The organism is Enterococcus raffinosus (assembly GCF_018917525.1).
GTDB classification, from domain to species: domain Bacteria; phylum Bacillota; class Bacilli; order Lactobacillales; family Enterococcaceae; genus Enterococcus_A; species Enterococcus_A raffinosus_A.
The window spans coordinates 173,015-218,584 of record NZ_JAHLOS010000003.1 but is presented as its reverse complement, the minus strand read 5'-3'; the positions used below and the strand labels follow the sequence as shown (position 1 = coordinate 218,584).

Annotated in this window: 39 protein-coding genes and 1 pseudogene; 15 read left to right on the top strand and 25 right to left on the bottom strand. The window is 40.3% G+C overall.

What is annotated here, in order from left to right:
* Positions 1–84 (bottom strand): annotated as a pseudogene (locus KQI58_RS04090) (transposase); the annotation flags it as partial.
* 388 nt (positions 85–472) lie between these two features.
* Here KQI58_RS04090 and KQI58_RS04085 point away from each other — a divergent pair.
* From KQI58_RS04085 to KQI58_RS04075, 3 genes are all read left to right on the top strand, one after another.
* Positions 473–1,441, top strand: a complete 969-nt coding sequence (locus KQI58_RS04085) for a nitronate monooxygenase (RefSeq protein ID WP_216406688.1) — start codon at positions 473–475, stop codon at positions 1,439–1,441.
* A 548-nt stretch (positions 1,442–1,989) separates the two neighbouring features.
* Positions 1,990–2,406, top strand: coding sequence for a hypothetical protein (locus tag KQI58_RS04080; protein WP_367397913.1), 417 nt, complete (start codon positions 1,990–1,992; stop codon positions 2,404–2,406).
* Between the two features lie 26 nt (positions 2,407–2,432).
* Positions 2,433–3,860, top strand: coding sequence for a flotillin family protein (locus tag KQI58_RS04075; protein ID WP_437177489.1), 1,428 nt, complete (start codon positions 2,433–2,435; stop codon positions 3,858–3,860).
* Between the two features lie 209 nt (positions 3,861–4,069).
* Here KQI58_RS04075 and xerS (KQI58_RS04070) read toward each other — a convergent pair whose 3' ends face one another.
* The gene (gene xerS, locus KQI58_RS04070; RefSeq protein WP_216406686.1) at positions 4,070–5,179 is read right to left on the bottom strand and encodes a tyrosine recombinase XerS; all 1,110 of its coding nucleotides are present in this window, start codon (positions 5,177–5,179) and stop codon (positions 4,070–4,072) included.
* A gap of 212 nt (positions 5,180–5,391) precedes the next feature.
* Between xerS (KQI58_RS04070) and KQI58_RS04065 the strand changes: the two genes are divergently transcribed.
* Together KQI58_RS04065 and KQI58_RS04060 are read left to right on the top strand one after the other, a co-directional pair.
* Positions 5,392–6,453 carry a bifunctional transcriptional activator/DNA repair enzyme AdaA gene (locus KQI58_RS04065; protein ID WP_216406684.1) on the top strand — a complete coding sequence of 354 codons (1,062 nt, stop codon included), beginning with the start codon at positions 5,392–5,394 and terminating at the stop codon, positions 6,451–6,453.
* A 167-nt stretch (positions 6,454–6,620) separates the two neighbouring features.
* A complete protein-coding gene (locus KQI58_RS04060) occupies positions 6,621–8,804 on the top strand; it encodes a hypothetical protein (RefSeq protein WP_216406682.1) in 2,184 nt (727 codons plus the stop codon).
* Between the two features lie 41 nt (positions 8,805–8,845).
* On the opposite strand, the gene KQI58_RS04055 is transcribed toward KQI58_RS04060, so the two are convergent.
* From KQI58_RS04055 to KQI58_RS22550, 3 genes are all read right to left on the bottom strand, one after another.
* A complete protein-coding gene (locus tag KQI58_RS04055) occupies positions 8,846–9,172 on the bottom strand; it encodes a hypothetical protein (protein ID WP_216406681.1) in 327 nt (108 codons plus the stop codon).
* Positions 9,173–9,184: 12 nt separating this feature from the next.
* Positions 9,185–9,382: a hypothetical protein gene (locus KQI58_RS22555; RefSeq protein ID WP_253295764.1), complete on the bottom strand. Its 198-nt coding sequence runs from the start codon at positions 9,380–9,382 to the stop codon at positions 9,185–9,187.
* Between the two features lie 96 nt (positions 9,383–9,478).
* On the bottom strand, positions 9,479–9,583 hold the full coding sequence (locus tag KQI58_RS22550) for a helix-turn-helix transcriptional regulator (protein ID WP_253295763.1): 105 nt from the start codon (positions 9,581–9,583) through the stop codon (positions 9,479–9,481).
* A 243-nt stretch (positions 9,584–9,826) separates the two neighbouring features.
* On the opposite strand from KQI58_RS22550, the gene KQI58_RS04045 reads away from it, so the two are divergent.
* The 9 genes from KQI58_RS04045 to relB all read left to right on the top strand — a co-directional run bounded on the left by KQI58_RS04045 (position 9,827) and on the right by relB (position 18,942).
* Positions 9,827–10,471, top strand: a complete 645-nt coding sequence (locus tag KQI58_RS04045) for a TetR/AcrR family transcriptional regulator (protein WP_216406680.1) — start codon at positions 9,827–9,829, stop codon at positions 10,469–10,471.
* Between the two features lie 101 nt (positions 10,472–10,572).
* The gene (locus tag KQI58_RS04040) at positions 10,573–11,811 is read left to right on the top strand and encodes an MFS transporter (RefSeq protein ID WP_216406677.1); all 1,239 of its coding nucleotides are present in this window, start codon (positions 10,573–10,575) and stop codon (positions 11,809–11,811) included.
* 140 nt (positions 11,812–11,951) lie between these two features.
* Positions 11,952–12,707, top strand: coding sequence for an alpha/beta fold hydrolase (locus tag KQI58_RS04035; RefSeq protein ID WP_216406675.1), 756 nt, complete (start codon positions 11,952–11,954; stop codon positions 12,705–12,707).
* Positions 12,708–12,790: 83 nt separating this feature from the next.
* Complete coding sequence (locus tag KQI58_RS04030; RefSeq protein WP_216406673.1) at positions 12,791–13,546, top strand: alpha/beta fold hydrolase; 756 nt, start codon at positions 12,791–12,793, stop codon at positions 13,544–13,546.
* Positions 13,547–13,597: 51 nt separating this feature from the next.
* Positions 13,598–14,617 carry a LacI family DNA-binding transcriptional regulator gene (locus KQI58_RS04025; RefSeq protein ID WP_216406701.1) on the top strand — a complete coding sequence of 340 codons (1,020 nt, stop codon included), beginning with the start codon at positions 13,598–13,600 and terminating at the stop codon, positions 14,615–14,617.
* Between the two features lie 111 nt (positions 14,618–14,728).
* Positions 14,729–16,933, top strand: a complete 2,205-nt coding sequence (locus KQI58_RS04020; RefSeq protein ID WP_216406671.1) for an alpha-galactosidase — start codon at positions 14,729–14,731, stop codon at positions 16,931–16,933.
* Between the two features lie 12 nt (positions 16,934–16,945).
* Positions 16,946–18,136 carry an MFS transporter gene (locus KQI58_RS04015; protein ID WP_216406669.1) on the top strand — a complete coding sequence of 397 codons (1,191 nt, stop codon included), beginning with the start codon at positions 16,946–16,948 and terminating at the stop codon, positions 18,134–18,136.
* Positions 18,129–18,695: a sugar O-acetyltransferase gene (locus KQI58_RS04010; RefSeq protein WP_216406667.1), complete on the top strand. Its 567-nt coding sequence runs from the start codon at positions 18,129–18,131 to the stop codon at positions 18,693–18,695. Before KQI58_RS04015 ends, KQI58_RS04010 begins: the two co-directional genes overlap by 8 nt.
* Positions 18,696–18,732: 37 nt before the next feature.
* Positions 18,733–18,942 carry a type II toxin-antitoxin system RelB family antitoxin gene (gene relB, locus KQI58_RS04005; RefSeq protein ID WP_216406665.1) on the top strand — a complete coding sequence of 70 codons (210 nt, stop codon included), beginning with the start codon at positions 18,733–18,735 and terminating at the stop codon, positions 18,940–18,942.
* Between the two features lie 651 nt (positions 18,943–19,593).
* Here relB and xerS (KQI58_RS04000) read toward each other — a convergent pair.
* The 11 genes from xerS (KQI58_RS04000) to KQI58_RS03950 all read right to left on the bottom strand — a co-directional run bounded on the left by xerS (KQI58_RS04000) (position 19,594) and on the right by KQI58_RS03950 (position 32,936).
* Entirely contained in the window at positions 19,594–20,736 is a 1,143-nt protein-coding gene (xerS, locus tag KQI58_RS04000; protein WP_216406663.1) for a tyrosine recombinase XerS, read from the bottom strand.
* 1,225 nt (positions 20,737–21,961) lie between these two features.
* Positions 21,962–24,535, bottom strand: coding sequence for a LuxR C-terminal-related transcriptional regulator (locus KQI58_RS22945; RefSeq protein WP_216406661.1), 2,574 nt, complete (start codon positions 24,533–24,535; stop codon positions 21,962–21,964).
* A 46-nt stretch (positions 24,536–24,581) separates the two neighbouring features.
* Positions 24,582–25,547, bottom strand: a complete 966-nt coding sequence (locus KQI58_RS03990; protein ID WP_216406659.1) for an ABC transporter permease — start codon at positions 25,545–25,547, stop codon at positions 24,582–24,584.
* A complete protein-coding gene (locus tag KQI58_RS03985; protein ID WP_216406657.1) occupies positions 25,544–26,287 on the bottom strand; it encodes an ABC transporter permease in 744 nt (247 codons plus the stop codon). Before KQI58_RS03985 ends, KQI58_RS03990 begins: the two co-directional genes overlap by 4 nt.
* Before the next feature lie 21 nt (positions 26,288–26,308).
* Positions 26,309–27,244 carry an ABC transporter ATP-binding protein gene (locus KQI58_RS03980; protein ID WP_216406655.1) on the bottom strand — a complete coding sequence of 312 codons (936 nt, stop codon included), beginning with the start codon at positions 27,242–27,244 and terminating at the stop codon, positions 26,309–26,311.
* A 134-nt stretch (positions 27,245–27,378) separates the two neighbouring features.
* Positions 27,379–27,795: a DUF3788 family protein gene (locus KQI58_RS03975; protein ID WP_216406653.1), complete on the bottom strand. Its 417-nt coding sequence runs from the start codon at positions 27,793–27,795 to the stop codon at positions 27,379–27,381.
* Positions 27,796–27,848: 53 nt separating this feature from the next.
* Positions 27,849–28,742 (bottom strand): helix-turn-helix transcriptional regulator, encoded by an 894-nt coding sequence (locus KQI58_RS03970; RefSeq protein ID WP_216406651.1) that lies wholly within the window; start codon positions 28,740–28,742, stop codon positions 27,849–27,851.
* Positions 28,743–28,903: 161 nt separating this feature from the next.
* Complete coding sequence (gene panC / locus KQI58_RS03965; protein WP_216406649.1) at positions 28,904–29,749, bottom strand: pantoate--beta-alanine ligase; 846 nt, start codon at positions 29,747–29,749, stop codon at positions 28,904–28,906.
* Positions 29,746–30,588, bottom strand: a complete 843-nt coding sequence (gene panB / locus KQI58_RS03960) for a 3-methyl-2-oxobutanoate hydroxymethyltransferase (protein ID WP_216406647.1) — start codon at positions 30,586–30,588, stop codon at positions 29,746–29,748. Before panB ends, panC begins: the two co-directional genes overlap by 4 nt.
* Positions 30,585–31,418, bottom strand: a complete 834-nt coding sequence (locus KQI58_RS03955) for a Rossmann-like and DUF2520 domain-containing protein (RefSeq protein WP_216406645.1) — start codon at positions 31,416–31,418, stop codon at positions 30,585–30,587. The genes panB and KQI58_RS03955 overlap by 4 nt, the downstream gene beginning before the upstream one ends.
* 144 nt (positions 31,419–31,562) lie before the next feature.
* On the bottom strand, positions 31,563–32,936 hold the full coding sequence (locus tag KQI58_RS03950) for a M24 family metallopeptidase (RefSeq protein ID WP_216406643.1): 1,374 nt from the start codon (positions 32,934–32,936) through the stop codon (positions 31,563–31,565).
* A gap of 122 nt (positions 32,937–33,058) precedes the next feature.
* On the opposite strand from KQI58_RS03950, the gene KQI58_RS03945 reads away from it, so the two are divergent.
* Positions 33,059–34,612, top strand: a complete 1,554-nt coding sequence (locus tag KQI58_RS03945; protein ID WP_216406641.1) for a helix-turn-helix domain-containing protein — start codon at positions 33,059–33,061, stop codon at positions 34,610–34,612.
* 48 nt (positions 34,613–34,660) lie between these two features.
* Here the strand turns inward: KQI58_RS03945 and KQI58_RS03940 are convergent, their stop codons facing one another.
* From KQI58_RS03940 to KQI58_RS03900, 9 genes are all read right to left on the bottom strand, one after another.
* Positions 34,661–35,491 carry a class F sortase gene (locus tag KQI58_RS03940; RefSeq protein ID WP_216406639.1) on the bottom strand — a complete coding sequence of 277 codons (831 nt, stop codon included), beginning with the start codon at positions 35,489–35,491 and terminating at the stop codon, positions 34,661–34,663.
* A 354-nt stretch (positions 35,492–35,845) separates the two neighbouring features.
* Entirely contained in the window at positions 35,846–36,910 is a 1,065-nt protein-coding gene (locus tag KQI58_RS03935; RefSeq protein WP_253295762.1) for a DUF6179 domain-containing protein, read from the bottom strand.
* Positions 36,907–37,338 carry a DUF6323 family protein gene (locus KQI58_RS03930; protein WP_216406637.1) on the bottom strand — a complete coding sequence of 144 codons (432 nt, stop codon included), beginning with the start codon at positions 37,336–37,338 and terminating at the stop codon, positions 36,907–36,909. The genes KQI58_RS03935 and KQI58_RS03930 overlap by 4 nt, the downstream gene beginning before the upstream one ends.
* A gap of 279 nt (positions 37,339–37,617) precedes the next feature.
* Positions 37,618–38,661: a peptidylprolyl isomerase gene (locus KQI58_RS03925; protein ID WP_216406635.1), complete on the bottom strand. Its 1,044-nt coding sequence runs from the start codon at positions 38,659–38,661 to the stop codon at positions 37,618–37,620.
* A gap of 411 nt (positions 38,662–39,072) precedes the next feature.
* Positions 39,073–39,222, bottom strand: a complete 150-nt coding sequence (locus tag KQI58_RS03920) for a hypothetical protein (protein WP_216406633.1) — start codon at positions 39,220–39,222, stop codon at positions 39,073–39,075.
* A gap of 148 nt (positions 39,223–39,370) precedes the next feature.
* Complete coding sequence (gene cydC / locus KQI58_RS03915; RefSeq protein WP_216406631.1) at positions 39,371–41,119, bottom strand: thiol reductant ABC exporter subunit CydC; 1,749 nt, start codon at positions 41,117–41,119, stop codon at positions 39,371–39,373.
* Positions 41,116–42,828 carry a thiol reductant ABC exporter subunit CydD gene (gene cydD, locus KQI58_RS03910; protein ID WP_216406629.1) on the bottom strand — a complete coding sequence of 571 codons (1,713 nt, stop codon included), beginning with the start codon at positions 42,826–42,828 and terminating at the stop codon, positions 41,116–41,118. Before cydD ends, cydC begins: the two co-directional genes overlap by 4 nt.
* Positions 42,829–42,861: 33 nt before the next feature.
* Positions 42,862–43,884, bottom strand: a complete 1,023-nt coding sequence (gene cydB / locus KQI58_RS03905) for a cytochrome d ubiquinol oxidase subunit II (RefSeq protein WP_216406627.1) — start codon at positions 43,882–43,884, stop codon at positions 42,862–42,864.
* Entirely contained in the window at positions 43,877–45,292 is a 1,416-nt protein-coding gene (locus tag KQI58_RS03900; RefSeq protein WP_216406625.1) for a cytochrome ubiquinol oxidase subunit I, read from the bottom strand. The genes cydB and KQI58_RS03900 overlap by 8 nt, the downstream gene beginning before the upstream one ends.
* Positions 45,293–45,570: the final 278 nt, after the last annotated feature.

Below are 45,570 nucleotides of genomic sequence, written 5' to 3'. Positions count from 1 at the left end.
TAGGATGGTGAGTTCTTCATCATCTGTTAAAAAGCAGGCATCCAAATTCTTGGAGCTAACATCTAAACCGACAAATAATTTCATGAGGGAAGGACCTCCTTTCGATTGTATTTTGGAAATTGCTTGGTACCTGAGGGATATCCCAGAAGACCGTTGCCTAACGACAGCCTCGCATAATCGTATTCGAATCACTGGACATCAAAGCCGCCCCAAATCCTGTTACGAAAGGGTAGACATCCAGTGGATACAGCTAGTGTGTTGGAGGATATATCAACGGTTCGGGTCACAGACTTAATAGAGCAGTCAACGCCGCAAGGAGAAGAAGCATTTTCCCGTGAGTCCTTTCCAGGAGTCAATTCTAGAACATCACACAAGCACCAAGCAACTAAAGTGTTATTAAATTATCAAAGAACAAGAGAATAAAACTGGAGTGATTTATCACTCTAAAAAATATATTACGAGGAGAATCAATATGACAAATCGTGTATGTGAAATTTTGAACATTGAGAAACCCATTATTCAAGGACCAATGGCGTGGATATCGACTGCTCCGCTAGTAGCGGCGGTGTCGAATGCAGGAGGACTAGGTGTCTTAGGCGTTGGCTTTGCTTCGTTAGAGTTTGTTGTGAGCCAAATTGAAGAAACGAAAAAATTGACGTCCAAACCGTTTGGCATCAATACGGTTATGATTCCAGACTTATTGGACCCAACGACGGAAATCATTCAACGGATGCATCCGCCCGTAATCTACGCAGACACACTCGCAAACCTTGATCCAGAATTATGCGAAAAATACTTCAAGCTATGGCATGAAGTGGGCTGTAAAGTGATCGTAAAAGTAAGTTTTATTAGTGACGCGCGAGTTGCTGATCAGACTGGTGCAGATATTGTCATCGTGAAAGGTTGGGAAGGCGGAGGTCATACCACGATCGAAGCAACCACCGTATTAGTTCCGCAAGCAGTCGATGCGATTGAAACGCCGGTTGTAGCTTCTGGTGGCATCGCAGACGGAAGAGGCATGGCTGCGGCAATCGCATTAGGTGCAGAAGCGATTGAAATGGGGACGGTATTCATGGCTGCTGAAGAAACGCTGGTTCATCCAAATGTCAAAGAGGCCGTGGTGAATGCCGGAGATATGGAAACAGTCATTACTGGCTACTATAGCGGAGAGCCCTGCCGCCAACTCAAAAACAACCTGTCAGATTCATTGATTGAAACAGAAACACAGAATGCCCCTGTCGAAGTAACTGAAAAAATAAAAGCATTAGCAGAAAGCTCTCTGAAAAAAGCCATGCAAGACGGGGACATGGAAAACGGCGCTGTAATGGCGGGACAAATCGTACCTTTGGTGAAGGAAGTTAAACAGTCCTTAGATATCATTGATACAACCATTCTGGAATGCAAAGAAAGATTGGAACAAATTCAAAATTTCGCTTTTTAAAAAATTAAGTAGACGTTTATAGAATTAGAATAAAGAAAACCAGCATTCAATCGACAGTCACTAAGATTGAATGCTGGTTATTTGTTTAAAAACACTCGAGCTAAATCAAATAAGTAATTTTTTTGTACATATGAAGAATCGTCACTAATCACTGATATACCAAATAATATTGCATAAAGGCTATTAAATTTAGAATAAAGTTCAAAAACATAGCTGATAGTTGTTTCGTTTGGTAAACGATAAAGGACAAAATCGGGAATAGATTAAATCAACTTGTTTGATAAAAAATAGTGTACTTTACTCTATTTTCTTTAAAATACTGTTACAGCAGGTTTATTTAACTAAAGTAAATGATTCTCAAGAGGTACTTTATGACTGAATGTCCTTTATCTGTCTAACAAATAAAGGACATTTTTCAAAGATCTCTTTGTTTTACAACTGATTGAAGAAGGAAGGGTGAAGTTTATCCTTAGTTATTAAATTTTTCTTGTTTAAGGTTTGTGATTGTCTTATCATGGATATAAACCCAAGATAAGGATGTGGCTAAAGTGATAGCTTTTTTTGCGCAACTCAATCAAATGTTAACGCAATATCCACTTCTCGTACGGGGAATAGTGTGGCTTCTTTTGCTAGGTCTCTTGTTGGTAATTGTCTTATTGTTGTTTAGTTTGGTTTTCTCACCTTTAATGCTACTTTACAATAAACTGACGGATAAGAATAAAAGTAACGTTATTGCTGAAGCGGACTATTTGTTTGGCCAATTAACAGAAAAAATCACTGGGGATTCTATTGGCGAAGTAATGGTCATTGAAAGTGGCGATGCGCGGACGAGTTATCCAGCCAAATTATACCGACCGGAAGATGTTGCAGCAAAGGTATCTTTGCCGGTGGGAGCGCAGGTTTTGATTATTGATTTTGATCCTGCAGGAGTTGCTTTAGTGACAAAAAATCAGACTACAGAATAGGGAGTGTAACAGTGGACAGTTCACAAATATCATCAGTTTTTAGCAATCCTTTTTTATGGATCATTGTATTAGGTATCGTATTGCTTGCCTTTTTAATGGCTCGTTACCGTATTGGAAAACCAGACGAGGCTTTGATTATCACAGGTTCTTTATTAGGCAAAGACGGTATAAAAATTTTAAAAAATAGTGGGACCTTTGTTATTCCAATCGTTCAAAAGGCTCACAAGTTAAGTTTATTAACCCATAAATTAGAAATTGGTACACCAGAAGTTTACACCGAGCAGGGAGTGCCAATTAAGGCCAGTGCCACGGTGTTGGTCAAAGTAGGAAATAGCACAGAATCGATCAAAACAGCAGCTGAACAATATTTGGGAAAATCAACTCAAGAATTAGAAGATGAAGCACAAGAAGTATTGGAAGGTCACTTGCGGGCAATTTTAGGGACGATGACAGTAGAAGCAATTTATAAAAATCGTGATGATTTTGCAGAACAGGTGCAACAGGTTGCTTCGACAGATTTACGGAAAATGGGTCTAGAAATCGTCTCCTTTACGATTAAAGATGTGAGTGATTCAAATGGCTATCTGGATGCTTTAGGTCGCCCGCAAATCGCTGAAGTGAAGAAAAATGCTGAAGTAGCAGAATCAAATGCACTGCGTGAAACACGAATCAAGCAAGCAGCTAATGAGCAGTTAGCTCAACAAGAAGAAATTAGTCGTCAAACGGAAATTGCCGAAGCCAACAAGAACATGGCTTTGAAACAGGCGCAATATAAGCAAGAAAAAGAAGTCGCTGATGCAAAAGCAGAACAGATTGCGGTTGGCGAAAAAATGAAGATCGATTTGATTGAACAAGAAAAAAATATCGAGATTCAAGAAAAACAAGCAGAATTAACTGAAAAAGAATTGAATGCGAGCTTACGGAAACAAGCAGAAGCGGATAAATATGTTGTCGAACAACAAGCTCTGGCAGAAAAAGCCAAAGAAATTGCTCAAGCGGAAGCAGATGCCGAAAAAGTTAAATTAGCAGCCTTAGCTGAAGCAGAACGAATTCAAAAACTTGGGGCAGCAGATGCTGAACGGATTCATAAAGTTGGGGTTGCCGAAGCAGAAAGTAAGGAAAAAATGGCAATCGCTTTGACCAAGTTAAATGAAGCAGGTATTTTGATGGAATTCATTAAAGCCTTACCAGCAATCGCCAAAGAAGTCAATGAACCAATTAGTAATATCGATAAAATAGTCAGCTTTGGTGGCGGTGAAGGCGTACATGAGTTAGGGGAAGCCGGCTTAGCTCGAACGTTTGATACCATCAAAGAAACCACCGGTTTGGATTTGGTCACATTGATCAATGATTCAATGGCCACACGAAAAGGCACCGAAGACATCGTTAATACATTACAACAACAGCCGCAAAAAGTGATTGTTGACCGATCAGAGGATAAGTCAGAGAAATAAAAGCTTTATGATTATTTTTTAGCAAGACAAATAGAAAAGAACACTGATCTTACAAAAAAATAGTAAGGATCGGTGTTTTTTTTCTAAAGTTTTGTGGCAATGAGAAAATTAGATTTTAGAAAATTTACTTTTCACGAGAATAACATTCATTTTTCGATCTTTTTTTTAAAAAGTTTTACTTATTTTGCCGTTTTGCTAAATTACTAATATCACGTCCACAAATCATTCATAGCATCGCGTTTTTTCTTCCCGGCGATATGAGTATAAACCGTCGTAGCGGACGTCCCCGATTGTCCCAGCTGCTCAGCGACTTGCACCAATGAATTGGTTTTACTATAAAGCTGTGTAGCGACAGAGTGACGCAGCTTATGAGGTGAGATTTTGATCTTGAAGGCTTCGGAATATTTTCCCACCATTGCCTCGACTGCACCGCCGGCGATGCGCTTGGCTTTGCCGCGGTAACGTGTTAAGAAGAGGGCGGATTCGTTTTCGTCTGGTTGATACAGCTGTTGTCTTTGGGTAAGATAATCTGTCAGATATTCGATCGCAATCGAGGAAATGACGACCATATCCCATTTTCCGCCTTTTCGATAGACGCGGGCTTCTCCGGCATTCAAATCGAGATCCTGAACATTCATATTGACCAGTTCAGCCAGCCGCATGCCGGTTCCCAGAAAAAGTCCAATAATGGCGAGATCTCGAACTTGATTTTTCTTAAAGGCCGTAATGGCTTGGCGACTTTCCAGCGTTTCAATGTAGCGATGTTCGACAAAATCGAGAAAGTCCAAGGCTTCTTCATCTAAGAAAAGCTTCTTCTCAATCGCGGCTCCGCGTTCGGCCATGGTCTTGTTATCCTTGACATTTGCGACTTTTCCCATCATATTGTGTTCAAGATAAGGTTTGCCCGTTTTTCGGTCGATCGCCTCATTCAAATAGCTGAAGAGGGAGCGAAGAGCGGTTACGCCTCGTTGAACGGTAACATTTTGCCGCAAGGGCAGGGCTTGTTCGCTTTCTTCTAAACGCTTCTTAGTGGATTCTTTTAAAATTTTCGGCGCCTTGACTAAGTGGGCTTTGTAAAATTCCAAATCCTCCGGCCATAACGCCGCAAACTCCTCCAGCGTAATTTCTGAGAGTTTCTCGGCCGAAGAAAAGCCTTCTTGGATCAGCCAATTTAAGAAACGTCGGTATTCTTTGGCGTATTCATATAAGGTGATAGAAGAGTACTGATCACCGCTTTTTTTACGAAAATAATTTTGGACGAACCAGGGGAAATATTGGATTTCTTCCTCCATCCGTCGATTGGCTTCTTGTTGATTCATCGCTGCCAACTCCTTTGTAACTAAAAGTATAAGACAGCGCGCAAAAAGTGTCAAACGACAGTTATTTTATAACGGTCAACTATCATTGAAACAAAATATAATTACCTTCATCGGTTATTTAATAAATAGTAAAAAGAAAATAGTTGTTCATTTTTCGGAAGAAAGTCCATGCTAGAAGGGTTATACTATCGGTAACAAAGGGGGAATCCGAGATGATTACTTCAAAGAAAAAACAAGCAGAGTATTATCACGCTTTGAAAGAAAGAGACCGCAGCTATGACGGAATCTTTTTTGCAGGAATAAAAACGACGGGAATCTTTTGTCATCCAACCTGTCGAGCGCGCAAACCGAAAATGGAAAACTGCGAGTTTTATCCAACAGCAGAAGAAGCGCTGCTTGCAGGCTATCGGCCCTGTAAAATTTGTCATCCCTTGTCATTTCCGCAGGCAATTCCGGAAGAGGTCCAGCTTTTGGTAAATGCAGTGGAAGAGCAGCCGGAAAAACGCTGGAAGGAGGCAGATTTTTCAGCGCTTGGATTGAACTCCGCCACAGCGCGCCGCAAATTTAAAGAGGTCTACAACATGACCTTTGTCCAGTATGCTCGAGCACGACGGATGGGTCTGGCCTTTAAGGAAATCAGTCAAGGCAGCAAGGTAATCGATCAGCAGCTGGAATCTGGATATGAATCAGCGAGTGGGTTCAATGATGCCTTTACAAAAATCATGGGAAATCCCGCGAAAAAAGTGGCGGCGCGTACCTTAAACGCCTCATTTATCTCCACACCGATCGGGCGAATGCTCTGTTTAACCGATGACGACGCGCTCTATTTATTGGAATTTGAAGATCGGCGCGGTTTAGAACGTGAGATCGAAGTGCTACGTGATAAATACAATTTTCGGATCATCTATGGTCAAACAGCCATCAATCAGCAGGTAGAAGAACAATTAAGCGAATACTTCAAAGGCGAACGGACAGAATTTGAGCTGCCGCTGTTTTTTGACGGCTCACCTTTTCAAAAAGAGGTCTGGAACATTTTGATGACGATTCCTAGCGGTGAAACGTTGAGTTATCGCGACATCGCTCTTCGTTTAGGTGATAAGAAGAAGGTGCGGGCCGTTGGTCGGGCCAACGGATTAAACAAAATCGCGATCGTTGTTCCTTGTCATCGAGTGATCGGCAGCGACGGCAGTTTGACCGGCTATGCAGGCGGGTTGAAGCGCAAGCAGTATTTACTGGAGCTGGAAAAGAAGAGTCAGCCTGCTATTGAAAAATAATCACTATCTGAAATAATCTTGATTGAGAATCGACTTTTCAATCAAGGTTATTTTTTGCCTTTGATAAGAAAGCAAAAATACCGAATGTAAGCCAAGTAGATTAAGTTCCATTTAAGTTTGACTGATTACATTAACTGAAAGAAGGTTAATTTTTAGGAGGGAAAATGATGAGCAATAGAATTGTTCGAATTGGTTTAACGATTCTTATGGGTGTCTTTTTGTTCAGTGGTTGTAAGAGCAATGAAACTAGCAGTAGTCAAAGCGAAAGCGATACTGAAGAAAAAAAGAGTAAGGTTGTGCTTAAGGATGCAAAGAGCAAAAAAGCGATCGAGCAAGCCTTAAATTTGAAGAATAATCAAGAGCAGGAATGGTCCTACACACAAGAAGAGGATGCGTGGGTCTTATCAGTCGTTACCGCAGTAACAAATCCGGAAATTGAAGAACAGCAGGGCGTTTCAGTCTGCGTTCCGGGAGCCTATGTTACAGGGATTGACACGAATAATGACGGGAAATCAGATGTTACAGTGGATAGTTATTCTAGCGCGGTCAAGGGAGCTTTAGTTATCGATCATGACGCCAAAATCACCAGCACCAATGGTCAAGTGTACACGGCAGATGATGCTCCGGTTATTTTGAACACTGGCGCTGCTGGCTATGGTTCCTCTGAAAATTCAGCTGCCTCCGCTACTTATGCCAGTGATGGGTATATCAATGTGGCATGCGGCAACCGTGGGAAACAAGATACAGCAACGAATGAAGCTGGTGAAGAGTATTACACTGGGGATGCTCCTTTATGTTTAGTCGATCAGAAAAATGCCGCCCGCTATGTGAAATACAATATGCTATTAGGCAATCTTCCTGGGAATGCCAATTACTTTGTTTCCACTGGTGGGTCAGGCGGAGGCGCTCACGCCACGATGTTTGCGGCAACCTCCAACAATCCCGATTATTATGAGTATGAGATCGAAGCTGGTGCTGTCGGAGTCTACGCCAATACCGATGGAAGCTATTCATCAACCGTTACCATCGACGGCAAGGAGCAAAATTTGTCAGATGGTGCCTGGGGCTGCATTGCTTATAGCGCGATCACTTCCTTGAAGGAGGCGGATGCGGCATTGGCTTTTGAATATTCGATGGATAGTACGTATGAGTTCACCACCTCTTTTCAAAATCAGCTGGCAGAATATTTATCAAAAAGCTATATGGATTCTATCAATGAGCAAAAGCTGTCTGTTTCAGAAGCGGAAATCGGATTTGATTTGAACAATGATGGAGACAAAAAAGATGAAGTAGCGTTGACAATTAAGTATGACTTAGAGAAATATCCAGAGACGAATGGCTATTATGGGACGTACTTAGATCTGTATCTCATGGAGTTTACGGAAAACCTGCAGTGGTATTTAGATAATCTTGATTACTCAGAAGGCTGGACCTGGTTTAATGACGAAGGACAGGCGTTAAGCGATGAAGAGGTAGCCGCAATGGATGCTCAAGCTCGGGCAACAGCGTTTATTGAAGGACGATATGCGAAAAGCAGCAGCTCCGAAAATGGCCCAGGCGGGATGGGCGGTACCCCGAATGGCGAAATTCCTGATGGAAATGGGCCGCCGACTATGACAGGCGGAGCAAACGAAGTGGGAACACCAGACGCCGGAACCTCCCAATCAAATTCAGGCGGCGTAGATTCCGCCAATTATGAGACATTTGCAGAAATGTTGGAAGCTTATCGATCGGATATCACCGAAATTGAAAACGGTGATAAATACGGAAACAACATTGTTGATCTGTACGATCCTTTGAATTATATCGGCAAGAAAGACACGGAAAACCCTACATGGTCGAAGATTATTATGGGAGCCGCTGAGGGGGATATGTCATTGTTTTCATCCTTGAATTTACAGATTGCTTGGCTAAATGCTGGCGTAGATAGCACCATCGAATGGCAGTGGGATGGTGGTCACGTGCCTAATGAGGTACTGGGTGATTCCTTTAGTTTATACGTGGATCAAATGTATGGTGAATACGTAGAGGGAGCGGCTGCAATTAAAAAAGCCCAAGCCGAACCGCAAACGGAAAACGGGACTGAAACTGCAGCCTCGGGGACAGATATCAGCAGTTGGGTCAATTATAGTGATGAAGGAGAAGTATCAATTTCTTTAGCAGATAGTGCGAGTTATCGAACCGCAAAAGCAAGTAAAGCTGTTCCTGGTTTTGATGTGATCGATTACGGACAGGAAGACTATGTGTTTGGAAATGCTACGAAGGATGCCCGACACTGGAACCGAACCTTACTAGATATCTTTGATGAAAACAGCGACCAACTTTCCGCGCTTTTCAACAAAACAGACTAAAATAAAAAGCAGTGCTGGTTGAGAAAACGAGCACTGCTTCTTTAATTAAATCGAAAAATCATCGCAACAAAAACCAGAAAAAGAACAAACAACACCGCCAGCAAACAATAAATCTTCCGTTTGAGCTGAAGAAATGATTCTACTTCAGCCGGCTTCATAAGACTGGTGGTTTTTCGACGGGCAAAAAGGTAGAGCAGCAAACCGCCGCCGTTTTGTCCGCCAGTAGCGATCAGTGACCAAAATTTCGGATTCTTGATGCCGCGACTTTTGGCATCTAGCATGACCAACGAAAAGAGATAATAAAACAGACAACTGGCCCCTGCCAAAATTAACCCCATTAAAAGAAGCATTATCGCTGTATAGTTCATAAACATCCGCTCCTAAATTTTTTTAATAATCAGATAGAAAAGCGACAAGCTGTTAGCACCAATCAGTGCAAAAATCAACCAAAGAAATACGTCACTCATTAAAGGATTGGCTAGAAGAAGCAACATCAGCAGTCCATTCACTAAAAGTAGAACAATAAAAATCTTCAAGAAGTGATTGACTACGGTATTCTCCTGCAAATGCTTGACCATTTCTTGATCTCCCTTCAATAGTTCATCGAGGGAAAGACTATAAAGCTCGGATAAGCGAATGATTCGCTCAATATCAGGATAGCTTCGGCCATTTTCCTAATTCGACATTGTTTGGCGGGTAATTCCTAACTCAGCTGCCACGTAATCCTGTGTGAAGCCCAATTCTTTTCTACGTATTTTTAACCGTTGTCCGACATCCATTTTTCATCCCTCAATCACCATTTATCTTATCTCTAGCATAAAACAAAAAGCGAATCCTCGCGAGAAAAATCGGGTAAAAAAGCTTTTACAACCTGTAGTTCAAGGGTTTCTTCAGATATTAACGAACTATAAATATCGCAAAAGAAATACTGACGAAAATCTTTTTATCAAAAACTGTTGACAATTAGCTTGGCGAGGTCTATATTATGGATAGATACCGGTGGTATGTAAGGAGTTGAAGCCGTGGCAAGAGGAAAAAATCCAGAAGAAACGAGGCGTAAGATTCTAGCCGTTTCGAAGCAATTGTTTCTTGAAAAGGGCTATGACAATACGTCGATCCAAGATATTGTCAACGGTCTAGACGGTATGACAAAAGGGGCGATTTACCAGCATTTCAAATCGAAGCTTGAGATTTTTGAAACGATTATTGAGCCGGCGGATACGGTTGAAGAAAGTTTACGAAAACATCAGGGGAATACCGGACTAGAAAAACTGCAAAGCGCAATCCTAGATGCGTTTACCGATTATTCTCGGATGAAGCTAAATTATTCGGCAGCAGTTACCCTACGCAGTCCGCGTTTTATCGGAGAGCAGATCATCAGCATGTTTAACGAAGTGATTCCTGAAATCAAAAAAATCGTTGAAGAGGGCATCGCGGATGGCTCAATTGAAACGGACTTTCCTGAAGAGGTCGCGGATGTGTTGATGATGAATCTGAATACGTGGATCGGGTTACACTTGACCGTATTTTCGGAGGAGCAGCTGAAGCGAAAAGTACTCTTTACTAAGAAGCTGTTCGATGGTGTTGGTATTCCGATCTTCAATGAGGAGATCATGACAGAAGCGAATAAGATGTTTGCCTATTTAAAAAAAGATAGCGAAGAATAAGCTATTTTTTTTTAAATTATAGATACCAACGGTAGGTATGTTAATTTGAATCAGTGATTTTGAGGTTGTTGCTTAAGAGTGAAGAAAGAAGGATGGTTATTATGAGAAAAAATAAAAATTTTAATTTGTTAATTGGGAGTCAATTATTCTCCGTTTTAGGAACGACGATTGTTCAATTTGTGATTTCATTGTATGTGCTGGATATTACAAAATCAGCGTTGACCTTTAGCGTGATTGCGTCATTATCAATTGTTGGACGTTTGATTTGTTTACCTTTCTGTGGCGTGCTAGCGGACCGTTTGCCGAAAAGAAATTTGATGCTGCTGATGGATTGTCTGTACCTTATTTTATCGATTGGTCTGTTTTTAGTCACACGTTTGGAAAATCCTGTGACGGCGATCGGAATCTTGACAGTAATCATTGGAATGGTTTCGGCTTTTGAAACACCAGTGGTTCAATCAGCGATTCCCGTAATCTGTGCGGAAGAGGAGATTCCACGAGCAAACGGGATTATCAGCTCCATCGGTACATTAGGAACGGTTTTAGGCCCGATCCTTGCGGGAATCATTTATCGATTTGACGCGGTTTACCAAATTTTTATTATTACAGCATCCCTATTTTTAATCGCGATTTTCTGCGAAGTGTTGTTAAACATTCCGGTTCAAGCACAAGGTGCAATGGATGGGACGCTTTTCCAGGTTGTTATCGGTGATTTGAAGGAAGTAGCAAACTATTTGAAGGCGCAAAAAGTAATCGTTAAAGTGGCGGCAGTGGCATTTTTATTAAACTTTTTCTTAGCTTCTTTTATTCAGGTGATCATCCCGTATGTTTCCCGGATTCAATTAGGTGCGACCGACGCACAATTTGGCCTAATGAACACGATTCTCGCAATCGGCAGCTTACTTGGTACAGTTATCTATGGCGTGATTGCCAATCGCTTGAATGAAGCCAGTATTACCAAGAACTTGATCTTAGTGGCGATTCTCTTTAGTTTATTAGTCATCCCATTCGGCCTGATTCAAGATCCAACGTCGGCTTTTTGGGTTATGACCGTCATCGTGGCCTCTGCCATGGGCGTGGTTACGGTTGTTTCAGTCCAATTGATTGTTTATATCCAGTTAGTTTCAGATAAAGCCTTACTTGGTCGAATCATGTCACTAGTGATGATCGTGACTACCTTGGCGATTCCTTTAGGTCAGGTGATGTATGGAGGCTTTGCGGCCATAGCTTCGACACAAATGCTGATAATGTTAATTATTGCTACTGCTATTGTGACCGTTTTGATTGCAATTTTCTCGATCAGAATTTTTAAACAAATGCGTGTAAGCAATGAAATATAATTTTAAATCATACATTTTACAAAAAGTCCAATCCATTTATTTTATATTTCATAATATTTTTCTTTAGGCCGATGACCGCTGTTATTGGCTTTTCTTGTTATACTAAAAACAAACGTATGAACTTTTAAGGAGGGATTGTAGTGAGTTTCTTTAGCTATAAAGGAAAAAACATCTTCTACGAAACGATCGGAGAAGGAAAACCACTCGTCTTTTTGCATGGAAATACCTCATCATCCAAGTTATTTAAACCCATGTTGCCCCTTTATAAAGATTTCCAAGTAATCTTGATCGATTTTTTAGGCTATGGTCAATCTGACCGACTGGACAAATTTCCTACCGAACTTTGGAAAGACGAAGCCCGTCAAACAATTGCTTTGTTAGAGCACTTAAATATTTGCGACGCAAACCTAGTGGGAACTAGCGGCGGCGCTTGGGTAGCCATTAATGCAGCATTTTTAAGACCAGATCTGATCGCCACCGTCACTGCCGACAGCTTTCATGGCCGCACACTTCCTGATGATTTTGATGAAGAATTACTGGCAGAACGCTCTTCGACGATGACGGACCCTGAAACCTCACAATTTTATCACTGGTGTATTGGGGAGGATTGGAAGGACGTTGTTGAACAGGATACAGATTCTATGTGGCGTTTGATCATCTCCAGAAGAGAGCTGTTCTTCGACTCTCTGCAAATTCTCCAAGCCCCTCTGCTTTTAACAGCTGCAAAGAAAGACAAAACCATTCGTCCCAATATCGAACAAGAATATCAAGCCATTGTTGGCGAAGTCGTTCACGGTCAGTTCAAATTGTTCGACAAGCCCGGTCATCCCGCGATCGAAAGCTGCTGCGAAGAAGTAGCAGAAACCATTAATCAATTCATATATGAATATAGCTAAGAGAATCACTAAAGCGGTCAACTTACTTGAACAGGACAAGGTTGGTCGCTTTTTGATTGTTCAATTAGACAGGAGGAACGAAGATGAGATTTTTTCATTATGAAGGCAAACAGATATATTATGAAGTAATTGGTGAGGGCAAGCCACTCCTTCTACTGCATGGTAATACTTCTTCATCCAAGCTGTTCTCACAGCTATTGCCATTGTATGCGGAATTTCAAATTATTCTGATTGATTTTTTAGGTTATGGTCAGTCTGATCGATTAGCGGAATTTCCAACGGAGCTTTGGAAATTCGAGGCGCATCAAACAGTGGCTTTATTAGAAAGCTTAGGAACCAAAAAAGTAAACGTCGTTGGAACCAGCGGTGGCGCTTGGGTGGCAATCAACGCAGCTTTGCTGCGGCCGGATTTATTCACGACTGTCACAGCTGATAGCTTCGACGGTCGAAGCCTTCATGATGGCTTTGCAGACGAGCTGGTGGCAGAACGCTCGACAGTTTCAGAAGACTCCGAAGCCTCCATGATCTACGAATGGTTCATCGGCGAAGATTGGCGGGAAGTAGTAAAAAAGGATACCGATTCAATGCTGCGTTTGATTCAATCAAAGAAAGCACTCTTTTTCGACCACTTGAAAAACTTACAATGTCCATTATTGTTAACAGGCACCGTCAATGATGGCCTGATTCGTTCAACTATCGCAGAGGAATATCAAGCGATCGTAGAGGAGGTTTCTGATGCTCGAGTTGAACTATTCGAAAATCCCGGACACCCAGCGATCGGAACGAACGCGGAAGAGGTAGCAGCAGCGATCAAAGGATTTATTGCTGAATACAGTTGACGAATAACAAATTTCCGGTTATTGTTTAGTAAACAATCGAGGTGAACAATGATGGTCGGAATTCGCGACGTGGCGAGACGTGCGGGAGTCAGTCCGGGAACGGTCTCCAGAGTATTGAACAATGATCCCACGTTATCCGTCGCTGACGATACAAAAGAACGGATTTACAAAGCAATCAAGGAATTGAATTATGACATTGATAAACGCAAATATGTGAAACGGCGCCTGCCTTCAATCGGGGTAATCACTACAACCAGCCGTCAAAAGGAATTGGATGATCCGTATTTCAATGCTCTTAGAATCGGCTTAGAACAGGAAGCTCGGCGCCTGCATCTAGGCATGAATCGTGTCTATAATTTAGAAGACAATCCGAAAACTTGGCAGGATTTTGACAAGCTTGGGGCGATCATTATTGTTGGAACCGTCTCAGAAAGTGCTGTTAAGCGCCTAAGTCAGCAAAACAAAAATATCGTGGTGCTAGATAATCCTGATATCAATCAAGAAGTCGATATGGTCTATGCAGACTTTGAGCGGATGACAAAGCGTGTCCTGCAGCTTTTTTATGAAAAGGGCCATCGCCGCATCGGCTATATCGGCGGCTTTAATATTGATATTGATGAAGATGGAGAGAAAATTTATAGCGACAACGAAAAACGCTTCCGGGCTTATCAAGCATTTATGAAGGCCAATGACCTAGCGCCCCAGGCAAAATTGGGGCTGTGGGAACCACTTGAAGGAAAACGCATGATGGATGAGTGGCTGGAAGCGGGGCAAGACTTGCCAACGGCACTACTGGTCGGCAGCGATCCCTTATCTGTCGGTGTTTACCGTTCTTTGCAATCAGCTAATATCGCCGTGGGACAGGATATCGAAATCGCTAGTTTTGATGATATTGAAATTGCTGAATTTCTAACCCCCAGCTTGACGACAGTTCATATCAGCGCTCAAGAAATTGCTAAGGCCGCGGTACGCTTAGCCAAAGAACGGATCGAAGAAGAACGGCAGGAGCCAGTGATTATGACTTTTCCTTCCAAATTAATTGTACGGGAGAGTTTTATTCCCAATAAATAGTCTGTTTGAGAGCTTTTGAAAAAAAAGTTCTCTTTTTTTTTGAAATTTCTCTTGACAAAATTGTTTAGTAAACATTATAAGGTAAACAACAAGTTAAGGGAGGAACAAAAAATGCATCAGACATATGTTGAATTTAATCAAGAAAGCCTGGTATTCCATTTACACAACAATGAAATCTCTTACATCATGCAAATAGAAGAGGATGGGGTTTTCAATCACTTGTATTTTGGCAAGCGTATCCAGCATTATCACGGAAATAAAACCTATTTACGTAGAGATCGCGGCTTTTCAGGAAATGTACCGGGTAACGCTGAAAGGGCTTACTCGAAAGACACGCTGCCACAGGAATATTCCAGTCATGGCTCAATGGACTATCGTTTACCCGCTTCGATGATCCGGCGAGAAAATGGCTCGAATCTCCATGATTTTAGATTTCATGAGTATCGATTCGAAGCAGGCAAACCAGAACTTGAGGGCTTACCGCAGGCTTATGTTTTGGCAGAAGACGAAGCGACTACTTTGACGGTTGTTCTAAAGGATCGCGATCAGGAAATTTATCTAGAGCTTTCTTATACGATCTATCACCAGCGTCCGGTGATCACCCGTTCCACAAAGGTTCTCAATAAAACGAACCAAAACATCGTCTTAGAAAAAATAGCTTCGATGCAAATGGATTTGACGAATAGTGGTGTCTACGATCAAGTCATCTCTTTACCCGGAGCTCACCTAAGAGAGCGTCAAATCAATCGCGAAAAAATCCATTCTGGTATCCAAAGCTTTGAAAGCCGCCGCGGCGCATCGAGCCATCATATGAACAGCTTCATCGCCTTAGTCAATCATGATACAAATGAAATGAGCGGTCCGGTGATCGGAATGCATTTGGTTTATTCCGGTAATCATGCTTTTGAACTAGAAAAGGATCAGATTGATCAGGTTCGTGTGTTGGCGGGGATCAATGCTTACAATTTCTCATGGGAACTGTCTTCTAATGAAGCCTTTCAAACACCTGAAGTGATCCTGACCTATTCCGATCAAGGATTGAATGGCATGAGCGGCAATCTGCATCACTTATTGCGAGAAAGAGTGGCGCGTGGGGAGCATCAATTAAAAGAACGGCCGATCCTAGTTAATAACTGGGAAGCAACCTACTTCGATTTTGACAGCAAGAAAATTGAACAAATCGTTGATGAAGCGGCAGAGCTTGGGATTGAGATGTTTGTCTTGGATGATGGCTGGTTCGGTCATCGGGACTCCGATAATTCTTCTTTAGGTGATTGGTTCGAATACGAAGGCAAATTAAAGAATGGCTTGAAAGGAATTGCAGATTATGTTCATGGAAAAGGCCTGCAATTTGGTGTCTGGTTCGAGCCGGAAATGATTTCCATCGAATCGAAGCTTTATGAGGAGCATCCCGATTATTTGATGCAGGAGCCAAATCGTACCCCATCTTCTTCTCGCGACCAGCATTTATTGGATATGGGACGCAAGGAAGTCCGGCAAAATATCGAACAACAAATTTGCCGCATTTTGGATGAGGTGCCGATTGATTACATTAAATGGGATATGAACCGCAGCTTGTCGGATGTCTATTCACTCGCGCTTTCAGCGGAAAATCAAGGGGAGACAGCTCATCGTCACATTCTCGGCGTTTATAAGTTGATGGGAAATCTGTTGGCTCGTTATCCGAAAATTTTGTGGGAAGGCTGCTCTGGCGGTGGCGGACGTTTCGATGCCGGCTTCCTTTATTATATGTCGCAATCTTGGCCGACTGATAATACCGACGCGGTAGAACGGTTGAAGATTCAATACGGAACTAGCTTAGCCTATCCGATTTCTTCGATGACTGCCCATGTTTCGGCAGTGCCAAATCACCAAACCGGGCGCATTACTTCATTAAAAACCAGAGGAGATGTAGCCATGAGTGGTGTCTTCGGCTACGAGCTAGATTTGACAGAAATGACAGAAGAAGAGAAAGTGATTGTGAAGGAGCAGGTTCAGCACTATCAAGAGATTCGTCCGCTAGTCCAATTTGGTGATTTCTATCGATTGAATAGTCCTTTTGAAGGTAATTTGACGGCCTGGATGTTTGTCTCAGAAGATCAATCGGAAGCCTTAGTTATGCTGGCTCGCACACTAGCTTCTGCGCAGCCAGTATTTCACGAAGTCTTTTTAACAGGCTTAGATGAACAGATTGTCTATCAAGATCAAGCGACGAAACAGCAATTTTTTGGTGATGAGCTAATGAATCTGGGGGTCAATGTTCCTGATTTCTATGGTGATTTTCAAACAACGCTGCTGCATTTGAAGAAAGTATAGGGGTGAAAGAAAATGATCAATAAAAACAGCCTCATGACCCGTTTATCCATTTTGTCCATCTCACTGTTACTGACCAGCGCCTTATCCATCAACGGAGCATTGCCGCAAATGCGGGCGGCTCTGGGAATGACAACGACACAAGTTGAATTAGTCGCGACATTACCAGCATTAGCCGTTGTGGTTTTTGTCGTTCTTTCCAGCTTCATCGCAGGAAAAATCGGCACCAAACGTACGGTCCAACTAGGGTTACTCCTAGTTGGCTTCGGCGGCGGATTGGCACCGCTATTTTTGAATAGCTACATTCCGATTTTGGTCAGTCGTTTTATCTTAGGCGCAGGCTTTGGTTTATTCAATTCTTTAGCCGTTTCTATTATTAATTTGCTATTTCACGATGAACCAGAAGAACGGGCATCCTTACTGGGTTATCGCGGAGCAGCTGAAAATATCGGGAACGCCGGATTAACCTTATTGGCGGGCGCATTATTAGCACTCGGCTGGAGATCCTCCTTCAGTGTCTACTTGATCGCTTTTCCCATCTTACTTTTGTTTACCATCTTTGTACCTGAAATCAAGGAAGCTAAAAAAGAGAAGACCAGTGAAAAAGGCGAGCTTAAAGCTTCTGTCTATCTGTTGGCACTTTTCGCCTTATTCTTAGTCATGACCTTCGTTGCGATCGGTGTCCGCTTTCCGACAATGGTCACAGATATCAAAGGCGCAAATTACAACGCCTCCAACTTTTTGGCGGTTATGCCGATCATCGGGATTGTTACCGGATCATTATTCGGCTTTGCCAATAAGCTGCTAGGGGAGAAATGTCTCTATCTGGGACTCGCATTATTAGCATTAGCAACCTTCCTGATCGCTGTATCAGAAAATAACTTTGCTTTGTTGCTGATCGGTTACTTTATCAGCGGAATTCCTGGCAGTTTGATTTTTCCTTTCATTTATAATTCGCTCAATCTCTATGCATCGCCAGCCAAAATGACAGCGGCAACCTCGATCATCCTGATCGGCTGCAATCTCGGCAACTTCATTGCGCCCTTTGGCTTGAGCACCTTACAGCTAGTTTCTGGTACAACGAACTTGTTTGCGCCATTCAAACTTTTGAGTGTGCTGTTGGTAGTGATTTTAATCGGAATCTTTCTCCACAAAAAACGTCCCATACAACGCAAAGTCTTAAATGGAGGGAAAAATCTTGACTAATACCTTCATGCAAACTCAAATGGACTCTGGCGAAAATTATTTTGAGACCAATGAACTAAAAGAAGAACAGGCTGTTTATCGCGATTTACTTTTTCAATTCAACCACACGCTACCTAGCAAGCAGCAAGAAAAAGCCCATATTCTAACAGATCTGCTGGGAAGCTTTGGCGAACATTCCTATATCGAACAACCTTTTCATGCGAATTGGGGAAAGAATACGTATTTTGGAAAAAATGTCTATGCTAATTTTGGCTTGTCATTAGTCGATGATACTAGAATCGAGATTCAGGATGAGGTCATGATCGGACCCAATGTCACGCTTTGTGCCGGAACACATCCTTTGTCGCCAGAGCTGCGTTTAAAAAAAGCTCAATTCAATTTGCCTATCGTGATTGAAAAGAATGTTTGGATTGGAGCGGGAGCCATCATTTTACCCGGTGTTACGATCGGTGAGAATTCAGTAATCGGAGCAGGAAGTATCGTAACAAAGGATATTCCTAAAAATGTGTTGGCTTATGGCTCGCCCTGCAAAGTAATCCGTGGTATTGACTCGCTTTAACGATTTCATTATGTCCACATATGAAAGAAGGGGTCTTATGGGATCAATTACCTTTCGAGTATCTGATGAAGAAAAGGAATTCTTATTAGCAATGGCTGATTTAAACGGTATGACTATTTCTGAGTTGGTCCGGACGAAACTGATGGAATCACTTGAGGATCAAATCGACATCAATATTAATGAAAAAGCCAATGAGCGTGATAAAAGTATTTCGCATGAGGAAATGAAGCGAGAGCTTGGTTTATGACCAGAAAATATGCAGTTAGATATGAAAAAGCTGCAATTAAGGCTTTGAAAAAAAATGGACAAGTATCAAGTAGGATTGATCCCTTGCATGGATCGAAAAGAATTTACAAAATGCCGCTGATCCTATAATTCATGGTAAAAAATTGCCTGTCAATAAATATGATTACTATTTTATTTGGGAATTATTGTACATCATGTCGAAAAAACGAAAGCTTGGTTTCAGGAGTATGATATCCCGTATGTTTAAAGGAATATTGACCATAATCCTTTAAACCAAGAAGAGTTGAAAAAGATTATCACACTTTGCCCAAGCGGAGTCGATAAAATTATTTCAAAAAAATCAAAAATTTACCCAGCCTTGAAGATTGATTTCGAAGAATTCTCCTTCAATCAATTACTAATATTGCTTAGTTAATACCCGAAGCTGGTAAAACGGCCAATTATTTACGATGAAAAAAAAGACTAAAATTGGGTTTAACGAAGAAGAGATCCGAACATTGCTTCTACAAGAAATCAAACATACGACTAGAAACTACTTATATAAAAGTAAATACAACCATGCTCTATGAAGAATTATTGGCAATGCAAAAGACAGAATTTTTCTAGAAAATGCATGAAAAGAGGACATTCACGTACTGGAATGTCCTCTTTTTCACGTCCAAAGATCATCAATCACGGAACGTTTTTCTTTTTTTACAATATGCGTATAAATCTCTGTTGCGGATGTCCCACGTTGACCTAATATTTCACTAACAGTCTTCAAATTTTTTGTCTTTCTGAAGGCCATCGTGCCAACACTATGTCGCAGCTTATGGGGAGTAGTGCGTTTTCCAAAGGCTGTGGAGTATTTGTCGATCATTTTTTCAATCGAACCGCCTTCCATTCGTTTGGCAGCATTTTTATGTTTGGTTAAAAAGAGGGCTGGTACTGAGTCATCGGCATTATAGAGCGCCTTTCGCTGATCAACATATTCTTGTATGTAATCAATAAAAATCGGGGAAATCATTGCATGATCCAACGTGTCGCCTTTACGTTGAACCTGGACATACAGGCCTTCATAGTTGAGATCATTGACATTCGTATTGACCAGTTCCGATAAACGAATCCCTGATCCTAAAAATAAAGCAAGGATTGCGGTATCTCTAATACGATTTTTTTCATAAGCAGTTTTGGCTTGACGAGAGGTCAGTTGATTGCCGTAACCATCATAGACGAATTCCACAAAGTCAATCGCGTCAGAGTCTAAATAAAGCATTTTTTCGATTTTATCTTTGCGAACCGCATCAGAAGCATCCACACCGCCATTTTCTATATTGACCATAATGTTTCTTCTTAACATCGGGCGAATCACATAATCACCCAGCTGTTCATCAAATTCCTCGATTTCCTCATTTGATAGGTATTTAAAAAGGGAACGAAGGGCAGTGATACTGCGTTGAACAGTCACTTTTAATCGATAGGTATTTCTTTCACTTAAAGGCGATTGAGAAATTTCATTCTCCGCTTTTCCTTCAAAGGTTCGTTTCGGTGATTGATTCAAAAAGGATTTATATAAAACGATTTTATCTTTATTTAGTCTTTCGAAATCTTCCAGTCGAATCTCTGAAATATCTTCAACCTGAATGATTTGTTCGGAAGAAAGCCAGGAGAGGAATCTTCGATATTCTTTAGAGTATTCGTATAAGGTATTCGTTGAACGGGGGATTGCTTCCAAATAGAGTAAATATTTTTGAATGAAATCCGGTAATTTTTCGAATTCTTTTTCGTAACGTTCTTTAAGTAGTTCACGACTCATTTCTATTTCAGTCCTTTCATTTTTTGATAGGAGAGGGGCATAAACCTCTAACTACACCATAATAGGTATATACCAATTTGTCAACTATAAAATAACGAAAACTAGATATTGATAGAAAAGGGGAGATATTGATAAATTTACTAGTATTACTGAAAAATGGTTCTTTCTATAAAACATAAAAGACGTTATCTTCTGTTAAAATAACGACAATCAAAAAAGGAGAAAGATAGGTTGCTGTGATAAAACAAATTGATTTATCAATCAAACAATTATCCATGTATTCAGTTTTAAGTCATCAATGATTGCCGCTACAAGCGCGGCAATCATTGATGCAGCAACAAATTTATCCGATCACAACGAAGCAACAGTTAAGTCAACGTCATAAAACACTCAGAATAAATACTTAGATCTGCTTAAAAATTTAAATACTTAGTGATCGACTTTGACGGTCCAAAGCATCATTTTAACTGCTTTTGATCATCCAAAAAATCATGCTTTCGGGAAAATAGATATTGTTACGAAAACATGATTTTAAACTGCATCATCTTCAGCAAGCTAAAAAGCCTTTAATATCTTAGCTGTGTTGTACAAGCTGATTGATTACTCCAAGAACATGACTGCTAGTAATTAAAGACGATTCTGAGGATCACTTGTGGGTTCTTGTCAGTCTTTTAATCTTAAAATCACTCTCAATCGTCATCTGACGACCATTTAGTGCACATTAAGATCACAATCATGCAACTCACTTAATAAACTCGTTTCAGATCATTCGCTTAAGGCTTTACTCGTAATCATCGCTTAAACCCATCAAAAAAATTTCTGTCGTCCATTCATCGGTTTCTAAGTAAAATAAAAAATCTAAAAACTAATTTGCTAAAACGATTATAAAAATATTGAAACCTAAACAAATACTGATTTAATCAGATTCTTGGTTTATCTAGCTCACGATTTATACTTCTTCTATGGTTTGAGAAAAACTAACATTATTCTCAAACCATAGAATAGCTTCTTAAACACTCCTTTCCAGTCTAACCCCTAAAAATTGTGTACAGCGTAATGAAGATGTTCCTTTTGCATACTAAATAGACTGATCTCCATTGTATTCATCAGCAGATCAGTCTATTTTAGTATAAAGATAATTATTCGCTCGTGATCAAGAATTTACTTTAGATATTATGAAATCATTGTACGCTAATAACCAAATTGACGTATTCCAATGTACCTGTTAAATTAAACGCATTTGCTTGGCCTTATCGACGGCGGTTACTCGAGAACTGACTTCTAATTTACGGTAAATGTTTAAAATATGTGTTTTGACGGTTGCTACCGAAATAAACAGCTTTTCTCCAATCGCCTTATTGGTCAGACCTTTCGCCATTTCGGCTAAAATTTCGATCTCTCGTTCTGTCAATAATGATCCTGAGCTGTAACAGCATAAATTCATTACTTGGCGATGAAAGTTTATTTCTCGCGGTTCTAAGCTCGCCTCTATTTTGTCCTTTTGCATTTCAATCAGTTGGGCGATCTCCTGGCGAAAAAGAAAGAAATCGTTAAAGATTTGGTTTTCATTGCCATAATATAAACACTCATGATAGATATTCAGCAGTTGCCTGGAATGGTCCCCTTGCATCTTCAGAATTGCTGCCAGTTTTAACAGGTTCGCCTCAATGATTTTAGCGTAAATACGCTGCTTACGACTTTTTTCCAAAATTCCATCAGTCACCTGAAGGCATCCTTGATAGTCCCCTCTTTTTAAAAGAATCATGCCATAAAATAACTGATAGGCCATATTATGAAGTTCGGGATGCTGCTCGAAGGCCTCGACGAATTGATCCTTGTAATAGCCCGACAGTTGGTCAATTTTTAGGGCGTATTTCATGATCCCGGATAGTGTAAAGGGATTGCTGTAGCTTCCGGTCGCTCCAGCCTCCAATTCTTTAAAAACTTGCCAGCCTTTTTCTTCATTACCGGCAAGATAATGCAATTCTGCTAAATTGTATAAATAAGATGCTCGGATGTGCGGATGTTTGTTCGTATCCGCCTTTTGTAAGGTTTCCGCAGCAGCCTCCAAATTTAATTGTTTCAAATGGATGCCTGTAATCGTGATAAAGAAACTAACTTGGTAAGTTTCTTTCATCTTGGAATTGCCGCCTAAACCATCTAGCTTCTGATAAACCTTTGTCAGAATAGACAGACCTTTATTCAACTCACCGGTTTCCTCGCAAATTTGGGCTAATAAAGTCTGATTGAAATATTCTAGAAAATTACTTTTACTCTTTTGATTTCGTTTTTCACTTGCCTCAAGGAATTGTTTTGCTTGCTGATAATTTTCCTTAAAAAAGAGAATCACGGCGCTTTTCAAAAAAATGAGTGCTTTAGATACATCGTCCAGCTTCAATTGTTCGATTTCTTGAATAGTATTCGGTGTCTGAGCGGTTGTTAAATAATCAGAACCAAGCAATAATTTAATGCCGCTTAATGCTCTGATTTCCTTTTGATCTGGATATTTTTCTTCCAATGCTTCTATCAACTCGTAGCAATTATCGTATTCAAGATTGGAATAATAATAGACAAATTTTTGAAAGGCAAAATCGATATTCGTCAACGCAATCTCTTTCGGTATCTGTTCAATATAGTACATTCGCCGAAAGGATTGCTCATTTTCTACGATTAGCTTCATAAGCTGCGGATATTCTCTCAACTCGAATAATAAAGAAATCCCTTCATCTAAATAACCATCCTCGATAAAAACGGCTGCTGTTTGCTTTTTCACATTTTGTTGTTGCTCAACTGGCAATAATTGAAATTCTTTGACCAGATATTCCTTAAGGATCGGATGGAAAGTAAACTTTTGCTCCACATTATCAATACAAGTAATCATAAGGTTTTTCTCCAACAAACTCTCAATCATCGAAAAGAAATTGACCTCTGGAAACATTTCTTGACTTAAATTGGGATAGATGAAGGGGAAAATTCCTGAGATAATTAAAAATTCTTGTTCCTCTTTCGATAAGTTGTCGAATATTTCTCTTGCAAGATATTCGGAAAGAATTTTATTTTCAAAGCTGATTTTTTCAGGATGTGTTTGATCGATTTTTTTAACAGCCATCAGCAATTTTAATCCGCCGACCCATCCCATCGCAGTTTCTAGTAAGTAGCTCTTCGTTTCTTGAGAAAGCTCTTCGCGAGAATTTTGCTGGATAAAGGTCATTCCCTCATTATCAGATAAAAGAAAATCATCTTCCCGAATATACTGAAGTTGTTCTGCTAATAAAAATTTCGTTAAATAAAGCTCCGGCTGATACCTAGTGGTTATCACCACATGTAATTTTTCTGGGATTTCCTCTAGCAAGCGTTCGAATGAACGAAGTACCGTCTCATTTTTTATTGTCTGAAAATCATCCAGGATTAGATACTCGTCTGCTTCAAAAGTTAAACTATTTACTAAAAAGAGGATGAATTCTTCAATATTTTCAGAGTTCATTCCTGATTGAAAATAAACAAGAAGCTCTTCTTTCATCGAATCCAACCGTTCTTTCAGTACTTCAATCAGATAGCTCCAGAAAACAATTAAATGATCACAGTCTTCATTAAGAGTCAGCCAATGCCAGCGATCTGATGGGAGATAGCTAAGTTCCTCTCGGATAGCAGTTGTTTTACCATGCCCCGCACCTGCTTCTAAAATCAGCAGTTTTTTTTGAAGGCCGGTTTGTATTTTTTCAGCTAGACTTTTTCTTCTGACAGATTTTTCAAGGATTTCTGGTGCTTTAACGCGATTCGTTGATAAGTGTTTTCGCATAAAGATTTTCCTTCCACTAAAAAGTACCCTTAGTATATCAGTTTACTCAATTTCGGACATACTCCTTTCTTGTTTTAAAAATAGCAACGATCATCAAAACCGCGCTTATGCCAATCAAATAGAGCACCCGTTGAAAATTGTCTCCATAGCTTTGACCAGCCTCAATATTTTTGACTAACTCCAAAAATTGTTTTTGCGGCAACCAATGGATTAGGTGGTTGAAGAACTTATTGCCGTTATCCAACGAGAAGAAACTTCCCGATAATATGGTGGTAATCATCATAATCATCGATCCCAACATAGTTGCCGTATCTGCTACTTGGAAAAAGGATGCGTTGCAAATTGAGAATGACACCCCAAAGCAAGCAATCAAACCAATCAATACAAGAGAATTTGATACGGAAAAACCGATATCGGTAAAGCCCAAAAGTGAAATACTTGCAAGAATCAAACTGTTGGGAATAAACAGCAGCAGCCAGGAAAACAATGTGTAGTTGGCGAATAATTTAAAAAAACTAACTGGCGTGGTGATGATCCGTTCCATAATATGTTTTTCTTTATCTTCACTAAACAGCAGCATATTCGTTACACTGGACATCAATACGAACATCAACATATAACCGATAATCTTGCTCCCGATGCCGCCTTCATTTTTCTGGTTATCTCGAATAGACTGAGGATTTTTGAAATACTCCATCAGTTCTTTTTTATATTCCTCACTTTTAAAGGTAGTTATCACAGGCGTGCCGCTTCGCATATCCACAATCGCGTCATACGTTCCTAAAGCTAACGCTGATGCTTCAGGTTTTTGTGAAAGCCGATCTATTTTTACCGTGTCCGAGACAATCTCTTGTTCGGAACCACCGATTAATCCAATTTTAGTAGAAAAATTTCCCTTACCGCTAACAAAAACTGCTAATAGAATAGATATAAGAATCAAACCTAACATAACAAAGAGCCGCGCTTTATTCTGCCAGGTTCTAGCCCAATCATTTCTGAACATCGCGATCATACATATTCCTCCCCATTAAATAAAACCATCGACACTGTCAGTATCAAAATAAAGAAAGCGACTAGCAGCAATAGGACTGAAGAAAAGTTTGACGAATTCTGATCGTAAATCATTTCGAAGATCGTCTGTGCTACCTTAGTTGTGGGCAGCCAATTGCTTATCTTGACAAATGTTTCTCCCAAGTTAGCTACTTGAAATAGAAAGCCTGAGAGCATAGCCAATGCGACAGTCAAAATACTAAGAATTTGATTGGCGACTCCTTCACTTTTGAAAATGCAACACATCAAAACCCCAATACAACTGAACAGTAAATTCATTCCAATAAATAGAAGCCAAATCTGCAACAATTTTTCATCACCAAATCTTATTTGAAATAGCAATTGGCAAATCACAGCAGCAATGCTATAAAAGATGGTAGTAAATAAGAAAGCAGCAATAGCTTTTGAGAAAGGAATAAACCAATTACGTATAGGTGAATACACAATTCGTAAATTAGCCTTTTTTATTTTTTCCTCCATAAAACTATTCGCCGAAAAAGTTGCTACATACATCGTAGAAAACAACAGTAAGGTGACGCCATAATAATCGTAACTAGTGAAATAATCCCCATACAGTCCTCCTGTTAGAAAGCCCAATACTGCCACTAATAGAATTGGGTACATTAAACTAAAGAATATCCACATGGGATTCGTTAATAAATTCATCGTATCTCGTTGAATGATTTTAAAAAGCTGATACATCATTTCCCTCCCCCATTTCTTTTAATCTCGTAAGGATCGACCTGTTAGATCCAAAAAGATGGTCTCTAAATTGGCTTCCTGAACAACAACATTTTGGATTTTTTGTTGTAAACTTATGAGCTTTCCGATAATGTGATCGAGATTTTCAATCCCTTTTATTGATGTAATCAATAGTTCATTCGCTTTTATAGTTACTTCTTTTACACCTTCAATTTGATAAAACACGTCTAACGGAATTTTAGCAGCATCACTTATTTCAATTGACATCTTTTGTTCATCATTTTTTTCCTTCAATGCTTCCTTTGTTCCTTCGGCAATAATTTGACCATGATCCATCACAATGATCCTCGACGAAATTTCTTCTACTTCCTCCATATAATGAGTCGTATACAGAACCGTCATTCCTTTCATCTGCATCTCTTTAATGGATTGCAATATGTGGTTTCTGGATTGCGGGTCGATTCCTACTGTGGGCTCATCCATAATAAGCAGTGCAGGCCGATGGGCAATCGCACAGGCAATGTTTAGTCTTCGTTTCATCCCTCCGGAAAAAGTCGTGACCTTTTCTTTTCGATGGCTTGTTAAGCCTACTGACGACAAGGCAAAGGAGACACCTGCTTCCAACTCTTTTCCTTTCAAACCATACAGCGAGGCAAAGAATTGAATGTTCTTTTCTGCAGTCAACTCCTCATATAGTGCTATATCCTGTGGTACGATCCCTAATTGTTTTTTAAACGTCTGTAAATTTTGATCAATTGAGAGACCTCTGCAGGTTACTTCTCCCCGATCAAAACCCAGTGCGCCACACAAAATATTGATCGTCGTACTTTTTGATGCACCATTGGGTCCTAAGAGACACAGAATTTCTCCTTCATAAATCGAAAAAGAGATCCCATGAATGACTTTTTTACTTTTGTAGCTCTTTTCTAAGTTCTTTACTTCAATGAATGTTTTCATTAATACTCTCCTCCTGACAACTCTTATTGTAGAAAAAAAGTAATTTGAATCCTATCGACCATCTGGTTGATATTTTGCACTCAAAAAAGAGACAAAAATAGTCATTCATACGACTCTCTTGTCTCTTTCCTTTTCTATTTTATTTTTTTCTTAAAATTGATTGTCTCTATAGCGGTTATGACGCTATTTTCATCTTTCAGTGGAATCAAAACAGCATTCAATTTTCCTGTTTTATCAATCTCTGCACCGCTCGCTTCAAGTTTGCTGAAGAGTTCATTGGCAACCAGCTGCGGCCAAACTCTATCAGCGAAAAAAACACTGACTTTGATACCAGTCTCCCACACTGAGATCCAGCCCAAATTTTTCTTTTTAAAGAGTATTTTACTTAACCAATTATTGCCATCCTTGTAATAGTTCCAATCCTCTTGATAGGAATACTTATGGATTGTCTCTAATAGCTGCTGGTAAAGCTGCAGATTTTCAGGGGATAAATGCTTCGCTAAGTTTTCAATAGTTGGAAATTCTGATGGATCTTTTAAGATAGGTTTCATGGAATGCGCCTCCTTTTATGTCCAGTTTATCAAGCAGAACTTGCAAACGGATGTCAAGTTTTGTATTTATTGCTTAGTTTTTCAATCTGCTTAGCCATTTTCTCACGGAAAGTCGGAGGTTCAAGAATTTCCAGATGGTCACCGAAGGAAAGCAGGTAATTAATCGTTGTCTCATCATCAGGTAGCGTCACAACAGCAATCAAACGATTATCCTGATTTTGCTGAACATTCTTAAATTCCTCCTGCACACGATAAGCTGCAGCGTAATCGAACAGCAGTATCAGCTCAACCTGCTTTTCTGGAGCTCTTGGTTTTTCTGAGAAGATTTTTTTGGGTGTTTCTCGACTGAAGGATTCAGATAAAATCTGTACATCCCGCATGCGGGCAATTTTGAATAACCGATAATCTGCTCTAAGATGGCAAAAGGCATAAAGGTACCAAGCCTTGTTACGAAAAACCAGTTTCAAGGGATCTAATCTTCGCGCTGTGAACTGCTCTCTAGTACTCAGATAATTAATTTGTATCACGTTTCTTGAAAAAATCGCCTGCTGTAATTGATCGAATAATTCATTTCGTAATCCGGTCCAATCAGAAAAGTCGATCTCTAACCAATCAAGTGCTTCTTTTTTAAACATGGTGCTGAGTTTTGAAATAAGAGAATTGTCCAACGTTTCATTTGCGAGATTCAAGTTTTGAAGTGCAATCAAAATGTGCTGTTGTTCTTTATCAGAAAATACAGCTTTATCTAGGACATAATTCTCTTGAATAAAGATTCCGCCACCTTTTCCTCGGACTGCATAGACGGGAATGCCGGCAGCGCTTAACGCATCAATGTCACGGTAAATTGTTCGAGGAGACACTTCAAATTTTTCTGCCAAATCTGGTGCTGTTGCGGAACCCTTTTCTAAGAGTATAAAAAGAATCTGTAACAATCTGCTTTCAATCATTTGCGGCCCTCCCCTTCACAAACTAGCATATCATGAGGTGCTGAACAGGGAAAGCCTGTCTCTTAATAAAACAGATGGGTGCACAAAGGGAGCTGTGACAAAGGTTCTGTCACAGCTTCTATTTCCGAACAAACGGAGTTACAGAAGTAGATTCTTCTTTTTCATTCTTCCCAATAAAAATTGTCGATCAAACGTGTTTTGTCAATGTAAACAGCGATGGGTACTAGTATTGCTGAGTCAATCGTATCAACTTTCTGCAATGATTTTTGACTGACAATTTCAATGTAATCAATTTTTGCTAGAGGTTCAGATGCAATTTCGGCAGTCATTGCATGAATCAAAGCCTGAGAATTTCGTACACCTGCTGCAAGCTGCTCTTGTGCTAATTTCAATGCGCGACTCAATACTAAAGCTGCTTGGCGTTCTGCTGGATTCAGATAACTGTTCCGAGAGCTTTTGGCTAGACCATCCGCTTCACGAATGATTGGACAGGCGATGATCTCAACGGGAATATTCAGATCACGAGTCATTTGTTGGACAACAGCAACTTGCTGCGCATCTTTTTGACCGAAGTATACGCGATCAGGTTGAGTAATCTGTATTAATTTTAAAACGACTGTCGTAACTCCACGAAAATGAGCTGGTCGACTTGCACCTTCTAATACTTCAGTCACACCAAAGGCTTCCACATAGGTGTTAAATCCAGCCGGATACATTTCTTCCACTTCAGGATGAAAGATCAAAGCGACTCCCGCCGCGCTGCATAATGCTTGATCTGCTTGAAGCTTCCGAGGATAGCTGGCTAAATCTTCATTTGGCGAGAATTGAGTGGGGTTGACAAAAATACTGACGATGACATGATCATTGTCTTTTTTGGCCTTTTCCATCAGACTGCGATGGCCTTCGTGGAGTGCACCCATGGTAGGCACAAATCCAATTGATTGTCCCGCCTGTCGCCAGGCTTTCACCTGATTTCTGACTTCTTCAATTGTTTCAACGGTTTTCAATGTTCTTTTCCTTTCTCCAATGTTGCGATGATTTCCGGTGCGATACTAAAAGTATGCTCTGCGGCTGGGAATTGCTCCTGCTGAATTTCTGTTTTATAGTCTTGAATGGCTGAATTCATTTCTGCGCCTATATCAGCATAGCGTTTCACAAATTTTGGCTGCATCTCGCCGTACATACCCAACATATCCTGATAGACCAATACTTGCCCATCTGTCTGATTCCCCGCACCAATTCCAATTGTAGGAATTGTCAATTTCTTGGTAATCAGCGCCGCCAAGTCAGCGGGGATTGCTTCTAAAACAATGGCGAACGCACCTGCTTTTTCTACTGCTAAGGCATCCTGCAAGATTTTTTGTGCGGCTTCAATCGTTTTTCCTTGGACCTTAAACCCGCCGAAAGCATGGATCGATTGCGGGGTTAAACCAATGTGTCCCATTACTGGAATTGAGGCGCGAGTGATGGCTTGAATCGTTTCACTAAAGGCTTCACCGCCTTCTAACTTGACTGCGGCTGCGTGGCCTTCTTTGATCAAGCGTCCAGCATTGGCTACGGCATCTGGGATTGATATATGATAAGACATGAACGGCAGATCCGTTACTACCAACGCATTTTGCGCGCCTTTAGCTACTGCGCGAGAATGGTGGATCATGTCCTCCATCGTTACGGACAAGGTATCCTCATAACCTAGCATCACCATTCCTAATGAGTCTCCCACCAAGAGAGAATTGATACCTGCTTGATCCATCAATTTAGCGGTGGAATAATCATAGGCGGTCAGCATACTAATTTTTTCCCCCTGCTCTTTTTGCTTCTGCATCGTTAAAACGGTATTTTTCACTGATTTAACTCCCTTTCCATTGGTTGATACTCGCGCTCCGGATACTTCATAGTCGCGATTTGAAGCAATTTCTTAGACAGCTCGCGATAAATCCCAGTTGCTTCTGGAGGCAAGGCGGCCAAGTGATCAGTGATAGTGGAAAGATCATTTCGTTCAACTGGACCGGTCAATGCTTCACTGGGACTCATGGCTAGTAGATTTTGTGCATTTTGTAAAAACAGCTGTCGCCAAGCCGTTTGTGCAAATTCTCTGGACAATCCGCAATCTAAAAGTAGTTCTTCTGCTGTCGCTGTCAGACCTACGACTAGATTACTGGCAAATACACATGCCGCGTGATAACGAACCTTTTCCTCTGGGGCGATGGTTGCGATTGGATTTCCTAAATTTGTTAAAAGCTGTTGAACTTCAACCAAATTCTTCGAGCCCTCCAAAGTAAAAGGGACTTCAGCTAATTGACTTGCAGGTATTTCTTTGTCAGCAAAAGCCATCAGCGGATGTAGAGAAAAAGAAGCAATCTCCTTTTTTGTTACAAAGACCTCCGAACTTTTTGCTCCGCTGCAATGAAAAACGCATTGTCCCTCAGAGATTAGCGGCTCTACTTCTTGCCATACCACAGCGATTTGATCATCCGGTACAGTCAAGAATAACCAATCACTTGCTTCGACGCATTCTGCTAAACGATTAAAGGCCTGACTATTGATTTGCTGGGCACTAGCAGTCGCATGCTTAAAGCTGTGGCTGTAAAACCCTGAAATCGTGTACTTTTTACTAGCAAAGTAGCGTGCCATAGTTGTTCCGACTTTTCCAGCTCCGATAAAGCCAATTCGCATCTGCATTTCTCCTTTTTATTCAAATTAATAGAAAAAGTATAGCACAATCGAAATGAAATTTTTCTTCTTTATATAGGATTCCTTTTTTGAAACGCAGAAAAAACACCCAAAGAAAATTTCTTTGAGTGTTTTACTTCAATTCCCTTATTTCGCCGTCAATGCGGATTCCTTATTTAAAAAGAATGGCCGATAGTACGCGGCTGCATTACTCATTGGCAAGTCTTCTTCACTTAATGCGATGCCGATTTCTTCTATTAAATACTTACGTCGCTCCTGCATTCGTTCCCACATTTCTGGATAGTATTTTTGAATGGCAGCTCGTAATTCTTCATCCGCTAATACAATGCCGCCTTCACAGCTGGCGCCGGAATATCCCGGAACTGAAGGAATGATATCGAACTGGAAGATCATCCCGCTTCGAAGTTTTTCTTTTGAGCCTGGATAGACAGGTGATGCCAACCATTCTTCATCGGCGCAAAGATGTCCCGGATTCAAATGCCAGCCATATTGCGCTTTTGGTAAAACTTCTTCGATTTTATCATATAGTGTCGAGCCCTTCATGTGGATTTTGATCGTTTCAAACCACGTTTTAACAGCATTGAAATAAGGTTTTGCGATACGATCCAAATAATCCTTTTCCCCTTCTGGGAGTTCATCGCTTGAATGAACGGCATATCCGCCGCGACTTTGCAGACCGCCTTTATAGCCAGTAGTCATGGAAATCCGATCGCCTAGCTGGATTTTCTTAGCTGTCGGATATAAATTGGCCTTTTCAAAACGAGCGCCAGTTGCCATGATGGTTACGACATTCGGTCTTTGACCAAGATTATTTAAATAGGCACCGATGCTCATCTCGCTTTTTCCAATTTCCAGCTGATCCATCGCTCTTAGGATACAGTTTCCAGCATTCATGGCTCCAAATTCATAATGAGCGATTTCATTGGCATTATTGGTGGTGCGTAAGCCATTTTCACCGATCAGCAGATAGGTCGCATTTTTAAAGACTGCATCGGGTGCAGCTTGTTTAAGTCCCTCGACTAAAAAGTATGGTAACTCATAAATCACGGCATTGTCCTCTTGCTGACTGGTAAAGTTCTTCCAGCCAATCAGACCAATTCTCTCCGCGTGTCCAAGCTTCGTCTGCTTTAAAATCTCTGGCACCGTCAATTTCGTTTCCATAGGTTGGTTTGGTAATGAAAAATGCGGCATGTGAACAGCATTCGCCTCGATTCGAGCAAAGGGAACTTTATTGAGGTTCTCATTTCCTAATACCAAATAGGCTTCTCCACTTTGATGAACCACTAGTAAAGCTTCCTCAAAACGCGGTACAAAACCGGTGAAATACTCAAAATTGCCGCCATGTTCTAAATCGGCATAGATCACAACTGCGTCGTAATTTTCCTCTTGCATTTTTTTCAAAAGCTCCGCCTTACGCGTTGCCATCGTTTCATCAGTAAGTTGTACTGGTTGAATATTTTCGTCCAATTTTGGGGCACAAACTTTTTCTAATTTGATCACGATTATTTAACTCCTTCGTTTTTTTTAATCATACCATAACAAATAGCTTGAAAATACTCGCTTTTTTTTAAGAAAATCGGTAAACTTATGATTATAAATAATTTTTCTCGAAAGGAGTCAATATGAAACAGTTACTTAACTCCTCTACTTACCGCCGAATTCAGTTCGTTGAATTTTTGGATCAGCTACCTTCTTGGTGTGACATCAAAGAGGCGGCTCAAAAAATTGATTGTTCAGCGAAAACATTATTGTCAGATATTGATTATATCAATGAATTTTGGGGGGATTACATTTACATCGAATACTCGAAATTTCAAGGAGTGCGCTTGAATAATATAACCTCCAACAAGATGGGAAATGTTTATGGCTTGATCTATAGTGAATCAAATGAATTTCAATTTGTTGAAAAGATGCTGTATGAATCGAATCAGGATGCCGATTACTGGATCAACGAATTGTTTATGAGTGAGGCATCTTTTTATCGGATGGTCAATTCTTTAGAGGATTTTTTAAAGCGTCGTAGACTTCAACTCGAACGCTCCCCTTTTCGAATTGTTGGGCCTGACGAACGATGGGTTCGCTTCTTTTACCAACAGTATTTTTCTGAAGCCTATGGTGCCAATCAATGGCCTTTTACCTTGAATCATGAAGAAACGACCTGTTTTATTATGCGTACATCCACCGATTTTGATGTCTCTTTAGATGATCGTGAGATCCAAGAGGCTGCCTATTTATTTATGGTGACCTTAAATCGAATGCACCAAGGATTCTATTTACCTGAGAATGTTTATGCTGAAGAAGATGATACGATCGATAAGGTTTTGGATTTCAGCCGACCGTTTGCAGAACATTTGTTGGCCGATACAGATTTCACATTGCCGAAAAAATGGTACAAGGAAGTCAGCCGGACTGTTTTCCATGAATTTTACAATTGGGACAATCCAGAGCAAATCGTTCGGATCAATGGTAAAATTGATACCTTTTTGAAAAATGTTTCAGAGGGAATTGAGTTCCCATTGAACCAAGAAGATAAACGGAAAATCATGCAAGAAATGATGTCTTGGTATGTAGAGTACAATTTCTATCCTTATCGTCAAATTATGCTGTTCGATAAGTATAAAAAATTCTCTCGAGAGATTCAGTTAGTCTATCCTATCTTCTCGACACTTGTAAAAATCCATTTACAGGATATCGAAAAGAAATCGCCTGAACTCTGGACGGATATCCGGATAAACAGTATCTTTTTCTTAATGATGAAGGAATGGTCACAGCTGCCAATTCATTTAGAAAAACTAAGACAAAAGGTAACTATTCATGTAGTGAGTGACTTAGGTCGCAAACATGCGGAAATGCTGCGAGATTTTTTAGTCGCAAACTACAGCAGTTGGACCGTCGTCAATACGTTTAATGAGCCGGTAATTTCAGTTGGAACGGAAGATTTTGAGGATTTTGCGACCTACGACATCGTCTTAAGCAACAATCCGATCAAGGGATATGAAAATGACAATGTCTTAATCGTTAATAATTTCTTCTCTGCCTCTGACCGAGAAAATCTCTGGAGCTTTATTGTGGCTCATCAAAAGAGAGAAGCTCGCAAACACTTGAAAGCCCTTGGTAATATTAAAACGAAGACTGCAAAAGAGTTGTATTTCTCTCAGCAATTGATAAATAAATAAAAATCGAGACCCTCTTAAGTTTCATCAATAAAGAGGGTCTCGATTTTTCTATTTGTTAGCAAAGACAATTAAATTGTAGTCATCATTGATACATGTCTGTAAGCTGATACGTTCTCCACCGCCAGAACTAGTGATTTGATCCCAATAATCTGTTCCGTCCTCCGCCATTCCAGAGTCATCTACTGTAACGATTTGAGATACTGTATAGTTCGACACATTATTCGCTCCATCCGAGACACTGATCGTTTCCCCAACGCCTACTGAGAACAGTACATTGAAAATACCAGGATTATGTCCAATAAAATGTGTATTAGCACCGTCATTTCCTGACTGAACGGAAGCACCGCCCCAGGTTGCGACTATATTGGGATTCGCATCAATAATTGCTTGGCCATTTCCCTGTCCTGCATTTAAATAAGATATCAATTGTCCAGCAATCTCCAATTGGTTAGCCTGCATTGTTGTAGGTTGGGGAGCTGCCGCGTTTGGTGTTGTAGACTCAGGTGCTGAGCTGTTGGCTGGTTCAGCCTCGTTAACCGTTGGCGCTGGTCGCGCATTCTGTTCAGTTGAAACAGTCTCTGATTCTTCTGGAATTAAGGCTGGGCTAGACTCTTCAGAGCTAGTCGCGGCTGCTGGATTCACACTGCTGCTTTGAGCTGTCGACTGAATGCTGTCCTTACTTGAGTCAGCCGAAGTTTCAGTTTCTTTTGTCGCTGAAGTCTCTGATTTTTTAACTTCTTTTCTTTTACTAGAAGACTGCTCTACAGTCTCTTGATCCGTTGTACTTGATGAACTATTTTCTGATTCTCCTAATACAGATGCTGCACCAGTTGTTAGAAAAAGTGCTGCGATAACAATAAATTTAAGATAGGTACTCATTTCTGTTTCCTCCTAAGCAAAAAGCTCTCTGCTATTTGCTTACAAATTAACGGATAATCAGTCCTATCACTGTAATACTGCTCGTAAAATAACCAAACATATTATTTATTTTTAACAAAAAGCTTACTACAATCGCTTTTTAATCCGTTGTTTCATAACTTTCTTTTCTAAAAACAAAACTGGTCGAGCAAATCTTGCTGGCCGCTATAGAAGTTCGACTTTTTTAGTTATGAAAAGTCATAATGAGTTAACTGATAGTCTTCTATGGAAGTAAAAAGATCTATTGGCTCACTTTTTGTTGAAGTTTTTAAATAATCTTTTAAAAGTTTTGAAATAGCGGTATTACTTGTCTTTTCAAGGGTTTCTCGAGGTTTTTCGTTTCCATTCTTTTTTTGTTTCATACAGAATTAGAGTTTTTATAAAATCTTTATTTAACTCTTTTAAAAGTTCTTGATAAAATTCAGGCTTTTCCGAGGTTAAACTAAGAAATTCCTCAAAATCTGTTGGGGCAGAAATGTTCATAGAAATTAGGCGGATTTTCTCTTGTTGATCAGCTATAGAATAAGCTTCTATCAGACGATTGAAACAATTAGATGGCATTGAGGGAGACAATTCTAATTGCTTCTTCGGAGGTGCGATGGTAAGAAAGAAACCAAACGCCTTCTCAGGCTCTTCTAGACGTCGAAGACTTCCTCTTAATTGTTCAAATACGCGGTGATAATACTCGTTTACTTTAAACAATTGGTTCAGTGTTGTAGGAATACTTTCTAATTTTAACTGATTCAAAGCATATTGCGCCTCGATTCGATTTAGCAGTAAACTGTCATTTTCTTTTTTATCGATTACTAATTTTCCTACAACTTGCCTGAAGACAAGCTCAAATAGATTGTTCACATCTTGGCGATAATCAAATCCCAGCTTATCCTGATAATTCTCTAAAAGTTCGTAAATTTGATTTTCTGGAACATTTGCGATAAAGAATACTTCAGCAGCCAGATTTTGTAGGTAGCGCTCATAAAAATCAAGACCAATAAAGTTAGCTGGAACAGCTTCAGCAAGTTGATAATCAAGAAAAGCTTGATCGACCTCAGCTGCCCCGTAATCGAGGTCGTACTCCTTAAAAAAGTTGCCAATTTCTCTTAAGCTTTCCTCAAGGGATTCAATTCCAAAGCTTTGATACTTCGCAAGGATTTCCTCATAAAGCTGTTTTAATCTCTTTAAGCGATGCATCAATTGCTGCTTTCCTTGTTCGAATTGCTGAGACAAACTTCCTTCTCCGCCATTTTTTAGAACAAACTCAATCGACTGTTGGATTCTCTCTGCTTGGTCAATGGGCATAACGCTTGAACCACTTAACCGTTCTTGTAATTTCTTCATAAAAAAAGGATAAAAAGCTGGGTCTGACAGTTCGTTTTTCATTCCTCTTCCTCCAATTCTGGAAAGTCCTCAAATGAGCCCTGAAGTGTTTCGATATCTCCTTGATACTTTTCATAGCGTCGTTCAATTTCCTCGAGAATTTCCTGATCCGTTATCGTTCCAGAATGATAGGCCCGCAAATAGTAAAAAAGTTCTTGGCAAATAGAGAAATGCTCTAGGTAATCACTTTTGTAAATCAATGGTTCCTTTGCTAAAAAACCTGCAACTGCCTGAGAATTATCCCAACTGAAATCAAGTAAGTGATGATCTTTAAAATGCTGCTTACGTTCTTCTGCAATTTCTGTAAAATCCGCCACCGATAATTGAAAACTTTTGTGATTTACTTGAAGTATTTGATTGATCGTTGTTCGCGGCTCCTCCTTTTGCTCTGATAAAAATTGGTTAAATAACGAAAGATCAAAATTAGACATTCTTTTAATCGCCCCTTTCATAGTCCTAATAGCATAGACTAGTAAAAAAGACAATCTTGAAAAATAATTGAAAATATGGTATTATAAAGACAGTTAAGGAGATGGATTTAAGTCTTCCTTAACTTTTTTTATTTCCTTTTCAAGTTAGAATCACTATTTCTGTTTGAATAAAATAACTATAAACTATTCGCACAAAAAAACCAGTGAGGACAATTTATCTGCCTTCGCTGGTTTTTTTGCTTATTCAAAATCTAAGTGTTAAAAATTCACCGAACTACTTTATTCGATCTTTTGTATTCGCTTAAACGTAATGTTCCGAATCTTAATTGGATTCAACGGAGCATCGTTATCATCTGTTTCTTGGCTAGCAATCTCCCGTACGACCGACATTCCCTCAATAACTTGTCCAAAAACTGTGTAGCGTCCATCTAACTCTGGAATCCCCCCTACCGCTTCGTAATGTGAGCGAACCTTATGAGGCAGATTCATACGATATAATTGATCTTTGTTCACGTGATTTCGTTCTACAATATAGAACTGATTCCCGTTGGTATTGGGTCCATGATTGCCGAGACAAACTGCACCGTCAAAATGATACAGCCCTTCATCTACCTCATCTTCGAAATAACCGCCGTAAATTGACGTTGCTTCGTCTCCAGAACCATCCAGTGCTCCGCCTTGGATCACAAAATCCTTGATTACCCGTGCGAAAGGTGTTCCATCATAGAAGCCTTGCTTAGCCAATCCCCGCCAATTTTTAACCGCTTTTGGTGCATCCTGTTGAAAGACTCTCATAGTGATTGTTCCTGCATCGGTCTCAATCAGACAAAGCTCTTCAGTGGGGCGTGGAGGTGTCAGCTGAAGTAAATATTGATTAGGATATTTAATGCCATGATCTTGCTCTACCACCTTTTGAATATACCAGTCTAGTTTTTCAACGCCAAGACGTGCGACTTTGATCAAATAGGTATATTCCTTTTTTGGTGTTGCTACGCGATAAGAGACCAAGCCGCGTAAATTATTGCTGCTGTCCCCTTTTACTTTGTACATACTCAAAAAATGTGCCTCTAAAAAGGTCAATTCTTGATTTCTCAAAGGATTAAATAGTTTTCCTGACTTACCTAATACAATGGAGGCAATTTCCTCTTCATTTCCGGTAGCTAAAATTTGAGTAAAATCCCGAAATCGTTCATTGATCTCTTCTTCATCCCAATGACGAGGAATCAAATGCTTGGTGACGGTTTCATTAATCAGTTTCTTTTTTATGATAACTGCGGCAGCACCGAGAACACCAGCAGCTAAAACAATTCTCCTCTTTTTCATATCCTGCCTCCAACTTGTTTTCTTAATTGTACCAGAAAGGTAGGCAATCGGTCATTCCCTTAAAGACTGATTCTAGTTGATTTTAATATATTTGATTTGCGATATTTTTAATGCTTGAATAGGTGGTTTTTACTCCCTCCCGTTTATTTATGCTCGCAATCTGTGTTAGGAGCTTAAGCATTTTACCTGCTATTGGTCATCCAGTTTGAGCGTTGGTTCTTCTTAAATCTATTATTAATTATATAATTCCCTAACGGTGTCCCTGAGTATCTCACTAAATTCTTTTAGGTCATCCATATCAATCACTTCATCCTTCAATAAACTGAGGATGTTCATTATCATCGTTGAGCGTCTTAAATAAATACTCACACTAACCTTCTTTTTATCCTGATTCACTCTTTTTTCTAGTTCTCAAAACTTGTCAGAAGCTGCGCTATCTTGTGTCAATAGTTCAAGATACTCACCGTTCAAACGATCCATGTAAGCTTCCTGCCAACCTGCGATTTTATTTCTGAATAATTTCCAGTCCTTCTCAGTGAAATCGGTATTCGATTGAGACATGCTTGCTCCTCCTTAAAATTTTTCCCGTTAAATCGTTCTGCTTTCTTCTATAGTAATTCAATAAAGAGCCTATCCACAGTAGAAGCCTTAAAAATACAGAAAAAATCAGGTCCCCTCTCATAATGTAAGAGTGAACCTGATTTTTATATCAAATGATCCCTTGATCAATTTGCTTTAGTTTTCGATAATGAGCATTGGTTTGTTCTAATTCAGCTGGACTTCCCTGCATCGTCAAATGACCGTCTTCGATGAAAATAACTTGATCCATCGCATCAAGCCCCTGCAAATGATGGGTGATCCAAATAACTGTTTTATCCTGCAGCTCATTAAAAAAGGTGTTGATCAGCGCTTGCTCCGTTATCGGATCGAGACCGACAGTTGGTTCGTCGAGTAATATGATCGGTACTTCCTGCAATAAGATTCGCGCCAAAGCTAGACGTTGCCGTTCGCCGCCAGAGAAACGTAATCCCGCTTCATCCACCATCGTCAGTAAGCCTTCTGGCAAATTCTCCACTAGTTCCTTCAATCCTACTCGAGTTAACACTTGCCAAAGCGCTTCATCTGTCGCCGCTTCATTTCCAATCCGCAGGTTATTTGCGATCGTTGTATGGAAAAGGTACGGTGTTTGATGGATAACTCCCAGATAGTTGCTGATGTCGTCACCAAATTTGTAGGTTTCTTCTCCATTTAGCGTAATTGCCCCTTCAGTCGCCCTCAGATCGCCCCGAATCAAATTCGCTAATGTACTCTTACCTGAGCCGCTGCGACCGAGAATCGCGACTTTTTCACCTGGTTGAAGCATTAGATGAATTCCTGATAAAACGTTTTTCATACTTTCAGGATAATGATAATGAACATTGTCTATTTTCAATGTCAAAGCACCTGAAATTTTTGGAGTTGCTTCATGAGGTTTCTGAATCGCTGGCAGATCATTCAAGTTTTTGATTGAATCTTTGTAGCTATTGGTTTCCTGAGCAGCTGCTGGCAATGGCGCGAAGGCATCAATCAACGGAAAGACTGATAACACAAAGGCCGCAATCCAGTTGGCCGCTCCTCCATGATTCCCAGGAAATTGACGACTGGTCCACATAAGCAGTGCGATCGTAATCACGCCAAACATCAATTGTAAGATAAAATTGCGTTTCCGTTGGAAGCTTTGAAGCTTGCGATTGACTTCTCGTAAGGCCTCTTCGGAACTTTCATGATGGTTCACATAATCCTGCCCTCGTTGACTAAAGATCCAATCCGACACGCCTAACACGTTATCGGTCAGATCGCTATATAATTCATTCTTCATCTGCTTCTGCTGTTCTTGACGAGCACCATTGATGATGACGGACCATAGCGGCAGTAAAAATACAACGATCCCTAAAAGCAGCAGCATCGCTAAAGCAAAGAAGAAAGAGAAATAACCGATCCCAATAATCACAAAAACATAGAGAAGCCAAGCGATAATCGTCGGAAAAATCGTCCGTAAATACAAATTTTGAATATGATTGATATCCTCAGAAAGCAGACCGAGAATGTCTCCGGTTCGATGATTTTGCTTAAAGAAAATCGCATCCTGCTCTAACGAATCATACAGTTTTACACGTAAATTGGAAGTCATCTTCAAAACCCAGTTATGACTGACTAAGCGTTCCACATAACGAAAGACAGGACGTCCAATCCCAAAAGCCCGTGTCAATACGATAGGAATATAAATCATTAGAATATTTTCCGGCAATGAGGCTGCTCGACTAATCAGATAACCTGAATTGAACATTAAGGCTCCCGCGCAGAAGAAGGTGATAAAGCCCAGTATCAGAGCTAGAATCAAGGATTTCTTATATTGCTTGAAAAAGGGCTTGACCCATTCATCGGTTTTTAGCACGTCGAATAATCCGATATGCTTCATCTCTCTTCACCTCGCAATGCCTGACTTAATCTCGTAAAGGCGCCATTTTTTTCTTCCAGCTCTTTCAATGTTCCCTGTTCAACAAGTTTACCATGATCCATTACCAACAGATAATCCATTTCTGTTAGCCAATGAAGCCGATGTGTCGCGAAAAAGACTAAATGAGTTTCCATCAGCGGTAACATTCGTTCCTTTAATTCGACCTCAGTTTCGATATCCAAGTGCGCTGTTGGTTCATCGAACAATAATATCTTTCGTTCTTGATCCAAAAAGGCACGAGCCAAAGCGATTCTCTGAGCCTGTCCACCACTCAGTGTGCGTGCTCCCTCGCCTAGTTTCGTATCCAATCCGTCTGGCAGCTCATTCACTAACTCCGTCAAACCAGTCACTTCGATCGCCTTTAAAATGTCTTCATCGCTGGCCTGTGGATGATAAAAAGCGATATTTTCCCGCACTGACCGCTGAAAGATATATGGATTTTGCGGAATATAAATTAATTGCTCCTGCCACTGAGGCTGATCAAAGGCGGTTAACGCCTGATCATTAAAACGAATCTGACTAGCATCAGGACGTAAAAAGCCACTCAGTAAATTGATCAATGTTGATTTTCCAGAGCCGCTCATGCCGATAATGCCGATTTTTTGATAACCCTGTACCTTAAAATCTACTTCTGCACCAAGCTTTTCTGCGTAATTGTACTGCATTTTTACACTCAACTGACTATCAGCTGACCAGGTTGGCAGTTCAAGTTTCGCATCCTGCGTCTCTGGCAGCTCTAAAATCTGATTAACATCGTCCATCGCATTTTTCCCATCCAAGGTCGCGTGATAATCACTGGAAAAGTCTCGAATTGGCAGAAAATACTCAGGAGCAAGGATCAGCACTGTCAATGCTGGAAATAAGAAAATCCCCTCATTGATTAAACGTAGACCAAGTAAAACAGCTACTACGGCAACAGATAGCGTGGTAAAGAAATCCAGCGCAAACGTCGAAAGAATCGCGATCTTTAATGTGCTCATCGTCGCCTTGCGAAAACGTTCACTGGTAGTGAAAATACTCTTGCTGTATTGCTTGCTGATGCCAAAGAATTTCAACGTATCAATTCCTCGCAACGAATCAATAAAGTGATTCGACAATACTTGAAAAACCTTGTATTGTTTGTCGGCCTTACTTTGAGCTGCATAGCCTAAGATGATCATGAAAATAATGATCAGCGGAAATACGATCAGTAAAACCACACCAGATTCCCAATCCAATAGAAAAATTGCTACTAGTAAAATCCAGGGGATGATCATCATATTCAGCATTTTCGGTAAAATCAGATGCAAATACTCCTCCACCTGATCAATCCCATCCAATGCTGTCGTGACCACACTTCCAGTTCCTTGCTTTTGCACCACCTGTGGGCCTAAACGGAAAATCTTCCGTAGCAATTGACTACGTAGATCTTTGGCCTGCTGATAAGCATACTCTTCTAGTACGTGCTCTCGCAGATAGGTCATTAAATGACGCAACGCGAAAGATCCAAAAAACAACAGTATCCAGGTTATTTGGTTGTTTAATTCTTCCCCGTTCCATAAATGCGTGATTGTCATAGACAACCCATACGCTTGCCCGATTATAAAGATTGCTTGCAGGATAGCAGATCCTGCAAGCAACATCAGAATTTTTTTGATACCGGGAAGTTGTAATAACTTCTTGTCGATCATGATTGAACTCCTATTTCATCGTAAAGTTAATTGCTAATAGTTAGACTCTACCCCAATCTCATGAGGATGCTTAATCCGTTTGCGGAAAATATAATACGTCCAAGCAGTGTAACCCAGTACAAACGGTAAGATAGTCAGCGAAATATAAGACATGACCTTCAGGGTATAAGGGCTTGAAGAAGCATTTTCGATTAATAAATCATTTCCTGGGATCGAGCTGATCAAGACTCGTGGGAACAATCCGCTAAACAATAATGCGACTAGTGCAATCAAGGTTAACCCGCTAGTGATAAATGCCAGCATTTCTTTATTTCTAAAGACGGAGACATTTGCGATAACTGTAAGCAACACGATCACCGCTAGTAAAATTAATGTCACCGCAAAATTATTTTGGAAGAAGTCTGTTTTGAAATACATCAAAATAGCAAATGCGACTAATCCAAAATAAAGAACACCGTACAGCAGCTGCGCATAATTCTTTGCGCGATAACGAACTGGTCCTTCAGTACGTAATGCGATATAGTTCAAGCCATGCAAGTAACACAATAAGGTTAATGCTACACCGCCAACCAATGAGTACAAATTAATATAATCAGTAAAGGTTGCCGTCATGTTGTGATTTGCATCCAAAGGCATTCCTTGAATCATGCTGATAAATAGAACGCCAAAGAAAAACGGAACAATAAAGCTGCCGATAGTCAATGTCCAATTCCATATCTGTTTATGTTCCTTCGGCATATGACTGCGGAACTCAAAGGAAACTCCGCGAATGATCAAGCCAAATAAAATGATAAACAAAATCAAATAGTAACCGCTAAACAATGACGCATACCAATAAGGGAACGAAGCAAACATCGCGCCACCAGCCGTCAACAGCCAAACTTCATTGCCATCCCAAACGGGTCCAATCGTTTCAACAATTTGGTCTTTTTCATGTTCGTCGTGTGCCAAAGTTTGAACTGACATACCGACACCAAAGTCAAATCCCTCTAAAAAGAAAAATCCGGAAAATAGGACGCCGATCAATAAAAACCATAATAATTGTAAACTACTCATGAGTGAACGCCCCCTTGTCGAAAGGATCAGTTGAGTCAGTATCCTGATTCATTTGATCGAGTCCTGGTCCTTTGTTTAATTCACGCTTAACTAAATAAATCATTGTTATCGCCAATCCAGAGAATAATAGGAAGTAAACGATATTTGAAATCAGCAACGATGTTACCGAAACATTTGGCGAAACACTATCTTCAATCGTAAACAAGCCGTAAACCGTCCATGGGTAGCGTCCTAACTCAGTGACTAGCCAACCAGCTGTATTTGCTAAGAACGGTGCAAAGGTACAAAACCCCATCACCCACAGCATCCAACGTTTCTCATATAGTATTGGTTTCTTCTTACGAGTAAAGAACAAACCAAGAATGGCTACTAGCAGCATCAGCATACCAAAGCCAGCCATGATCCGGAAATTCCAGAATAACGCATTCACTGGCGGATAATAATCCCGATCCCCATACTTTTTAACTAATTCTTTGTTGACGGTATCCATCCCTTTAATCGAACCAGACGGTTTATTATAGGAAAGAATACTTAACATGTACGGAATTTGAACACCAAACACCTGCTTGTGCTCTCGTTCGTTATCCCAAGCGATTAAAGTCCAGGCCGCCGGGTCTCCCGTGTCCTCATAGGTTCCTTCCATCGCTGCAAATTTCATTGGATTCGTTTCAATTAATGCCTTCATCTGAGCATCGCCGGCACCTAAAACCATGATTGACCCAAATAATGTGATGACTAGCCCAATGCGCATGGATTTCATGAAAAATTCCCGCATTTTTTTATCTTTGCGCTTTAATAATTGGAATGCCGCAAGTCCAGCAGCAATCATCCCGCCCATTGTGATTGCAGCAGCGATTACATGACCGAATTCATACCAGACCTTTGGATTAGCAATCACTGCACCAAAATCAGTCATCTCTGCGCGACCGTTGCGAAGCGCATAACCGACTGGATGTTGCATAAAGCTATTGGCCGCCAAAATCCAAAAAGCCGACAGCATTGAAGCGATTGTTACTAACCAAATAAAAAAGACGTGCAGACCTGGTTTTACCCGGTCCCATGTGAAAATCCAGAGTCCTAAGAATGTGGACTCCATAAAGAAAGCCAATAAGGCCTCCACTGCTAAAGGCGCGCCAAAAATATCCCCAACGAACCGTGAATAATCTGACCAGTTCATCCCAAATTGAAATTCTTGGATGATCCCGGTCACGACGCCCACCGCAAAACTTAGTAGGAAAATATTCCCCCAAAACTTCGCCAATTGACGATATTTTTCATTTTTCGTTTTAACAAATAATGTTTCCATAATGGCAACAACTAATACCATCCCAATCGAGAACGGCACGAAGAAAAAGTGAAAAACCGTCGTCATGGCGAACTGAAAACGGGCCAACGTCACTATATCCATTTTTATTTCCTCCCCTATATTGTGAATAACAGAACTAAAATAAATCTAATTCTATAAATACTATAATCCTTAAGAAATAAATTGCCAAATGTTCAGCTTAAGCGCTTTTTATTCATGGAAAATGAGTAAAAAGGAAAATAACTATTTAAATGTGAAATTTTGACGATTTTTGCTTAAAAACATCAAAACAAACTTGAGTTTTAAACAAAGCACTCATCAAAATAGTGTTTTCAACTTTCCTATTAAATGAGAAAAAACCACCAACGCTGGTGGTTTTT

Coding starts and splice junctions, on each gene's coding strand:
- KQI58_RS04085 (WP_216406688.1), top strand. CDS start 473: ATGACAAATCGTGTATGTGAAATTTTGAACATTGAGAAACCCATTATT.
- xerS (WP_216406686.1), bottom strand. CDS start 5,179: ATGAATCAACAAGAAGCCAATCGACGGATGGAGGAAGAAATCCAATAT.
- KQI58_RS04065 (WP_216406684.1), top strand. CDS start 5,392: ATGATTACTTCAAAGAAAAAACAAGCAGAGTATTATCACGCTTTGAAA.
- KQI58_RS04060 (WP_216406682.1), top strand. CDS start 6,621: ATGAGCAATAGAATTGTTCGAATTGGTTTAACGATTCTTATGGGTGTC.
- KQI58_RS04055 (WP_216406681.1), bottom strand. CDS start 9,172: ATGAACTATACAGCGATAATGCTTCTTTTAATGGGGTTAATTTTGGCA.
- KQI58_RS22555 (WP_253295764.1), bottom strand. CDS start 9,382: ATGGTCAAGCATTTGCAGGAGAATACCGTAGTCAATCACTTCTTGAAG.
- KQI58_RS22550 (WP_253295763.1), bottom strand. CDS start 9,583: ATGGATGTCGGACAACGGTTAAAAATACGTAGAAAAGAATTGGGCTTC.
- KQI58_RS04040 (WP_216406677.1), top strand. CDS start 10,573: ATGAGAAAAAATAAAAATTTTAATTTGTTAATTGGGAGTCAATTATTC.
- KQI58_RS04030 (WP_216406673.1), top strand. CDS start 12,791: ATGAGATTTTTTCATTATGAAGGCAAACAGATATATTATGAAGTAATT.
- KQI58_RS04025 (WP_216406701.1), top strand. CDS start 13,598: ATGGTCGGAATTCGCGACGTGGCGAGACGTGCGGGAGTCAGTCCGGGA.
- KQI58_RS04020 (WP_216406671.1), top strand. CDS start 14,729: ATGCATCAGACATATGTTGAATTTAATCAAGAAAGCCTGGTATTCCAT.
- KQI58_RS04015 (WP_216406669.1), top strand. CDS start 16,946: ATGATCAATAAAAACAGCCTCATGACCCGTTTATCCATTTTGTCCATC.
- relB (WP_216406665.1), top strand. CDS start 18,733: ATGGGATCAATTACCTTTCGAGTATCTGATGAAGAAAAGGAATTCTTA.
- xerS (WP_216406663.1), bottom strand. CDS start 20,736: ATGAGTCGTGAACTACTTAAAGAACGTTACGAAAAAGAATTCGAAAAA.
- KQI58_RS22945 (WP_216406661.1), bottom strand. CDS start 24,535: ATGCGAAAACACTTATCAACGAATCGCGTTAAAGCACCAGAAATCCTT.
- KQI58_RS03990 (WP_216406659.1), bottom strand. CDS start 25,547: ATGATCGCGATGTTCAGAAATGATTGGGCTAGAACCTGGCAGAATAAA.
- KQI58_RS03985 (WP_216406657.1), bottom strand. CDS start 26,287: ATGTATCAGCTTTTTAAAATCATTCAACGAGATACGATGAATTTATTA.
- KQI58_RS03980 (WP_216406655.1), bottom strand. CDS start 27,244: ATGAAAACATTCATTGAAGTAAAGAACTTAGAAAAGAGCTACAAAAGT.
- KQI58_RS03975 (WP_216406653.1), bottom strand. CDS start 27,795: ATGAAACCTATCTTAAAAGATCCATCAGAATTTCCAACTATTGAAAAC.
- KQI58_RS03970 (WP_216406651.1), bottom strand. CDS start 28,742: ATGATTGAAAGCAGATTGTTACAGATTCTTTTTATACTCTTAGAAAAG.
- KQI58_RS03955 (WP_216406645.1), bottom strand. CDS start 31,418: ATGCGAATTGGCTTTATCGGAGCTGGAAAAGTCGGAACAACTATGGCA.
- KQI58_RS03945 (WP_216406641.1), top strand. CDS start 33,059: ATGAAACAGTTACTTAACTCCTCTACTTACCGCCGAATTCAGTTCGTT.
- KQI58_RS03940 (WP_216406639.1), bottom strand. CDS start 35,491: ATGAGTACCTATCTTAAATTTATTGTTATCGCAGCACTTTTTCTAACA.
- KQI58_RS03935 (WP_253295762.1), bottom strand. CDS start 36,910: ATGAAAAACGAACTGTCAGACCCAGCTTTTTATCCTTTTTTTATGAAG.
- KQI58_RS03930 (WP_216406637.1), bottom strand. CDS start 37,338: ATGTCTAATTTTGATCTTTCGTTATTTAACCAATTTTTATCAGAGCAA.
- KQI58_RS03925 (WP_216406635.1), bottom strand. CDS start 38,661: ATGAAAAAGAGGAGAATTGTTTTAGCTGCTGGTGTTCTCGGTGCTGCC.
- KQI58_RS03920 (WP_216406633.1), bottom strand. CDS start 39,222: ATGTCTCAATCGAATACCGATTTCACTGAGAAGGACTGGAAATTATTC.
- cydC (WP_216406631.1), bottom strand. CDS start 41,119: ATGAAGCATATCGGATTATTCGACGTGCTAAAAACCGATGAATGGGTC.
- cydD (WP_216406629.1), bottom strand. CDS start 42,828: ATGATCGACAAGAAGTTATTACAACTTCCCGGTATCAAAAAAATTCTG.
- cydB (WP_216406627.1), bottom strand. CDS start 43,884: ATGAGTAGTTTACAATTATTATGGTTTTTATTGATCGGCGTCCTATTT.
- KQI58_RS03900 (WP_216406625.1), bottom strand. CDS start 45,292: ATGGATATAGTGACGTTGGCCCGTTTTCAGTTCGCCATGACGACGGTT.